Consider the following 54,343-nt stretch of genomic DNA (forward strand, 5'->3'; position numbering starts at 1 on the left):
CGCCCAGGCCACACGGCTGGCCTCGAGCAAGGTGACGCGCTTGCCTGCGAGAGCAAGGCGCAGCGCCGTGTGCAAGCCGCTGAAACCTGCGCCGACGATTAACACCTCCGTTTCCAAACGCTCTTCCAGAGTCGGGCGCAGTGGAATCGGGCCTGGATAGGTGCGGGCGTAGTAGCTCGCGACGTGCTCGGCGGACTGATGGAACATCGGCGTTTTTTCGTGAAAAATTCAATCATTAATTTCATGAAAAAATAACATCAATTTTTCAATGAGGCAAGCAGCAGCTATGAGCCCCTTGATGTGGCAAGTCAAGTCGATGGAAGAAGCCATCGAATGGGTCAAGCGCTGCCCCAATCCAATGGAAGGCGATTCCGAAATCGAAATTCGCCAGCTATTCGAAGCCGACGATTTCGGCGCAGAATTGACACCCGAACTGCGGGCTCAGGAAGAGCGCTTGCGGGCTCAGGCCGAAGGCAGCGCGAACAAGCCGCGTTGATGCCGGGGGCGCGGTGGCGCCGCACAGGGCGATCGCTCCCGTGTCATTCACTTTGGCACTCGCCATCAGGAGCACAGGCAACAGGCGCGCAATCCAGCCACCTAGGCCCCGGTCAAGCAACGTCACGCCTTCGTGACACCAGTGAGGACAATAATGACTCTCGCGATCGCAAGCGCCATCTCGGACGCAGATGCACCCAACTATCTTGTCAAAGTCGATGCGGGCACGCACAGCCTGCTCGGCGATGAAGGGCCGCGCGAAGGGGGGCAGGATAGCGGCCCCGCCCCCTTTGAATTCGTGCTCTCGGGTCTCGCGGCGTGCACCGCTGCCACGCTCAGGATGTATATGCAGAAGAAAGCATGGCCGGGCGGCCGGATCAAAGTCGACACGGAATTGCACGTCGAGCGCGACGGCGGTCAATTCATTCGGCGTACCGTATCCGTCGATGGGCCCCTCGACGATAGCCAGCGGACCCGCCTTGCCGAAATTTGCGAGAAGACACCGGTCACCCTGTTCATCAAACGAGGAACACGGATCGATACGGCAATGCAGTGGTGACACGGCGCGCCTCGTTACGCCGGTATCGAACGCCGCTCGCGGTCAGCCAAGCCGTGAAAACCACCGCGCCATCCCGCTGCGATTTGAGCACGGTCAGCCGCCCTCTTTCATCTGCTTAAGAATCTTGTAGACGGTGGCGCGCCCCATCGTCAGCACAGCGGCCACATAGTTCGCGGAACTGCGGCCGCGAAACGCGCCCTGCGCATGCAGCGCCTCGACAATTTCCCGCTTGTGCTCGCGCGTGAGCGCATTGACGCCGATTTGCCGCTCGCGCAGCCAGGTGTGCAGAAAGGTGTTGATGCGGTCCTGCCAGTCGTCGCGGAACAGTTCCTCGGCAGGCGCGTCGGTCAGATTGCCGCCCTTGATGAACAGATCGAGCGTGGAGCGCACATCTTCGAACACGGCGATGTTGAAGTTGACGCACAGCATGCCGGCCGGCTTGCCCTCGTCGTCGAACAGGATGTTGCTCACGCAGCGCATGCGACGGCCGTCCCAATTGAGCTTCTCGTACGGCCCGATCGTCCGGCCGCGCGCCGCGTAGTGGACTTCATCGAGCACCGAGGGGCCGCCGACTTCGAGCTTCGACAGATTGTTCACGAGATAGGCGATGGTCTGATCGCGCAGGTCGTGAATCACGACTTCGGCACACGGATAGAACAGCGCCGCGATGCCGTCTGCAATGGGTGCGTAGCGGTCCAGCAGCAGGTCTTTCACGGGAGAGACGGTTGTCTTGCGCATTGAGAAGTCGCAGGGTTCGAGGGATGCGGCGCTGCCTTCGCCCAAATGAGCCAATCGGGGCGCCAAGGTCATCGCCGGCAGGCAGGGCAAGCAAACGATGCCGGGCAGCCAGGCGGGGCAACGCGCCATTGTAACGACCCCAATCGGCGGCCGCGACCGCGACGGCGTGGCGCTCCCTCATACACGGCGTGCCGGCCATACCCCGGCGCGCCGTTCGCGGCAGCCTTTTCTTGCCCAACACCCCGCCGGCTGGGCGGTTTGCCCGCGCGCGGAACTTTTTGCTATCCAATTAGCCCCATTTAGTGCATCATATTGGAATAGCTGTATTGCGCGTCCGCACTATCTGTAATGCAAGCGGCAGTACCAAGCACAGTATCAATCGGCGTCTCCGCACCACCCCCGACTGTTCGACCGCTGCCTGTCGGCGATCCCGTCACTCCGGCAATGCGCCGCCTGCATTCGCCGTCGCGAGTTGTGCAGCTGAGTAGTTCATTTACGCGCCCGATGTCTGCGCGACATCAGCGTGTTTCTTCTCCATCGAATCCGCGACTTTGCGCGGCCGCGCTCATGCCCTTGACATTGGGCCTGTGCCAACCTTTTTCCATGGCGGCGCGCCCCAAGGTGCTGCGCTGCCGGGCCTGTTGTGGCGCGCGTAACACGCGTGACACGGGGGCCACGTAATACAGGACACGTGCCTCATGAATTCAGCTGTCAAGACGTACAAGGGTTACGAAATTCACCCGCTCGTCTATCCGCGCCGCCCGGCGGACGGTCAGACGGGCCGCAATCCGGACGCAGGCTACGACGCGTCGGTGCGCATCTGCCGCGTGGGCGCCAATCCGGCAGCCGACGGGCGTGTGTTCCGTCTGCAGTATCTGTTTCCGTTCGACGGCACGGGCAAGGCGCGCATTGCGTGCATGGCCCACGCCGAACAATTGATCGACGGCCGTGTAGACGGCCAGTCCGTCGCCGATCTTTGAGCGGTACTATCAGCGAATCCGCTGTGACCGCAACACAGTTGGCCTGAAAGCCAACTGTCAACCGTATCAGATGTTGCGCCAGGCGGCTCAGCCGTGCGGCCAACGCCCACTTATCCCATCGACCAGGAGTTATGCATGGCGAAAGAAGAACTGCTTGAACTTGACGGTATCGTCGACGAAGTACTTCCGGATAGCCGTTACCGTGTGACGCTCGACAACGGCGTCGTGGTTGGCGCTTACGCGTCCGGACGCATGCGCAAGAACCACATCCGTATTCTCGCGGGCGACCGCGTAACGCTGGAACTGTCGGTTTACGATCTGACCAAAGGCCGGATCAATTTCCGTCACAAAGACGAGCGCGCCACCGGTGGCGGCGGCGCACGCAATACGCAATTCCGTCGCCGTTAAGGCTGGCGGCACGCTGACCGCTCATCGAGTTGCTCCGTGATCGGTCCGGGCGTGGTCAATTGTTGCTGTTTAGTTGTTCGCGAAGCCTTTCGCGCGCCCCCTCCGGCTTGATTCGTTGACTCGAGCCTGAGCGGCGCGTTGCGGCGTCGCATGCGCGCCCCCTCCTTTTCTACACCCCGAACACCGCACCGAGATCCTCTCCGGCGGCGCTTTTGCGCACCTGTTCGCCCCCTCTCTTCCAGCTCCGACAAATGCTCGCGCATTGTCGCCGGCGCCGCATGCAGGTCGCCCGCGCCAAACGCTCCGATGATCCACATGTCCGGCGGGTTCGGGACCTAGATCATGCTGGCCGGCAGCGTTGCCGCCATGATCGTCGTGAGCCTCTTCTTTTCGCCTCGCAGTTACGCGAAATGGCTTTGATTCGTCGCCATGCGTACACACACGTCGATAGCCTTACGCGGCTGGTAAATTATCTGACAGAAAAATAGAAACCCCTGATTGTTTATATTAATCAGGCTATTTATTCTCTTGTTCAAGCTATTTCTTGCGTCCAAACATAAGAACCTGACTGGCTGACTAACAGCCGCAGAAGGTCACGTACCACGCAGCCGTCACCGACATTCATTAGTTAGGAATCTTAACTCGTCATGAAAGTTAGCCTGCGCCGGCTGGCCAAATGACGGCCAATGGTTGTGGCACCGCTGATGACTGAAGTACGACTACTTCATAAAAACAGGGGCAATCATTTCTGTACGTCGTACCAGGAATAAAACCGTGAAACAAAAGAAAGATGAGAGCGTGCGAAACGGCTCTCGCAGAACAACGGCCTACATTGGCGCGCTGTGGTCAACAGCAGGCGCGCGCTGCGTGTTAGCGGGTGCAGCCTGTATTTCGCTTGCGCTGGCACTCGCGGCGTGTGGTGCGAACAGCGCCAGCGATACGGCTTCGGAAGCTACAGAGGCATTCGCGGCGGCGGCAAACACCGCCAGTTCAAGTGCCGTTTCACTGCAAACGGCGCTGAAGATGAATATGACCAGCCTGTCGCCAGATGCGTCCAGCGACCGCTTTATTGTCAAGTACAAAACCGGCACCGCCGAGCGCGGAGCAGCGTCGGCGGTGCAGTCAAAACTTAACCGGCTGGCGAACGCGTTCCCGTCGAAGGCGCACCACATGCGCCGCATGGGCATCGGCGCCGACGTGGTGACAACGGAGCGCAAGCTGACGGCGAAGGAGGCCAAGACATTCATGCGCGCTATCGCATCGGACCCTAACGTCGAATATGTCGAACCCGATACGGAAATGTCGACAACCATGGTTCCGAACGATCCGGAGTATTTCAGGCAATGGAGTTTGGCCTCGAACCTGAAACCCGCTACCCCATACCCGGGAATACGCGCCGAAGGTGCGTGGGATATTGCTAACGGTTCCAGGGCCGTGATCGCGGTGGTGGACAACGGCGTAACGAGTCATAGCGACCTGGATGCCAATATCCTGCCCGGGTACGATTTCACCGCATATAACCGGGGCGGCAATGGCAGCAATCCGGGAATCACAACAGAGACGTGCCCGGTCCAGTGGCACGGCACGCATGTCGCGGGCATCATGGCCGCGCCGGCCAATAACGGCCTGGGTATAGCCGGCATTGCTTCTGCGGCAAAGCTGATCCCGGTCCGGGTGCTGAACGGGTGCGGCAAAGGCTATACGTCCGATATTGCCGACGGCATCGTATGGTCCGCTGGCGGGAGTGTTCCGGGCGTCCCCGCCAACGCCCACCCGGCCAGGATCATCAACGTGAGCCTCGGCGGTAGCGGATTCTGCGAAACGACATTTCAGAACGCAATCGACTATGCAGTCAGTCAGGGCGCCATAGTCGCAGCAGCAGCGGGCAATGACCAGGCCAGCGCAACGAATTTCGAGCCGGCTAATTGCCGCAACCTCATCAATGTCGGCGGTAGCAATCGCTATGGCGCGAGGTGGATCGGTTCGAACTTCGGCGCAGGGGTCGATATCGCTGCGCCGGCCGACTCGATCTGGTCCACCTACAACAGCGGAACAACTGCGCCGGGGGCCGAAGCGTATGCCTTCATGAACGGCACATCGATGGCGACACCAATGGTAAGCGCTGTGATCGCGCTCGCCCAGTCAGTCGCTCCCACGCCCCTGAGCGCCGCTGAAATGCGAACCCTGCTCGCGCAGAATGCACAGCCCTTTCCCACCGGTCAGCCAGATCGTGCGCTCGGGCAGGGCATTCTGGATGCAAACGCAACTGTCGTTGCCGCCAGGTCTGGAAAGATTCCGGCTGCGGCGGATTTCAAGTGCTCTGAGAGTACGACGGTGATGCAGGTGTCGTGTACCGACCTCTCTACTGCGAGGGGTATGCCCATCAAGTCGTGGGCCTGGAATTTCGGCGCTGGCGCGCCTGATTTCACGCGTACGCAATCAGTCAATCCGACCGTGAACTATGACTATCCCGGCATTTACGAAATCACACTCACGGTCACGGATAACACTGGGGCCGTTAGCCGCCTGACACGCCCTTTTCGGGTCATACCACCGACTATTACGGATATCAGCCCCAATGTTCCGGCGACGTTTTCGGCTAACCCGGGAGATATGCGGTATTTCGCACTGGACGTTCCAGCCGGCGTAAAAAGCCTCACTTTCAGCCTGTCACCTGGCGCCAACGGCGAAACCGGAACGCTGTATCTCAGGGCCGGCACGCCGTCCGTGCTCCATCCTGATTGCGGGAACGCCTGGACCAAAGGTGCGAACGCGATCTGCACCCTCGCCAAGCCCGCGTCCGGGACTTACTACGGCATAGTGAGCGTCCCTGGCGCAACGGTCAGGGGCGCTTCCATTCTGGCAACTTATACGCAATAAGCCCCTCCCCAACGGAATAACACCTCCGCCCCTGCTGCGGTTCGCAGGGGTGGCTTCCCGCGCACGATAAGCTTGTACCAGGACCTCCCGGTTGATGTTCAGAATCCCCCGTTTCAACAACGACGACACAGACGTCGACGCGCTCGTCGCGCGCGCGGACGCGTTTTTTTCCGCGCGGCGGATGACAGACGCGATCGTCGCTTACCGGCAGGTGCTAAGCGTGCGTCCACGCGACGCTCACGCGCTGCACCGCATGGGACTCGCCTGCGTTCATACGGACGACATGGAACGAGCTCGCGGCTACATGGAGCAGGCACGACAAGCGGCCCCTGATCGCCCTGAATTATGGGAGCATGCGGGCCTGCTTGCGGCGTTGATGGGCGACCACGAACCGGCCGAAGCGTTCTATCGCCGCGCAATCAGCCTGGCGGGCAGTACGGCCAGTCTCCATAGAAACCTCGGAGACTGCCTGCGTCAAACCGGCCGCCTCACGGAGGCGATGATCCACTATGAGAAATCGATTGAAATCGACCCGAGGCTGCATCACGCGATTCGTGCCCTGGCTCGCATCCATGCGCAACTCGGGCAACTCGATAGCGCGGCACACTACTGGCGCAGCGCATGGACACTCGAGCCGGCCAGCCTGAACGACGGACTCGGCCTGATTGCCGTACTCGCAAAAGCCGGCCGTACGCATCAGCTTGGCAATACGATCACGCAGATAAGAACCCGCTTTGCCGGCGATGCCGCCGCCCTGAAAGCGCTGGCCTTCGTACTGAACACAAACGATCGTTTCAACGATGCGCTCAGTGTCGCGAGACAAGGTCTCGCCATCGATCCGCACCATCCACTCCTGCATCACAACGCGGCACGCGCACTCAGCATATGCGGAAAAATCGCCGAAAGTCGGCCGCACAGCATGGAAGCGGCACAGCTTCTGCCGGACAACCCTCACATGCAATTCCATCTTGCGAGCGTACTGCTTGGACTGGGTGAATTCGCAGAAGGCTGGAAGCGGTACAAATGGTTCTACGACCTGCCGGACAGGCAAAAGGAACAAGTCCGGCCCATCTTCCGCGAGTGGAACGGGGAATCCGTCGTGGGCTGCCGGTTCCTGCTCGTTGGTGAACAGGGGCTCGGCGATGAAATACAGTTCATCCGATTCGCCGAATGGTTGCATCGGCAAGAGGCAACGGTTGACGTGCTGGTAAGCAAGCCGATAGCGGAACTGGCGACCAGCATGACGGGCGTGCAAACCGCATTCACCACTGTGCCGCCTGGACCTTACGACTACTGGTGCTACATGCTAAGGATGCCGGAGCATATTAAACTCGATATATCGATGCTCCCCGTCGCCATGCCGTATCTGACGGCGACGCCCGACAAGTCGCGCCAATGGCGCTCACGTATCGAAGCTATTTCATCGGGCAGAAGGCATGCCAATGGCAAACGCGTCGGCATCGTTTGGGCAGGCAGTCCGAACCACGTTCTCGACCGTTACCGGTCGATCCGGCTCGATGCGCTAAAGCCCCTGTTTGGGCTTGCCGGGGTGACCTGGTATTCTGTGCAAAAAGGCAACCACGAGCGTGAAAGCGAAAGCCTGGCGCATGAATATGACTTGCACACACTGGGCCCCGCGGTCAACGATTTCACGGACACCCTGGCGATACTGCAGACGCTCGATCTTCTGATTACCGTCGACACGTCGGTCGCTCATCTGGCTGGTGCGGCGGGATTGCCTGTCTGGGTGCTCGTGCCCGCCTATTCCGAGTGGCGATGGTTGACCAACAGAACCGATAGCCCATGGTATCCGTCAATGCGTCTGTTCCGGCAGCGGGAACTGGCTGAGTGGGATCCCGTTGTCAAGGAAGTGCAGGCCGCGCTGCAACTGTGGCGTGACGCCCCCGCGACCCGGCTTTGCGCTCATTGAGACAATGTTCATACCTCATGCGCCGCTTCGGGGCATGCCTCGCGCATGCCCCGTGCGAGTGCAGCCCCGGTTGCTACACTGTTTGTAAGCCCATGATTGCGTTACCTTCATCGCAATTGTCTCTGACTGGCATACAGGTTGCTTAATCAGTAGTCAGCCGTCGACAAACCCAACCCCATGCTGCGCGTTCTCCTCGTCACCGATACCGACAAGCCGATAGGCGATCTGCGCGACGCCCTCGCACGCCTTGGCTATGAGATGCTGGCCGGCACGGCGACGCCGCAAGCGCTGCATAGCGTGGTTCAGAGCGAACGGCCGGACGTTATCATCATCGATACGGAATCGCCGTCGCGCGACACGCTCGAACAGCTCGCGGTCATGAACGCCACCGCGCCACGTCCGGTGTTGATGTTCAGTCACGATGCGAACCAGCAATTGATCCGCGACGCGGTCGGTGCGGGCGTCACGGCCTACCTCGTCGAAGGTCTTGCCACGGAACGGCTCGCGCCGATTCTCGAAGTTGCGCTCGCACGGTTTGCGCAGGAGTCACAATTACGCGAACGCCTCGCGCAGGTCGAGAACGAACTCACCGAACGTAAGCTGATCGATCGCGCCAAGCGCCTGCTGATGGATCAACAGAAGATCACCGAACACGCCGCGTACGCCACCCTGCGCAAGCGCGCAATGAACCAGGGCGTCAAACTCGCCGAAGTCGCGCGTGCCGTCATCGCGTCGGCAGAATCGCTCAAATGAAGCGCCGCTTATGAACTCTCCCGCCTCCTTCTCCCCAACGTCCACGCCTGCGCCGCTCGAGAAAACCCATCTGCGGCTCGGTTTCGTCGCACTGTCCGATGCCGCGCCGCTCGTCGCCGCGAAGCTGCTCGAATTCGGCCACGCCCATGGATTGACGCTGGAGTTGTGCCGCCAGCCGTCATGGGCCGCCGTGCGCGACAAACTGCTGTCGGGCGATCTCGATGCGGCGCATGTGCTCTACGGTCTCGTCTATGGCGTACAACTCGGCCTCGGTGGTCCGCAAACGGATATGGCCGTGCTGATGGTGCTCAATCGCAACGGCCAGGCGATCACGCTGTCAAATCGTCTCGCCGACGCGTTGGCCGAACACGGCAGCTTGCCCAAGGCGTTGGCGACGCTCGGCCGCAAGCCGGTGTTCGCGCAGACCTTCCCCACCGGCACGCACGCGATGTGGCTGTCCTACTGGCTGGCGTCGCAAGGCGTGCATCCGCTGCGCGATATCGAAAGCGTCGTGATTCCGCCGCCGCAAATGGTCGCCGCGCTCTCCGAAGACGAACTCGATGGCCTGTGCGTCGGCGAGCCGTGGAATGCGATGGCTGAGGCGAACGGCGTCGGCAGAACGGTCGCTTATACAAGCGAGGTGTGGCCCGATCATCCCGAGAAAGTGCTGGCATGCCGGCGCGATTTTGTCGGCGCGAATCCGAATACCGCGCGAGCCCTCGTACAGACGATGCTCGAAGCGTGCCGCTGGCTTGACGGCGCGGGGCATCGCGAGGAGATTGCACGCTGGCTCGCGCGGCCCGAATTCATCGGTATCGACGAAGGCTTGATCGCGGCGCGGTTCGGCAATGAAATCGCTGCCTCGGCGCCGCGCGGCCTGCCCGTGCGGTTCTTCGATAACGGCGCGGTGAACTACCCGCGCGCCGCCGAGGGTGCCTGGTTCCTCACGCAGTTCGAACGCTGGGGCATGATCGACGCACGCGCGGATTACGCGGAAATCGCGGCGCGAATCAATCAGACGCAGTTGTATCGCGAGGCGGCCGCACGCGTCGGCGTAGCAGTGCCGGGCGACGAGCGTTCTCAAGTGCTAATCGACGGTAAGGTGTGGGGTAGCGACACGGCGTCTTCAACTGATGCGCGGCGTCGTTAAAAAAATCGCCAGCGCGACAACTGCATCAACTGCGTGCGGCCGATATATCGATTGATCGATTCGATCAGCGGCGCGACCCCACGCTCAAGCACCCTGACGTAGGTGCGCATGGCTTCGAGCTGATTCACAGTACTCAACCTCCATTCGTAATGCGAATTATCTGACATCGCTTGTGTTGCTGCGATAGCGAGGCCTGAACGGAAGGACTTTTGGTCTACCGGCTGCGATCAGCCGCTGAGTACGACGTCGTGTGAAAAAATCGGGAAGTGAGGAAAATCAGATTATCGCCGCTGGATAAACGGATGGTAACGATATGACAGGAGAATTAAAGGCTGCCAGGCCCGATATGAAGTATCGAAAGAGAGGCACTGTTTCCATAAAATGCCCGTGCGGTATAACATCTCCGGACGTATAGTCGAACATCAACCATGTCACGTATATCCGCGCACCTCTTGATGGCGAGGCAACGCTTCACGAGTGCCTGCGGCGGCTGCAACAGCAAATGTGCTTCAGTCATCCGGACGAAAAATTGACGCGCGCCTAAGGCAAGTAATCACGGTGGTGATCACGAAAGCGGAAAACATTCGCTCCATTCCCGAAATCACTAACGGTTTATCCCTATTCAATCCGATGCCCAAAGACATCCCAGAATCGCAAGCCGTTTGTAATGACATCACGCGTAGCGCGATCTTCATTGTCGCGGCCGTCGCGGCTGGCCAGGACCCCGCTGAACAGGTGCGCGCGTGGTGCGGGGACGTTGCCGCCCTGGTGCGCTCGGTCGGCAAGCGCGTCCCGTCCGCCAACCTGTCGTGCGTTGTCGGCTTCGGCTCCGAGGTGTGGGACACGCTGTTCGGCGCCCCGCGCCCGGCGTGCCTGCACCCGTTTCGCGAATTCGGCGAAGGCGTACGCCGCGCCGTGAGCACGCCGGGGGATATCCTGCTGCACATCCGCGCGGACCAGATGGATCTCTGCTTCGAACTCGCCACGCAGCTGACAGGACGGCTCGGCGATGCGGTCTCGGTGGTCGACGAAGTGCACGGTTTTCGCAACTTCGATCTGCGCAGCATGGTGGGCTTCGTCGACGGCACCGAGAATCCGGCCGGTCGCAAGGCCGTCGCTTCCACCCTCATCGGCAGCGAAGATCCGGAGTTCGAGGCCGGCAGTTATGTGATCGTGCAGAAGTACCTGCACGACATGACCGGCTGGAACGCGCTGTCCGTCGAGACTCAGGAGCGCATTATCGGTCGCACGAAATTGTCCGATATCGAGCTCGACGCAGCGGTCAAGCCGTCGTGTTCGCACAGCTCGCTCACAACGATCACCGAGAACGGCGAGGAAGTGAAAATCCTCCGCGACAACATGCCGTTCGGCCGCCCCGGCATGGGCGAGTTCGGCACCTACTTCATCGGTTATGCCCGTTCGCCCGAGCCTATCGAGCTGATGATGGAAAACATGTTCGTCGGGCGGCCGCCGGGCAACTACGACCGGCTGCTCGATTTCAGCCGTGCGGTCACGGGCGGCCTCTTCTTCGTCCCGTCGGCCACCTTGCTCGATGCGCTCGCAGATCGCGATCCGCAAGCGGCTGCCGCAGCTGTCGAGCAGCAGGCCGAACCGTCTTCGTCCGCCGAGCCGCGCCACGACGGCTCGCTGAATATTGGCTCTCTCAAGGGAATCTCTCAACATGAATAACCTGCATCGCGAGCTTGCCCCAATCTCCCGCGCCGCCTGGTCGCAGATCGAAGACGAAGTGGCTCGCACGTTCAAGCGCAGCGTCGCGGGCCGTCGTGTAGTTGACGTCAAGGGTCCTGGCGGAACTGAGCTGTCCGGCGTCGGCACAGGGCACCAGATTGCGATCACCGCGCCGCAGCAAGGCGTCGTGGCAAAACTGTCCGAGGTAAAGAGCCTCGTCGAGTTGACCGTGCCGTTCGAACTGCAACGCGAAGCCATCGACAGCGTCTTGCGCGGCGCGAAAGATGCCGACTGGCAGCCCGCAAAGGATGCGGCAAAGCAGCTCGCCTATGCCGAAGATCGCGCGATCTTCGATGGATACGAGGCCGCAGGCATAGGCGGCCTTCGCGAAGGCTCGTCGAATCCGCCGCTCGCGCTGCCGGCCGACATCGCCGATTATCCGAACACGATTAGCAACGCGCTCGAACAGCTGCGGCTTGCCGGCGTCGACGGGCCCTACTCCGTGCTGCTCGGCGCCGATACGTACACGGCGCTCGGCGAGGCACGCGACCAGGGTTATCCGGTTCTCGAGCACATCAAGCGGATCGTGAATGGCGACATCATCTGGGCGCCCGCGCTCGCGGGCGGCAGTGTGGTATCCATGCGCGGCGGCGACTTCGAGTTACACCTTGGCGAAGAACTGTCGATCGGTTATGTGAGCCATACCGACGCGGTGGTGCGCCTCTATCTGCGCGAGACGCTGACCTTCCTGATGCTGACGAGCGAAGCATCGGTGTCGTTGACGCAAGCAGAATGAGCGCGGGTTCAAGCTTGCAACGACGGTTTTAGAAGTGCTGACACATCTTCGTCGGGAAGCACGTCAATGCGACTTGTCACTTCGCCGCAGTCGACATGCACTCTTTCCAGGATTTCCGACGTGCACTTTCTTAACATCGTCACCATCATCCGCACCCGTGGAGGCACCGGACGTTGCGCCTGGATCCGCGAGACTGCTGACAGCCGCCATGAAAACCAGCTGGGGAATAATCGACTGCAACACGGAACCGTTCCAGACAAACAGCAGCCGGAACCAGTTTTGCCCTGGCCTCACAATCATGGTGTGCTCTTGTAATGGTCTAACTGCGCCGTCACCTTCAGTGGTAGCCGGCGTCCCCTTCCCGCACCTTGCCCCGGAATACGCGGTACTGCATGAAGTTGTAGACGAGGATGACCGGCAGCACGATCACCGTGCCAACCAGCGTAAACAGCTGGCTCGAGTGACTCGACGAAGCCTGCCAGATCGTCAGGGACGGCGGAACGATGTTCGGCCAGATGCTGATCAGCAAGCCGCTGTAGCCCAGAAAACACAGCGCGAGTGTGAGAAGGAAGGGGGTCGCTTCGTGCTTCAGCCGAAGCGAACGGAAGACGCCCCACACACAGGCGATAACCAGAATCGGCACCGGCAGGAACCAGCCGAGATTGCCGCTTCCGAACCAGCGATGCGCAACCGCCGCCAATCCGATCACGGTCCAGAGACTCACAATGATCATCGCCCCGAGCAGGACGCTCACGAGCGGCCGCATCACCTCGCGCAACTTGCGCTGCAATTCGCCATCCGTCTTGAGGATGAGCCAGCCGCAGCCGAGCGTCGCATACGTGACGAGCACGCCGATTCCGCAGAACAGGCTGAACGGCGAGAGCCAGTCGAACGGGTCGCCGGCGAAACGGCCATCGACGATCCTGATGCCTTGCAGCAGCGACCCCAGCACGATGCCCTGGCAGAGCCCTGCTAGCGCGGAGCCGCCAATGAAGGCGAGGTCCCAGGCGTGCTGAGTCCTGACGGCCTTTGCACGCAGTTCGAAGGCCGCCCCGCGGAAGATCAGGCCCACGACCATCAGGATCAGCGGGAGATAGTTCGCCGGCAGCAGCGTCGAATACACCGCGGGGAACGCCCCGTAAAGCCCGGCGCCACCGAGCACGAGGAACGTCTCGTTACCGTCCCAGACCGGCGCGATGGTATTGAGCATCACTTGCCGATCGCCCTTCTCCTCGAAAAACGGAAACAGCAGGCCGATGCCGAGATCGAAGCCGTCCAGCATCACGTAGATGAAAACGCCGAGTCCGATGATCGCGGCCCACACAACAGGAAGATCGATTTGCATGGTGTCACTCCCCTTCCAGTGCGTCCAACGGGCGATTGCGCAGGACCGGATGCCGGCGGGATTCGCGGCGCTCGACGTGCTCCTCTGGCCCGCGCTTCATCATCTTCATCATGTAATAGAAACCCATGCCGAACACCAGGAAGTACACCAGCACAAAGATCAGCAAGGAAACGCCGACTTGTTGGGAGCTGACCGGCGAGACGGAGTCCGCGGTGCGCAGGACACCGTAGACCGTCCATGGTTGACGGCCGACCTCTGTCGTTATCCACCCCGCCAATAGCGCCACGATTCCAGAAGGACCCATGCACAGGACGAAACCCTGATACCAGCGCGTCTCGTAGAGGCGGCCACGCAGTCTGAGCAGCAGACCAAGCAGCGCCGTCAACAGCATCAGCATGCCGAGACCCGCCATGACCCGGAAGGTCCAGAACACGATCGGCGAATACGGACGGTCCTCCGGCGGAAATTCTTTCAGGCCGCGAATCTCGCCATCCCAACTGTGGGTCAGGATCAGGCTGCCGAGATGCGGTATCTGAATCGCGTATCGCGTCACTTCCGCACTCATGTCGGGCAGGCCGACCAGATTGAGTGCGGTGCCACCTTTCTCGGTTTCCCATAGCCCTTCGATGGCAGCGATCTTGGCCGGCTGATATTCGCGCGTGTTGAGTCCGTGCGCATCGCCAACGAAAATCTGTATCGGCGTCAGGAAAAGCAGGATCCACAGCGCCATCGAAAAACTACGCTTGACGGGTTTGTCGCGCCGGCCTTGCAACAGATGCCACGCGCCACAAGCAGCAACGATGAAGCCCGCGACGATGAACGCAGCAATGGTCATATGCGCGAGGCGAAACGGAAACGACGGGTTGAAAATCACTTTCATCCAGTCGACCGGCACGATCCGGCCATTCTCAATGGCAAATCCCTGCGGCGTCTGCATGAAGCTATTCGACGCGAGAATCCAGAACGTGGAAATGAGCGTGCCCACCGCCACCATGAGCGTTGCGAAAAAGTGCGCGCGTGGACTGACGCGTTGCCAGCCGAACAGCATGACGCCGAGAAAACCGGCCTCGAGAAAGAACGCCGTCAGCACTTCATAGGTCAGGAGCGGCCCCGTGATGTTGCCGGCAACGCTGGAAAATCCACTCCAGTTGGTGCCGAACTCGTAGGCCATCACCACACCCGAGACCACCCCCATTCCGAAGCCGACTGCAAAGATCTTCGACCAGAACAGAAACATGTCTTTGTAGGCGACGTCGCCGGTCAGCAACCAGCGCCACTCCAGCACCGCGAGGAAACTGGCCATGCCGATGCTGATGGCGGGAAAGATAATATGAAACGAAACCGTAAACGCAAACTGCAACCTGGCAAGGTGGAATGCATCGAAAATTTCCATGATGGATCAAGCGCTCCAGGTGATAACGTCATTTGCGTAAAGGCGGACGCCAATCCTGCAAGTCGACCAACCGTACGCGCACGTCCGGTCGATCGCCCCGTCAAGCCTGCATCACGTCAAGCCTCTGCCGAACTCATAACATGAACAGGAACAGACTTGTACGAAGGCGTGCCGCTCTCCTTGTCTATGAAGTCGAGTGGCACCAGCACGTTGGCTTCCGGGTAATAGGCCGCCACCGAACCCGCATTGAACGCCTCGAATCCCGGCACCGTTTGTTCGATCAGGTCCCGAATCCCGTCGTAGTCGGCCACCAGGTCCGACCATGCCACCTTGCTGTTCGGCAACGTTGCCCTCGCCATTCCGGCGACGATCGCCGGTTCGGATAGCAAGTGTTCGGACGCGGGCGTCAGTTTGCCCGACGAAGCGTGGACCATCGACATGGAATCCTCGACCGTAATGGATTGCCGCCCAGTCGCCTGGATATCCAGTTCCGTGCGCCCCACAACCGGCAGCACGTACGTTTCTTTTGCCACTAGCAGGTGCGAACGATTGAGCTTGGTACCGAGGTGGACGCTCAGATCGAGCTTGCCCATTGCCGGAAAGGACTGCTCGGAATCGGGTAACGCAACCGCGAAGTTTCCGCCCAGGCAAATCAGGGCCTTGGCCGTGCCGGCGATCATTGCCTGCATCGCCTGGACGGCATCGTGTCCGTGCGCCGCGGGCGGCTTGAAGCCGAATACATCTTCAATCTGCTTGAGGAAGGTGGCGGACGGTTTTTCGGTGAGGCCGACCGTGCGGTTCCCCTCCACGTTGGAATGTCCACGCAAAGGACAGATGCCTGCGCCGGGTTTGCCGATGTTGCCGCGCAATAACAACAGGTCGGCAATCAGACGGACATTGGCGGTCCCTTTGTTATGCTGGGTAATGCCCATTCCGTAGGTGACAATCGTCGCATTCGATTTCGCGTAGGCAAGGGCAACCTCGTCGAGATCTTCGCGAGTGAGTCCGCTTGCCTTTTCGATATCGTCCCACGACGTCGCTTCCAGATCGGCCGCAAACGCGTCGAAGCCCTGGGTATGCGTCGCGATAAACTCGTGGTCGAGGACGGTGTTGCCCTGCTCCGCGTCCATCTGCAGCAGCGCTTTCATGATGCCCTTGAGGGCCGCCGCATCTCCACCGGCGTCGAGCTGAAAATAGGTCGAGGCGATTCGGGTCGAAGCGAAGGTCGCCATTTCGAAGACGCTCTGCGGATCGGCGAAACGCTCAAGCGCACGCTCGCGCAGCGGATTGAACACGATAATCGGCACGTTGCGCCGCGAGCATTCGTGGAGTGTCCCCATCATGCGCGGGTGATTCGTCCCGGGATTGTGGCCGATCGAGAGGATGAGTTCGGTCTTGTCGAAATCATCCAGCGATACCGTGCCCTTGCCGATCCCGATCGACTGGGGCAAGCCAACGCTGGTCGGCTCGTGGCACATGTTCGAGCAATCGGGGAAATTGTTCGTGCCATACTCGCGTGCGAACAATTGAAAGAGGTAGGCGGCCTCGTTCGACGCCCGGCCCGAGGTATAGAACTCGGCCTGATCGGGCGAGGGCAAGCCGCGCAGCACTTCACCGATACGAGCGAATGCATCCTCCCATTCGACCGCCCGGAACTTGTCCGTCGCGCGGTCGTAGACGAGAGGATGCGTCAGCCGGCCGAGATCCTCCAGTTCGTAATCCGTTCGTTGCAGCAGCGAAGACACCGTGTTGTTTTCGAAAAACTCCGGCGTCACCCGTTTGGTCGTTGCCTCCCATGTGACCGCTTTGGCACCGTTTTCGCAGAACTGGAACGTCGACTTGTGCTCCTTGTCCGGCCACGCGCAACCCGGACAATCGAAGCCGTCAGACTGATTGGTCCGCATCAACGTAATCGGCGCCTCGATACTTTCCATTTGTGTCCGGACGGCTTGAGCTGTCGCTCGAAGCGCACCCCTCCCTCCAGCGGGGTCATCGTATGGCCGGGTCCCTGGAACATCGCGTCGCGTGGTCATATGAGACTCCGTGGACGGCCTCAGGAGACCTGGAGGCAGTTTTGCTTGGGGTTACGCCATGTCACGGCGTAAGGCCTGGATAGGGTCATGACGTAGTGGCTTCTCCCAGCGGGTTGCGCACCTCATTGCTTCGAAGCGTCACTTTCAGGGGGGTCGGTGCTGGCGGCCGCTTCGGACGGCTTCTTCTTCGCGCGTCCGTTCCCCGTCTTCCCGGTGGCAGTCGCCTTAGGAGCAGGAGGCGCCTCGTTCTTATTGAACTTCACTTCGCCGCTGCCCTTGTCATAACTGACGTCGACGCTGTCGCCCGATGCCAAAGCGCCGCCGAGAATCTCCTTGGCGAGCCGTGTTTCCAGTTCCTTGCGAATCTGGCGCTTCAACTCGCGTGCACCGAACTCCGGCCGATAACCGGCATCGGCGAGGTGATCAATAACCGATTCGTCAATCTTGAGCGTAATGTCCTGCGCGGCGGCGGTGCGCACCACCCGTTCGAGCTGGATCTGCACGATCGAGCGGATGTTGTCGCGCGAGAGCCCGTGGAAGACGATGATCTCGTCGATCCGGTTCAGGAATTCGGGACGGAAGTGACCTTTGAGCACCCCCATCAACTCCTCGCGAATCGCCTTCTCGGCCACGCGATCTGCCTCGGGTTTTTCGAGGTTGCCCATGATGATCGATGCGCCGAGATTGCTCGTCGCAATGATGATCGTGTTGCTGAAGTCCACCACGCGGCCCTTGCCGTCGGTCAGCCGCCCGTCGTCGAACACCTGCAGCAGCACGTTGTTCACGTCGGGGTGGGCCTTCTCGATCTCATCAAGCAGGATCACGCTGTACGGGCGCCGCCGGACGCGCTCGGTCAGTTGTCCGCCCTCGTCATAACCGACGTAGCCCGGAGGCGCGCCGATCAGCCGTGCGACTGCGTGACGCTCCATATACTCGGACATGTCGATGCGAATGACCGCCTGCTCGTCGCCGAACACCGTTTCTGCCAGCGCCTTCGCGAGTTCGGTCTTGCCGACACCGGTGGGTCCGAGGAACAGGAACGTCGCGATAGGCCGGTTCGCCTGGCCGAGTCCCGCACGTGACAGGCGCACGGCGTCGCTTACGGCAATCACCGCGTCGTCCTGGCCGACCACGCGCTCGCGCAGCTTCTTCTCCATGTCCAGAAGCTTCTGGCGCTCTTCCTGCGTGAGCTCCGTGACCGGAATGCCGGTGAGACGCGACACCACTTCGGCGATCGAGGCGACCGTCACTTCGAGCGTTTCCGAGCCGGTCTTGCGCTGCCATGCCTCCATCTGCTCGTCGAGTTTCTCCTGCTTCTCGCCAATACGTTGCTCAAAAGCTTTCGCCTCATCGAAGCGCTTGCGCGAGGACGCATAATCCTGCTCGCGCTTGAGCTGGGCGGTCTCGGCTTCGAGCTCCTGGATGGCCGCCGGACGCGAGGTTGCGCCGATGCGCACGCGTGCCGCCGCCTGGTCAATCAGGTCGATGGCTTTATCGGGCAAAAAGCGCTGCGTAATGTAGCGATCGGAAAGCTCGGCTGCGGCAACGAACGCATCGTCCGCAAAGGTTACCTGGTGGTGCGCCTCGAGCTTGTCGCGAAGGCCACGCAGGATGACGATGGTCTGCTCCACGGTAGGTTCCGGCACCAATACCGGTTGGAAGCGCCGCTCGAGCGCAGCATCTTTTTCGATGTACTTCTGATATTCGTTGAGTGTCGTGGCGCCGATCAGACTGAGCTCGCCGCGTGCCAGCGCGGGCTTGAGCACATTCGCGATGTCGAGGCCCCCTTCTCCCCCACCTTGCCCCGCACCCACGATCGTGTGCAGTTCGTCGATGAACAGTATCAGTTCGTCCCGCTTCGCCGTCACCTCATCGATCAGCTGCTTCGCACGCTCCTCGAATTCGCCGCGGTATTTCGCGCCCGCCACCATCGAGTTGATGTTGACCTCGACGAGCCGCTTGCCGCGTAGCACTTCTGGCACGTCGCCGTTGATGATGCGCTGCGCCAGACCTTCGACGATTGCCGTCTTGCCGACACCCGGCTCGCCGATCAGCACGGGATTGTTCTTCTTGCGCCGTGCGAGCACCTCGATCGTGCTCTCGATTTCCTGCGCACGGCCGAGCACGGGGTCGAGCTGGCCCTGACGCGCCATGGCTGTGAGATCGCGCCCAAACTTGTCAAGCGTGGGTGTGCCGGTTGGCGTGTCGACGCGGCCGTCCTCCGCGCCCTTGCCCATGACTTTCACGACCTTCTGCCGCAACGCCTCCGGCGTCACGCCGTATTTCTTCAGCAGCGTGCCCGCGATACTGTCCGGCACGGCCGCAAGCCCGATGAGCAGATGCTCCGGGCCGACGTAGGAGTGGCCCAGATCGCGCGACGCCTGGAACGCATATTGGAACGCCTTTTTCAAACGCGGCGAGACGGTCATCTTCTCGATCGGCGCGTCGGGGTCTCCTGTTCCCGTTTGCGCATGCTGATCGATATATCCCTTAATGTCTTGCGGCGAGAGCTTGAGCTCCTTCAGGAGCGCGGCACACACGTCGGTGTCCGCGAGTACGTAGAGCAGATGCTCGGTGTCGAGTTCGTTGCGGCGAAGCTCGTGTGCCTTCTCCGCGGCACGCTGCAGCAATTCGAGTGTCTGTTCACTGAAAGCGTCGGTTGCATCGACCGATTCGCGCGGCACCTCAGCGGCGAATCCAGCGTCGTCGTCTTCGTGCTCCGATCCATCCTCCAGGCCGCCGAAGAAGCGCGACAGGCCACCGCCCCCCAGCAGTGAATCGAACGGGTTGAGCATGCTTTGGTGCCGCATCAATTGACGGTAGTCGTAGTCGCAGATCGACATGGATTTCCGCTCGCCGTTTTGCACCACGGTCACACGGGCAACAGCGGGGCGAGCATTACAGATTTCGCAGAGGGCTGGCATCGTAGAGTCACCTTTTCGGTTAAAGCATCCGGCTATTTCAAAAGGTTATCGAATGCATTGATGTGATTGCGAATACTCCAGGCAATGACCGAAGAATTTCGATAGGGATGGCTCATCGTGCGCGGAGTATGCGTCGGCGCACAGCAGCACAAGTATGATTAGCATAGCGAAACCCCGAATCCGCCCTTGGATTCTATGAGTCGCGCATGAATAAGGGAATATTGGTTTTTCCGATGATAGGCATTGGCGGCTTCTGCCCAAGGCGTTTATGCCAGCAAATCTGATTCCGGGCGCAGGGTGAGAGCCGCCAGGAAAACTTCAAGACCACATCAGCCCTTTACCTACATCACAGAAGGGTCGGAATCCGTCATTTTCCGGCCTCGCGGCGACTCTGCTCTTCGACGGTGAAGATCGCTTCCGGGACTGATTCGAGCCGCGCTTTCGGTATCGGCTCACCACTCGCATCATGCGAGAGGCGGCAGCATCAACTATCGTCAACGTTGTCCGCGTAATGGTCGATAGCGACCTTGCACTCGTCCACCACGACCTGAAGGAAAGCCGGCTCATTTCTTTCAACCCACCGCTCCACACGAAGAAAGCGTGCCGTTCCGAGATCGGCGATGCGCTCCGGGTCCGCGGCCGTGACATCGACTGTGGCGATCCCCCGGTAGCCTTGCAGAGATGAGATCGTTGCGGAGATCAGAAACCGTCGATATGCAAATTCATTGTGTGCCATGAAACCTCCCGCCACCAGATGATCTGGAGCCTCGCGATTCCTTTGTACTCGGAGTCTATGAGCAAGTCATGACCCTGTGAACATGGGTTTTTCCGATGCTGGATATTGGTGAAATACGTCTATCGGTTTGCCCTTCCGCCTCGATATCTGTGTGTCGGCGCGCAGGAATTGCGGCATGATGGCGCTTGGGAGAAGCGCGCACGCCGGATTGCGGGCAAATATCGATCATGAACGCGACAAAGGAGAAAACGATGCCAGCACGCACTGTTTCTTACGGCGAGTTTGAGATCGCCGTGCGCCCCGAGCGCAACAAGCTCGGCGCCTGGATCGCAAGTGTGAGTGTGAGTCATGGTGCCCGAACAGTCGTCGACATTCGTCCTATGACCGTTCAACCCGAGTGGCTAACCGAAGAAGAAGCGACGAGAGACGGGGTCGAATGGGCACGCCGGTTCATCGATCATGAGTTCAACACGCCGCAGCCCCGCTCCTGGGTCGCCGAGCGCTCTCATGCGGAAACCTGGTTCCGTGATGCCGGGAAAGCGGGCAGCTCCGAAACCAGTGCTTGAGACCTGCGTGGACATGAACCGTGGCAAGGTCGAATTCACTGCGTGAATGCCATGTGACACCAAAGGCAGTTGATCAGTGGCGCCGTAGGCGCGCTTCAATTTCCCGGGATTTGAGCGTCGACAGATCTTCGCTAATTTGCTCGAATATGAGCCGGCGGGTAACCTCGCTGAGATCCGCTTTGACCATGCCGAGAAATTTTGGCTCGATAGCGAGTCTCAGACGATTGTAGAGTTGATGGAGCCGCCCTGCTTCCAGATATTCGGCGACGCGCTTTGCGAATTTCTCACGGTCCTTTTCCGTTAGCATCGTGCCGGAATATTCCGTGTTGATGAGACTTTCTTTTTCTTGCAAGTTGAGCGTCAGTCCTGGCGTCTGGAAAACACGCGCGCGACCTCCGTCAGCCACAACAAGCCACGTCATTTCGTTCATCATGCACCTCTAAGCAGGGAATTGTCTGCGTATACTGCATCCGCATTAACTGCTCGCCTTTATCCTTGCCAAAACCGCGACCACACGTTCCGTCAACAATTGACCCGCTTGCCGAACGGCTCTCACTCAAGATAGCAGTTCGGGCCCGCGACGCCCACAGTCGATTTACCGATTCATAGTATAGGTCTCAAAGTTTGCGCCGAAGGCTGCTGCGCGTATCCGCAGCGGCTTCCAGCTTGATCGGCGGATACGCATATCCCGTACCAAATTGAGTGCCAAACAGAGTACCAAACAGAGTGTCAGACCAGAGTACAGCGACTGCTGCCTGCGTCACGCCGCGCGCCTTGCGCGGTGGCGCGCAGTGCAGAGGCGCCCGGTGCGCTGGGATGACTTCTGGTCGTCATCGTTGCCGTACGCGATCTTCACCAGCTTGATCTTCGAATACCCGGGTTTCTTCAACTCTTCCTGCTACATGCCCGGCTCCCGAATTCCAAACCACCCATTCATGCGTGGTGCGCGACAACCATCCATGCGTGGTGCGCGACAACGGCTAACCTTTTTGTTGGTGACGACTGCTTGCTGCGATTCGCGCGACTACCGGCACCAAGCGAGGGCTGAGCACAGGAACTGAGCCAGCACGACTTTCAGCTCGAGCAACGATTGCATCAATCGTGACTCGTGCGACCGCGCGTTGTGCCCGCCTCGCGAAGTGCTTCAGACGGCGATCGCTGACCGGATGCCGCGCCCATACTAGCGCTGCGAACCAACCGATAACCGTCCATCCGAGCAGGATATTCACCATGGTCACCGCAAAAGCGTCTTTGCGTTCTCTGGCGTCCGCAATCATTGCCGGCGCCAGATAGAGCATCAGCGCACCCATGACAACAGCACCTTCGATAACCTTTAACATTTCGACACCTCGTTGCAGCCTCGGTCAGAAGACGACCTTCAGATTAGCGGCCTGCGTAGAAACGACCAACGGATTCGGCAGATTGACGGCTGCCAGATTCCGAAAATGATCCAGCTACGCCACCGTGCGCCACGAGTCGAGTGAGACGCGCGCCGCAGACAACAGTCAGTTTAAGCGGCGCCTATCTTTTTTCCATGCCAATAGGGTGAAATCACAATTGCTGCAGAATGAACAATGCGGACCCGCTACACCCATGGCGGGTTCGCGGGCACCCGTTACGCTCATTTGTCGATTCTAGTGAGCGTCTGAGGGCGCGTTCGCCATCGCGTCGACTAACTCCAACGATTTCGGCACCACCTCAGACGTATCGGACACTGGAGCTGGGCCAGCCTCATGGCGATGGACGTCGTGCGTAACGAAGCCAAGGTCATGGCTGGGAACGTCGAACCAGTTGGGATTACCGAACGAGCGGCGGATGTCCTCGAGCCCGCTCGCCCAATGTTCGCCCATGGTGTCGTTGCTGAACTCGTAGTCCTTGTAGTGACCTTCAAAAAACTTGTTCTTGTAGATGAGGTGCACGACATTGACCGCACCGCCGTCTGCTACTTGCTGTGCCTGCTGGACTAGCGGGTGGGTCCGCCGCACTTTCTCGGGAATGTGTTCAAGCAGTTCCTTGATCAGGCGAGCATGCTTCTGGCTCTGCGACACGAAGGCCGTGATGGCGCGGGTCCGGCTTGAGTATTGAATGTCCTTGGTCCGCTCGGCGATATCAAGGAAATCGCCAGGTAGCGTTCCTCCTGCGCTCCACAGGTCAACCTGAAAGACCAGCGTATCCTTGTGCTGGCATTCCTTAACGATTTCCGTAAGCGGCGTATTAGAGACCAGACCTCCGTCCCAGTAATACTCCCCGTCGATTTCCACCGCTGGAAAACCTGGCGGCAACGCGCCAGACGCCATAAAGTGCTCCGGCTCAAGACGAGTCTGTGTGTTGTCAAAGTACACCAGATTGCCCGTGCGAACATTGACCGCGCCGACCGAGACGCGAACGTCCCCATCGTTGATGCGGTCGAAATTGGCGTACTTGACGAGCGTCGCACGCAACGCCGTCGTATCGTAAAAGCTCACCTCGTTCGGCTGTTTCTTTGCCACGCCGGCGATGGGTACGGAAAAACGCGGTTCGAAAAAGCCCTTTTGACCTTCAGTCAAAGCGCGAGCAGCAGCCCACATGCTCGACCATTTGCGCCCAACGTCCGGAAACCCAAACGCTGCCGGGACCAAAGCGCCAACGTGGCCCAGCAAGTCCGCTGGTTGACAGATGGTGTTCCAGAAGCCGCGCAATGCTTCTACGCGGTCCTCTGGCGCATTGCCGGCGATGATGGCGGTGTTCAGGGCACCGATCGAGATGCCCGAAATCCAGCTGGGTTCAACACCCGCTTCTGCAAGCCCCTCGTAGACGCCGGCCTGATAGGAACCCAACGCGCCACCGCCCTGCAGGACCAAACCGATTTCGTCGTAGGAAGGTAGCTCAAGATGATTCGGTTGCTTTAATGTATTGCGTTGACTGTGGCGCATTGTCGGCTCCTTATTGCATAAACCAACCGTGGCTGACTACGATCGACTGCCCCGTCAGCGCCGCTGATTCAAACCCGGCCAGGAAGGCCACCGTTCTGGCAACGTCCTCTACGGTAGTAAATTCGCCGTCAACGGTTTCCTTCAGCATCACGTCCTTAACGACCTGAGCTTCCGAGATACCGAGCGCCTTCGCCTGTTCCGGAATCTGCTTGTCGACCAATGGAGTACGAACAAAGCCCGGACATACAACATTCGCTCTCACACCGCGCGAACCGCCTTCCTTCGCGACCACGCGCGCAAGACCCAGCAGACCGTGCTTGGCGGTGACGTAAGCCGACTTCAGCTTCGACGCTTCGTGTGAATGAACCGAGCCCATGTAGATGATCGAGCCACCCTTTCCGGATGCGTACATATGCTTGATAGCAGCCTTCGTGGTCAGAAATGCGCCATCCAGGTGAATGGCAAGCATCTTCTTCCAGTCGGAATAGGCGTAGTCTTCAATCGGGTTGACAATCTGAATGCCCGCGTTCGACACCAACACATCGATACCGCCAAGTTTGCCGACTGCTTCTTCGATACCTGCGTTGACCGCTTCTTCGCTTGTGACGTCCATCGACACCGCAAGTGCTTTCCCACCTGCAGCGACGATACTGTCCGCGACCTGCTGCGCGTTTGCCAGATTCAGGTCCGCAATGACGACGGCCGCACCGTCCGAAGCCAGTTTGCGTGCGCATTGTTCACCGATACCGCTTGCGGCGCCCGTCACGAGCGCGACTTTTCCTTGCAATGACATAAGTTTTTCCTTGCTGAATTATTGGTTCACGGCGAGCTTCAGTGCTTCCGCCGGGGCGAGGTAGTCATAAGCGACTTCGCCAATATCGAGAGTGAGATTTGCAATGACGTGTCTGGCGGACACTACCCTTTTGACAGGCAGGTCAGCGACCGGCGCCAACGCATGTGCGTGCAGATCGAGCGCAGCGGGGCCTTCCCATGCACCGAGCACAGAAACGTCGCGCAAGTAGAACCGTACGAGTTCGCAAATCCGCGGTGAGCCATCGACATGGGGGATGACCTTCAACAGGTAATTGGGCGTGTCCGCGAGTTTCTTGCGTTCAGATTCGATATCGAGCGCGCGGTACTTGTAGCCCATCGTGCCCGTAGCGATCCGTTGCGTCCCATAGTCGAGTGTGCCGAGCAACGTATCCTTTCCGTCAACGGATAAACGGGGTGAAGCGAGCTTTTTCGGAAAACCCCAAATCTCCCGGCCGCCAGCAATCGGACCTTCGTCATCGAGATACATTGCGTGCGTATAGCTGGCTTTCCGGCCGGCTTCATCCAGGACCGAAATGACTTGGCCACTCTCTGTGTAGTCGCCGAATCCGGATGAATCTGGCATCCGGATGAACTCGTAATGGACCAGGCCATTGTCGACCGTCAGTGGCTCCGGCACGACCGCGCGAAGCGCGTCGATGTCGGTCTCGTACGAAATGATGAAGTATTCGCGGTTGAGGAATCGAAATGGCGGACGCGGATAGGCCGGGTTGTGCACAGGCATTGCGAAGGCATTTTTGCGGATTTCATCGAGTGTCACAACAATTTCTCCGTTGAATAGCGAAGGCAGCATCGTAGTGGCAAGTCGCAGTGGCCTTCAATGACACGCACATGGCGGGCGATGATTGCGCGACTGGCGTGTCGGAGTTCAAGAGTCCATCCCGCTTGGGTTTGAGCCGCGTTTGAGAGTGCCTCGATGGCACATTATCCAACTTCGCAAAACACTGTTGCAGGATGGATTTTGGCGTTGAGGGAACCCACGCTTAAGATTCGAAGTCGCACACCGGCCACGCTAGCCCAACGAAACACCCCACGCGCGCACGAGCGCAAGCACAAGCACGAGCGCAAGCACAAGCACAAGCACAAGCGCAAGCGCAAGCGCAAGCGCAAGCACGAGCGCGAGCACGGCGACGCCGATCGGCGATTGTTGCGACAGCGGCATCGCTACCAGTGCGAATCCAATCATGCCGAAGCCGAGCAGCGGGCATGTAATCGTCGACATCGTGGAATTCGCGTTACGCAGCAGGAACGGCGTGATGTACGTGTACGAGGAGAAATGCGCGCCGAATACGAGCGCCACCAGAGGACGCGGCGCTATCGTCCGGCGAGGCAGTGCTCGCCGGCGGATTATCTTCCATTAACATAGTATGGTTTGCGGGTAACTAAACAACGGGTGGGATTGGAGCAGCTGCACCGGACTAATCAATTCACGGACAGCAAATCGTGAATAAAAAGGCAGGCGGTATTGGCCCGCTTATGATTGCGATCGGAAAAAACAGCGGGTGAAAACCTGAACGGCGCACACCTTGACATCGTATTAAATCGCCCGCAGGCCACTCAGTAAAATTGCGGTTGGGCGTATGGGTAGTTCGATCAGGGCGCCGTGGCGCGAGTGGGTTAGAGGCGGTGTGTGCTGCTCCCCCACCGCCTCCCGAACTGCCGGCCTGCTATTGGCCAAAATAGATCCTGCAATGCCGCCCGGACGAGCACGGCCGTTCCTGTCGGCCTCCCGCCTCCGTCGCGCCTGCGGCCACGCCGCCATAGGAAACGTTCCGCACCGGTTGAGCGGCCGGCATCATGGTCCGCCCGGTTTCACCAAACGACATGTCGGTGATGTCTTGCGCAGATTCGTTCGCGTTCTGCATTAACACCCGGCCCGACGCAGCTTCGTCCTGCTGGCTGTCCAGTGCGCCGGCTGTGTTCGGCGCAAGAAAGAGAGCGGCGCTTGCCAACGCCATCAATAAACGTAGTTTCATGTCCAGACTCCTCGAATCCGGCGCAGCAGCTTTCATCCCCTTAAAAAGAATTGATCCGCAAAAAAACGTCATGCCGCCAAATCGAACTGACGGACGGGCGAATGCCTATGCGGGACTGCTGCGGCGAGTCACCGAATTAAACGAGTAAATAGTTGCCAGACCTGAAACCGATGTCGGGCGCGCACGCGCGGCTTGCCGGAATCGGTCGCCACCAGGCTGGAAACGCAGATTGTTGCTCCGCTGTTCCGTTATAGGTCGGCCACTCAGGATTTCAAACCCGGCGGTGCAGGCTGCCAGCGGCATCGGTTGCCGCCCGATCGGGGACATGCGGCAACAAAATCAGCCATGCTGGCGCGTGCATTATCCGAACAGTGCGCTATGATGCTGGAATAACGCACAAAATCAGCCCAGCGCGAGGCACCGGCGAGAGACGGGGCGCGGGCGTGAGACAGGCGATTCGCAATCAGTACATCGTCATCACCGTTTTTTCCATAGCGGCCGTAGGCTTACCCAGCCGTACCTGTCGCGCGGCGGAGCGCTTGAATATTCACTGATTGGCGCGGCCGGCCTTATAAGCGGCCTCACCGGGCATATGCTGTAACGCAATTTATGAGGCACCGTTTTGACGCTGCCGCTGGGATTTCCTTCGATCAATAACTTTACCGCTGGCGGGCCCCATTCACATGGGCTCAATGCCTACGCGGCTTCTCCTTGCAATCTGTAACTGACAGAACGCCGGACGCTTTAGAAGGACGAATATCTTATGGACGAAAGGAAGCGAGATAGCATGATTGCGTATCTCCGCCATCGCATGGAAGAGTTTGGTATCAAACCAGAAGACCTCGCCGCCGCGCTGGCGGCCGAACCGAAGGGGCAAAAAGCCGAGCGCTACCGCAGCGCAACGGGAGATAGCTGGGACGGCCAGGGTGAAATGCCCCAATGGCTTAAACAGGCAATTAGCGCAGGTCAATCAATCGACCACTTCGAATTGTCGGCCACGCCGGCGCCCGCCCCGCAGCCGAGGAAACAGGTGGACTGGCTAAACGACCCGTTCGCGGGAAGTCCGCTTGCGCGCCAGAACAACCGGTAAGCCGTCGGACTGTTAGACCGCTAGCGCAAAGGCATCACCCCGCACCGCCCTGATGGCAACAGCAGGTTCGACACGCTCGTCGACGCGGGCGTGTTCGCGCCATGTCCGCTGGCGAAGAGAAGTTGTGCGCCAACGGTTTGCATCCAGACACCTGGGCCCGCCGTATATCCCGTCAGAGCAGCGCAATCGGGCGTTGCGTCTTCGGGAGACCGGTCATGAAAGGAAAATTGGTTTTTGCCGCTGCTGCTTTGTCGATTGCCACCTCCTGCGTATTCGCTGCAGGCGAAACCGTTACGGTTGGCGGACAGGCGATGTACCCCACCAGGGACATCGTCGACAACGCGGTCAATTCCGCGGATCACACCACGCTAGTCGCCGCGGTCAAAGCGGCGGGTCTCGTCGATACGCTCAAGAGTCCGGGGCCGTTCACCGTCTTCGCGCCGACCAATGAAGCGTTTGCGGCATTGCCGGCCGGTACGGTCGACACGCTCGTCAAGCCTGAAAACAAGGCGATGCTCACCAGCATTCTCACCTATCACGTGCTCACCGGCCGTTACGACTTCAGGAAGCTGGACACGGCGATCAAGGCAGGCGGCGGCAAAGCGTCGATCAGGACGGTCAACGGCGAGATGCTCACCTTCACGGAAAACGGACCACGCAATATCGTCGTCGCCGACGCAGCGGGCCACACCGCAGACATCTCCACCTACGACGTCTACCAGAGCAACGGTGTCATCATGGTGGTCGACAAGGTGCTCATGCCGAAGTAACGGGCAGCACCGGCAGGCACGGGATGCCGTCCGATGACGCTATGAATCCGCCGAAAACCGCGCCTTGAATCGCGCCCCGCAGTGCGCGCCAGGCGTCGCTCAACCAGTCGACACGCGGAGAGCCGTTCACATGCCGCAACCGCACTGTATGACGGGGCTCGTTGGGCCGCTCATTGACGCGCGCGATGCGTCGCCGGCTTGCGCCGGCGACGCCGCGGCATACTGCGGCAATTCGATAAACGTGCTGACCTGCCGGACGATTTGCCAGAATACCTTTTCAAACACGCGGACGCGCTCCGGCTCGGGCATTCCGTCGGTAAGCGGATCGGCAAAGATCCAGTTGCACAACGCAGGCGTTCCGGGAAAGAGCGGCGCATGATGCCCGGCGACGCATTCGTCCATGGCGATGACGAGGTCCATCCGCGGCGCCCATTCGCCGGTGAATTCCAGCCAGCTTTTCGGGCTGAGCACGCCGAGGTCCGATATGCCCGGCCGCAATTGCGCGACCGCACTGGGATGAACCCGCGCGGCCGGCTCCGGCCCGGCGCTGAATGCGTCGAACCGGTGTCCCGCCAGTTCGCGCAGTAAAGCCTCGGCGATGATGCTGCGTGCTGAATTCTCGCGACAGAGAAACAGCACCTTGTATTTTTTTCTGGTCACGCTCACCCCGTACCCGTGTTTTTTTAGCTCTCAGTGACATTCTGCCGGCCCAGTCTTGCGCCCCCGTGACACTACGATGTCTTTATTTGTTGCGCCACGAGAATTTTTACCAGGTCGGTCAAGACTCGGACATCGGGCGTCGCATTTGCGACGAAGCGTAGCAGCGCAAATTCTCGCCTTTCAATATGCCGTCAGTCACGCGCGCCGGCCAGGCGACCATCGCGGCAACGGCGTCTGCTCAGCCGGAAGCCTCGCTGTCGCGCCGCTCGGACACGATCCGATTCGCCGCGTCGTTTGCGCCGCCAGACGCCGCCGGTGGGGTTTCGAACAGCATCGCCGCAGGCTGCGTACTGACCGCCTTGACGCCGTTCACAATGCCGGGCGTCGCGACGTATGGGACAAATGCCGCCATTGCAACGACAAAAATAAAAGTAACCATGGCCGTCGTGCCTCTCGGAATCTGCAACATGGAGGTCAAGCGAAATGGGGCTTTTTCGCAATCGAACGACACATGTCACGAACGTGACTTTAATTTTAGAGGGGGATACCTAATCGCTGAAGGCCGCTCTCTATATCAATTCGGTCTACGTCTCTGGTCTAGCGGCCAAAATCATCTGTTCAAAACCGCAAACCGTTCAGGAACTGAAACCAGAGTCCGCCCAGTACGCCGGCCGGGTGGGCATCGTTTGCGCTTTCTTCGCGCTTGCCTGGGTTGCCGTGGTTAGCCGGCGCGCCACGATTGGCGGCATTATCGTCCACGGCAGCCGCCTCCGCCTCCGCTGAAACGTCAGGGACGTCTGCCGCGGCTGCCGCCTCGGCGGCGGCAACGGCCTTCTCCGCCTCGCGCCGCGCCGCCTGCAAGGCCGACACACTGTCGGCGATCTGCGCGGCCCGCCGCGCCTCGCATCGACGTCCTAGCAGCACGCCAAACAGCACATCGCGATTGTGGCCGTCGTCGGCGAAACGCATGGCGAGCGACACCATCTCGGCATAGGCCGCTTCGTCCGCCGCGCGCGCCGCCGCCTCGCGTTCAGCTTGCGCTTTTTGCTGGCGGGCATGCTGCGCTTCCCAGCCGCGCATCTGCTCGGAATAAACCGTGTCATACACCTTGCGCTGCGCGGCGTCGGAGAGGATCGCATACGCGTCCTTGATTTCCTGGAAAGTGGCGCGCGCAACTTCTTCGGCGCCGCTGTTGCGATCCGGATGCCATTTCATCGCGGCCTTGCGGTAGGCCCGCTTGATTTCTTCGTCTGTGGCGTGCGCATGCACACCGAGCGTGTCATATAGGGTTGCCATTGCTTGCTCGACCTCGTCGGGAATCGCTTCGCGGACCATCGTAGCATGCGAAAAACGGCTCTATCGTGAAGTGGCACGCGCTTACGCCACTGAAAGGCCAGACGAAAAAAAGCCTCGCCGCTGGCGGACAGGCTGCTGAGCCGCCCAAAACCCGCGCGGTTATATCGTTAGAACAAAAAGTCGCTTCGCCCGGGTCGCGGCGGTCATTAAGATGACATTTCAAAGTCCGGTTCGCCCCGGTTTGTCTCTCGCGCAGCCCCGCGCCAGCGTCCCGTGAGCCGCTACCGAAGGAGCATTTCGTTGACCAGTTTCGATCATCAGCGCCGGCCACTCGTCATCGGCATCGGCGGCACGACACGCGCGGCGTCGTCGACCGAGCGCGCGCTCGGCTTTGCGCTGCGTGGTGCGCAGGCCGCGGGCGCGAACACCCGCCTGTTCGGCGGCACCTTCCTGCATAGCCTGCCCCACTACGCACCGAAGGACGTCCTCTTGGGGGACGCCCCGGAAAACCCTCAACGCACCGACGAACAGCTGGAACTGATCGAGGCCGTGCGCCATGCGGACGCGTTGATCATCGCGACGCCCGGCTATCACGGCGGCGTCTCGGGTCTCGTCAAGAACGCGCTGGACACGCTCGAAGAGTTGCGCGCCGATGAGCGGCCGTATCTGGATGGCCGCGCGGTCGGTTGCATCGTCACCGCTTATGGCTGGCAGGCTGCCGGCTCGGTGCTGACCTCGCTGCGCTCGATCGTCCACGCGTTGCGCGGCTGGCCCACGCCGTTCGGCGCCGGAATCAACACGCTGGAAACGCGCTTCGACACCGTCGGCACCTGTTCCGACGCCAAAGTTGTCGATCAGCTCGCCACGGTCGGCCAGCAGGCCGCGCAATTCGCCCTGGCGTTCAACGCGCATCGCACGCCGACGGCCGCGCCGCTCAGTCATGCAGTCAGGGAAGCGGAACCCGCCCGCTTGCTGCACGCGGTTTAAACCGCGAAGCGTATGACATCGTGGAGCGCCGCTTGCGCTCCACGAATCCTCCACGAATCCTGTTTGCCGGCTGGTTTTCTCGACCCGGCCGCCGCCCTCGTTCGAAACCGTGCGCCACATAACAGACCACTCGCCCGCCACGCCGGATAGTGTGTCTGAGCACTGCGACCGTAGCCCGATCCGGCCTTCTGAAGACCGTTCCCGAACCTCGCTGATTTGCTTACGACGAAAGATTGGTTCACCCGCTGCGCGGCGCGGCTTACGCTTGATCCTGCCCGCTCACTCACCGGTTGCCCGACGCACAGGGTTGCGTCCCGCGCGCCGGCTCCTTGGCAATACACGCGGGCATACTCAATGCCACGATCATGAATTCACATATCCGCTACAAGGGCTACGAAGTCGCACCAGCTGCGCAACGGCTGCCCAACGGCTTGTTCGCCGCCAACCTGACCATCGAGAAAACCACCGCAAGCGAGGCTCAAGCCTACTCGTTCGACGCGCTCGATTACTTCTTCGACGAAGAACACGCGCTCGCCTATGCGTTCCGCTGGGGACGCATGTGGATCGACAGCCACCAATAACCCGCGCCGCCCCACCCGATAACGCCCACGGACTCCATCGCAGCGATCACGTCAGTCAGGCGCGCAGAGCCCAAAAGCCAATCGCCCTGCGCACGCGCGACCTGGCACTGCGGCAAACGCAGATCACTTTGCGCCATTTGGCGTCGGTTATTAAACGGCTGTGCCAGAATAGGCGACACTTCAGTTCAAGGAGACGCCTGCAATGACATGGACCGTCGATGAACAGTTGGCCCTAACCGCAACGGAAGCGGTCGCTGCGATCCAGTCCGGGCGCCTCAAAGCCGCCGACTATATGGCCACGCTGCTGGCGCGCGCGGCGTCGCTCTCGAGCCTCAATGCACTCACCTCGCTCGACCTCGACGGCGCGCTGGCCGCCGCGCGGCGCATCGACGCGTTGCCGCCCGAAGCAAAAGCGCAATTGGCGCTCGCCGGTTTGCCCATCGTCGTGAAGGACAACATCAACACGGCCGGCATGCAGACCTCGGCGGGCACGCCCGCTCTGGAGGGCTTCGTGCCGAAGGCGAACGCACCGTCGGTACAACGGCTTCTCGATGCCGGCGCGATCGTGCTCGGCAAAGCCAACATGCACGAACTCGCGTTCGGCATCACCAGCACGAACTTCGCCACGCACGCCGGGCCGGTGCGCAATCCGTACGACCCCACCCTGATCCCCGGCGGCTCGTCGGGCGGCACCGCCGCCGCGATCGCCGCGCGCATCGCGCCCGCTGGCCTCGGCACCGACACCGGCGGCTCGACCCGCATTCCGGCCGCGTTGACGGGCATCGCGGGGTTTCGTCCGTCAGTCGGGAACGGCGCCGCCGAGCGGCGCTATCACGACCCGAATGCCGTCGTGCCGATCAGCCATACGCGCGACACGGTGGGGCCGATGGCGCGCACGGTCGCCGATATCGCTTTACTCGACGCCGTGATCACCGGAGCAGGACCGTTGCCCGCCATCACCTTGAACGGCTTGCGCATCGGCTTGCCCGCGCCGCTCTGGGAAGGACTCGAAAGGCAGGTGGAAGAAGTCGCGCGTACCGCCTTGCGCCGGCTCGAAGCAGCGGGCGTCACCTTCGTGCCTGTCGCGATGGGCGAACTGGAAACCTTGAACAGCCGGGTAGGCGGTCCGATCGCGATCCATGAGCCGCGCGAGGACGTACTCGCCTGGCTCGTCGCCAACGACGCGCCGGTCAAGACCGTGGCTGAAATGGCGGCCCGCATCGCGAGCCCGGACGTGCGCGCGATTTACGACAGCGTGCTCGCCGACGTGCTCGGCGCCCATTACGACGCCGCCCTGCTGCAATGGCGGCCGCGCTTGCAGCAGTATGTCGCGGCGACTTTTGCCGATGAGCGGCTCGACGCGCTGCTGTTCCCGACCACGCGCCTCGCCGCGGTGCCGATCGACGACCTGAACGGTTCGTCGACAGTCTCGATCGATGGCGCCGCGCCGATCGATACGATGGACGCGTTCCTGCGCAATACCGACCCGGCCAGCACGTCCGGCATTCCGGGCTTGTCGCTGGCGGCCGGGATGAGCGCCGGCGGCCTGCCGGTCGGCCTGGAACTGGATGGACCGCTCGGCGAGGACCGGCGCTTGCTGGCGATCGGCGTCGCCTTCGAGCAATTGCTCGGCGTGCTGCCGGCGCCGATGCTCTGAGCGCTTTGAAGATGGCGCCGAAGTGGCCGCTAAAGGGGCCATTGAATATCTTGCTGAAACCTCCGTTAAAAAAACCCCGATCCGCATGCCGATAACCGTGCCCAAACCGTCCCGCCTGCGGCAAACGCTGCTGCGAACCTTCGCCGCAGTGGCGCTCGCCATGATTGCCAACGCCTGCACGCACCTTGCCGCAGTCGATTCGAACGCGCTTTGGAAAATTGTCGATCTGCGCTGCGTGCCGTCGCAACAGGCCACCGGCACGCCGGGCCAGTGCACGCTCGTCGACCTCGACAAACGCTATGCAATCCTGAAGGACATTGTTGGCCGTTCGCAGCATCTGCTGATTCCGACCGACCGCGTCACCGGCATAGAAAGCCCATTCGTGCTGGCGCCGAATGCACAGAACTACTGGGACGACGCGTGGGCGTCGCGGCTTTACGTCGAGGAGTCCGTCAAGCGGACCTTGCCCGACAATCAACTCGGCCTCGAGATCAACTCGCAGTACCGCCGCTCGCAAAACCAGTTGCATATCCATATCGATTGCATGCACGGCAACGTGAGCGACGCACTCGCGCGTCACGCGAAGGACACGCCAGGCGAGTGGCATTGGGATACGCTCGACGGCCAGCGCTACCGGATCATGCGCGTCACCTCGCTCGCTCAGGCGAACAATCCGTTTCGCATCGTCGCGCGCGACGACCGGGACAGCGAGGCGATGGCCATGCAAACCATCCTCGTGACGGGCGCGGGGCCATCGGCGCAGAAGGACGGCTGGCTCGTCGTGAATAGCGCCCTGGATGTCGACAATGGCAGCGGCACGGCGGAAGGCTTGCTCGATCATGCCTGCCACGTGGCGGACGGCGGTTGAGCGTCGATTGCCTATCGCGCGGACAAGATCCGCGTGGACCCTGGGAGGCTTCATAGTCTTCCGTCAAGGTACGTCACACAATCTGCCCAGTTAGAATAACTGATATTCCTGACACCCGCAGTGTAGGGCTATACATCAGTATAATTCCTGCCCTGCCCCGCCTCGCGTGAGCTACTCTACGTTAGAGGCAGCCTCGCGCATGCAAGACTGTATTTTCACGCCCGATGTATTGGAAGAACCGAGGTTCATTGCTTGTGCGCCGATCACATAGCTTCCATTGTCGACGATGACGAGGCTGTTCGCGTCGCTACTGCGAGCCTGGTTCGCTCTTTCGGCTGGCAGGTGCACGCGTTCGCATCGGCGGAAGCTTTTCTACACTCCGGCCCCATCGAAGAGACGTCATGCCTGATCTCCGATGTACAAATGCCGAACATGTCTGGCATCGAGATGCATGATCGTCTTCTCGAGCTCGGGTGTGCGCCGCCAACCATCTTCATTACGGCCTTCCCAACGGTTGCCCTACAGGCGAAAAGCGAGAGAAACGGCGCGCTGGCATTCCTCGAAAAGCCGATCGACGCCGAGGTCATGGAACGCTACCTCAACCTCGCGTTAGCCAAACAGGTGGGCGATCCATAGGCCAATCGCGGATGCGCGAGACGCTATTTCAGATGGCGGCCACCGATCTCAGCGCTGCGGCCTTTCGATCGACTCTATGCATGTATCGTGACCGAATTATTGAAACCCGCAGAGGAAGTCGCGCGGATTCAGGACCTGCCGCCCGCTTGCGCCTCGCGATCAAGCATGAACGCCGATCGGCTCGCTCGACTGCGGTATCTGGTCATGCTGTGGATTTCCGGCTGCATCGCCTTGGGAGCCGTCACATGGGCGTGCTTCGCGCTTCGATGCGGCATGGCCACGACCAGCTTCATCTATCTCATGGTGATCGTGTTGCTGTCCTTTCTGGACAGCTTCGTTTCATCCACCGTTTTCTCTATCTTCTGCGCCGGTTGTCTGAACTACTTCTTTACGGCACCGTTGTTCAGCTTCCGGGTAGCCCACACGCAGGATTTCCTGGCGCTGGCTACTTTCCTGATTACCTCCCACGCTATCACTGCGCTGGTCAGGCACACGCGCCGACTGGGCGAAGCACAGCGCGAGCAGGCACGGCTGCTCGATCTTACGCACGACACGATTCTGGTTACCGACATGACTCGCGTGATCAGCTATTGGAATCGCGGCGCCGAGGAGCTCTACGGATGGAAAAGAGAAGAAGCGATCGGCAAAGTCGCCCACCAGCTTCTGCAAACGATATTTCCAGTTGCGCTCGATGACATCAACGAACAGTTGTCGCGCACCGGGCGCTGGGAGGGAGAGCTTGTCCATACCAAACGGGATGGCTCCAAGGTTGTAGTGGCCAGCCGCTGGTCGCTGCAACGAAGCGAAAGCGGGCGGCCGCTCGCTACGCTCGTAACCAACAACGATATTTCGGAACGCAGGCGGGCCGAAGATGAACTGCGCCGCAGTCAGGCCGAATACCTCGCCGAAGCACAGAGACTGAGCCTCACAGGCAGCTTTGGCTGGCGCGTGTCGAACGGAGAACTCTTCTGGTCCGACCAGAGCTTCAGGATTTTTGGCTACGATCCGGAAATCACGCCATCCCTGGAGATGGTGCTGCAACGCACCCATCCGGACGATGTCGCGCGTGTCAAGCAGTTGTTCGAACAGGCAGCGACAACCGGGCGCGACTTCGATTTCCAGCATCGGTTGCTCAGCCCCGACGGGTCCATCAAACATCTCCACGTTGTCGCCCATGCGGTAATCGACGAACAGGGCAGCCACAAGTTCGTCGGCGCGATCCAGGATATAACCGCGGCCACGCTTGCAGACGAGCAGTTACGCGAGGCACAGACTGAACTCGCGCGTATGAGTCGCGTGATGGCGCTCGGCGAGTTGAGCGCATCCATCGCACACGAGGTCAACCAGCCTCTGGCAGCTATCGTTACCAGCGGTGCGGCCTGTTTGCGCTGGCTAGGTCACGCGACGCCGCAACCGGACGAAGTGCGGGCCTGCGTGCAGAACATGATGGCCAACGGCAAGCGCGCGGGTGAAATCGTCCGGCGTATCCGCACGCTCACCAAGCGGGACACACCTCAGAAAATGCGCCTCGGCCTCAACGAGGTCGTCACCGAAGTTGCATCTCTGGTACAGCATCAGGTCCTTACTCATCGGGTTAAGTTGCGCGTCAAACTCGCATGCGGGTTGCCCCGGTTGGCCGCCGATCGGATCGAACTTCAGCAGGTGATCCTGAATCTCGTGATAAACGGCATTCAGGCAATCGATGAAACCGACGACGGGTTACGCGAACTATTGATCGAAACGCGTCAGGACGAGGACGGATGGGTGGTCGTCGCGGTACAGGATTCGGGACCCGGCATCAAGGCGGAAAACGTCAACCACCTGTTCGACCCTTTCTTCACCACCAAGTCCGATGGCATGGGCATGGGGCTCTCGATCTGCCGTTCTATCATCGAAGCCCACGGAGGACGGGTGTGGGCGTCCAGCCATGCAGCGCGTGGCGCGGTCTTTCAGTGCAGCCTGCCCGCCCTCGGCGAGAGTGACCTCACCGAGCCCGCCCGCTGTCGATAACCTTGGTTTAGACGACTGTCGGCGTCGCCCGACGGGGATATTTCGGATATCTCGTACGAGGCGAACTCCGGAGAATTGCCGGCACGGCGATATCGGCCTCATCACAACGTGCTGCTTCATCGAGCCCATTCCCCCCAGGAATCGTTGATATCTCGAAGGGATATCTTCCGTCAGCCCATACTCCATGCAATCCTTTGCTTCATCGTTCACGGAGCAAACCATCATGAGTAGATTGCTTAACAAGACTGCAGTGATTACTGGCGGAAACAGCGGCATCGGCCTGGCAACGGCCAAACGATTCGTCGACGAAGGCGCGCACGTCTTCATCGTCGGCCGACGTCAGGCAGAACTCGATCAGGCGGCCGCTCAGATAGGCAAGAACGTCACTGCCGTAAAGGCGGACGTCACCAAACTCGAGGACCTCGACCGCCTGTATTCAATCGTTCGGGAACAGCGTGGACAGATTGACGTTCTGTTCGCCAATTCTGGATCGATCGAACACAAGACACTCGAACAGATTACGCAGGAACACTACGACAGGACGTTCGATGTCAACGTGCGAGGTTTGATTTTTACCGTGCAGAAAGCACTTCCCCTGTTGCGCGAAGGCAGTAGCGTTATTCTCACCAGTTCGATCGCCGGTGTATTGGGGCTTGAGGCACACGATACCTACAGCGCAGCCAAGGCAGCGGTCCGCTCCCTGGCCAGAACCTGGACGGTCGAGCTAAAGGGAAGAGGTATTCGAGTCAATGCCATTAGTCCGGGGGCAATCGACACACCCATCATCGAAAGCCAGGTAACCACTCCGGCCGAGGCGGATGCATTGCGTGCCAAGTTCGCCTCGGTGACACCTCTGGGCCGCGTGGGGCGCCCTGAGGAATTGGCGGCTGCCGTACTCTTCCTGGCTTCGGAAGACAGTAGCTACGTGGCAGGCATAGAGCTATTCGTGGACGGCGGATTAGCGCAAGTCTGACACAGCCAGGACTCCAGACCGTCCGCGAGTTATCCAGTCCGCCGATGTGTTCAAGCCTGGAACGTGACCGCCGTCGCGGCGGCCGCGTCGCATCACGCGACGTCGAGCTGATCCGAGTCGTCGGTAATCCCGAGTTCGTTCAGCGAGTATTCGATGAATGCCCGGACCTTCGGCGCCAACGCACGCGCCGCTGGATATAGCAGATGAATCGAACGCTCGGGCGTCGAGAAATCTTCCAGAACCCTGACGAGGGTGCCATTGCGCAGATACGGTTCGACAACGTAATCGTGCAGGTAGACGATGCCCGCTCCCGCCAGCGCCGCATCGACAATCACGTCGCAATGGTCGATCACCTGCCGTGCCATGCCCCCTATCCTGATGGTCCAGCTTCTGCTTCCGTACCAGAACTGCCAGTCATGGTGCCGCCGCGACTCGGCCGACTGATACGCCACGCAGTCATGAAGCGCAAGATCGTCGGGCGACGCGGGAGACCCGTGTTCGTCCAGGTATTCCCGGCTCGCGCACGCCACCCATCGTGCGATACCAATTCTGCTTGACGTCAGTTTCGGCGGGACAAGCTCGCCAATTCGGATAGCCAGATCGAAACCGTCGTCAATCAGGTCGACGACGGCGTCCGACAGGCTCGTCTCCACGACGATATTGGCATGGAGCCGGTGAAACTTCGGCAGCATCGGCACCAGCACGGAACGGGCATACCCGATGGGCGCCGTGATCCTCAACCGTCCCGACGGTACGCTCGCAGCGTCCAGTAGCTCGGTCTCCGCCAGCTTCAAGTCGGCGAGAATGTCGCGGCACCGTTCATAGAATGTCGCGCCTTCCGCAGTCAGCCCGACGTTTCGCGTCGTCCGGTTCAGCAGCATGACGCCCGTCTGACCTTCCAGACGGCTGATGGCCCGGCTCACGCCCGAACCGGTCAGCCCCAGCACCCGGCCGGCCTCCGTAAAGCTCTTCGTCTCCGCAACCCGCACGAAAGCCTCAACAGCGGAAAGATCCACTCGTTCCTCCTACTGCGGGCGCGCGCAACGCTCGACGGGGCACCTCGTCGGCCAGGTTCATCGAAGCGTCTCCCTGGTTCGCAGAACCATTGAATATAGGCTCATTTTATCGACAACATACGCCGCCGAACAATCGCCAACAATATTCATTTCTGCCGTGATCAATAGTCAATAAACATCACGTCGGGCGCGTTCCCGATGCGTCGAAGCAACGGGACCCGCAATTTACGCGTTCCCTGGATTCACTTCGGATTCGGCGACGCCATAATCATCATACAAAAGGTGAGGCAAGGCGCTCGCGATCGGCGTCGAGTCCTTGGACGGAGCCTATAATGACTGTCCGGCTGTTCCTCGAAGCCTCATTGCCACGCGCAGCGAAGCAGGTCTTCCCGACGTGCCCGGCTTCGAAAGAGCGCGAGTGTTTTTCTCTCGCATCGAGCGCCCTGGATGATCGATTTGAGGTCGGGAGGTTCCATGCGACCGCGATGCGCAATCAATCTGCTCCAATCGAAGGAAGGGTCCCGCCTCCACGGTCACGAACTCGACCGATGGCGCCGCTGGGGGCCTTATCTGAGCGAGCGTCAATGGGGCACCGTTCGCGAAGACTACAGCGAATACGGCACCGCATGGGATTACTTTCCGCACGATCATGCGCGCAGCCGCATGTACCGTTGGGGTGAAGACGGCATCGCTGGATTCGGCAACGATCCGCTTGACTGGTGCGTGTCGCTCGCGCTCTGGAATGGGCATGACCCGATCATCAAGGAACGGCTCTTTGGGCTAACGAATGAGCAAGGCAATCACGGCGAGGACGTGAAGGAGCTTTACTTCTATCTCGACGGCACGCCGACTCATTCGTACATGAAGATGCTCTACAAATATCCTCACGAGGCGTATCCGTACCAGGATCTGATCGACGAAAACCGGCGGCGCGGCGCCGATCAGCCGGAGTATGAAATCCTCGATACGGGCGTGTTCGACGACAACCGCTACTTCGACATCGTCGTCGAGTATGCGAAGCACACACCCGACGATATCGTGATGCGCGTCACCGTCGAAAACCGCGCCGATCAGCGGGCGGCGCTTCATGTCTTGCCGCAATTCTGGGCGCGCAACAGGTGGCAATGGTCGGGCAAGCCGGGCAAGCCGTCGCTGACGCTGGAGCCCGGCACGGATGAAGGTGTGCGCGTCGTCGCCCGCAATCCCGCGCTCGAAACGATGATCGTGACGGCGTCGGCACAACAGCCGGTCGAATGGCTATTCTGCGAAAATGAAACCAACGTGCGGCGCATTTTCGGCCTCGAAGGAACGGGCCCCTTCAAGGACGGTTTCAATGACTTCCTCATTGCTCGCGACGAGCAGGCAATCCGGCGCGACAAGGGCACCCGCGCCGCTGCGCATGTGTATCTCCAGCTCGCCCCTCATGAGAGCTCGGTGCTCTATCTGCGCTGGCGTCCCGAATCGTCTCCGGCTGCGGCTCCAGAGACTGTGCCGCTCGATATGAAAGCGCTGTTCGCGCGCCGGCAAGCGGAGGCTGACGAATTCTATGCGGTACTTCAGCACGACATCGCCGACGCCGATATGCGTCTCGTGCAGCGTCAGGCGCTCGCCGGGATGCTGTGGTCGAAGCAGTACTACCAGTTCGACGTGACGCGCTGGCACGACGGGGACCCCGGTCAGCCCAATCCGCCGAAAGCACGCAGACACGGCCGTAACGCCGACTGGCGGCACATGTGCAACGGCGACATCGTGTCGATGCCCGACAAGTGGGAGTACCCGTGGTACGCCTCGTGGGACCTTGCCTTTCATGCGGTCGCGTTCGCGGTGATCGATCCCGACTTCGCCAAGAAACAATTGCTGCTGCTCGTGAAGGACCGCTACATGCACCCGAACGGGCAATTGCCCGCCTACGAGTGGGCGTTCAGCGACGCGAATCCGCCGGTTCACGCATGGGCAACATGGCGTGTCTACGAACTCGACCGCGAAGTGACAGGCGTTGGCGACCTCGGGTTCCTTGAAATGATGTTCCACAAGCTGCTGCTCAATTTCTCGTGGTGGGTCAACCGCAAGGATGCCGATGACCGCAACATTTTTCAGGGCGGCTTCCTTGGGCTCGACAACATCGGCATCTTCGACCGGTCTTCATCGCTGCCGACTGGCGGCCGCATCGATCAGGCCGACGGCACTGCATGGATGGCCTCGTACGCACTCGATCTGATGCAGATTGGCCTCGAACTGGCGATGAAAAATGACTCGTACGTTGAAATCGCCGTGAAGTTCTTCGAGCATTTTCTCTATATCGCGGAAGCGATCAATTGCAGCGACGGCTGCGGTACAGGGTTATGGGACGCACACGACGAATTCTTCTACGACTTGCTACACCTTCCAGATGGAACCCAGGTGCCGATGCGGATTCGCTCGATCGTCGGGCTGATTCCGCTGTTCGCCGTACACGTGCTCGAAGATCGCGTGTACGGTCATCTGCCCGGCTTGCGTGAACGCCTGGCATGGTTTCTCGATCATCGGCCGAATCTGGCCAAGCTGGTGTCGCGCTGGACCGAACCCGGCAAAGGCAACACTACGCTGCTCTCGCTGTTGCGCGGGTACCGGATGACCGCGCTGTTGCGCCGCGCGCTCGATGAAACCGAATTTCTGTCTGAGTATGGTGTGCGGGCGCTGTCCCGTGTGCATCGTGACACGCCGTACGTCTTCGACCACGACGGTGCGAGCTTCCATGTCAACTACTTGCCTGGCGAATCCGACTCACGTGTGTTCGGCGGCAATTCGAACTGGCGCGGCCCGGTCTGGATGCCGGTCAATTACCTGCTGATCGAATCGCTGTATGAGTTTCATCGCTACTATGGCGACGAGTTTCGCATCGAATATCCAACCGGTTCGGGCAACCTGCTCTCGCTGAGCGAGATTGCCGACAAACTGGCGCGGCGCGTCACTGCGCTCTTTCTCAAAGATGCGCACGGCGTGCGGCCCGTGATGGCCGCCTATCCGATGCTGCAAGCCGACCCGCGCTCGCAGGATCTCATGCTCTTCCATGAGTACTTTCACGGCGACAATGGCCGCGGCGTCGGCGCTTCGCATCAGACCGGCTGGAGTGGCCTCGTCGCGCTGCTGCTCCAGCCGCGCATGATGAAGCTCTCCCACGCGCAACCCGATACCGCGTCGATAGTCGAAGCAATCGCCGAAGACACGGCACCCGTCATGGGTCGTTAGAGTCCGCTTGTTGGAAAGCCATCGAAGAACAATGCGTGATGAACTATTCAACCCCTTATTCCGGCAGCATCGAGAACCCTGTTTTCTCGGAACACAGGTTGTCGATTGGACTGACGCTGCCCTTGTTACGTCGAGGCGAAATCGTTGCGGACTTTCACGAGCAGCTGAAGCTCGCCGAACTTGCTGATACGCTCGGATTTCGCGCGTTGTGGATCCGGGACGTTCCGCTCAACAGCGCCGACTATCCCGATCCCGTCGGACATCTCGACCCGTGGGTCTTTCTTGGCGCGCTGGCATCCCGAACCCAGCGCATCGCCTTCGCAAGCGGCGCTATCGTGCTACCGCTGCGCCACCCGTTACATGTAGCGAAAGGCGCCCTATCCGTCAGCGCACTCTCGGGTGGCCGGTTCATCCTGGGCCTGGGCTCGGGAGACCGTCCGCACGAATACGCGGCGTTCGGCAAGGATTCCGGCGAGCGTCGCGAGTTGTTTCGACGCCATTGGGAAATTGTCGCCGCAGCCGTCGGGTCGTCTGCTCGCGTGATTCCCGACCATGCGCCGCCTGATGCCGCGGAATTCACGCTATTGCCTCGCGGTACCCGCGAAATTCCCATGCTCGCTGTGGGCTCCGGCGGACAAAGCGTTGACTGGATCGCTCGCAACGCGATCGGCTGGATGACCTACCATCGTGACCCGGATGTGCAGCGGTCTCGCCATTCGATGTGGCTAGCCGCTGTCAATCGGCTCCATACTCCTGCATTCCGAGCCTTCGGCGTGGCGATGCAGCTCGAATTGAGTGCGCATGCCGAGACACCGGCCACAGCGCTTCCGCTTGGCTATTCGACCGGCCGACATGCGCTAGTGCGCTCGCTACAGGACATGCGCGCGGCCGGTACGCATCACGTCAGTCTGAACCTCAGCTCCGAACGTCCGGTGCGTGACGTGCTCGAAGAGATCGCAGCACATGTGTTACCGGAGTTTCACGAAGGTCGTGGATCTGAATAGCTCTTATGCTGCGGCACATTACTGTGCTGACTCCTGATCAACAATCTCATGCGCAAGCGCCGCAACAGACATTCTTCAGGGCAGGCTATCCGCCACGAATGGCCGTGCCGCGCATCCCGAACCGTATTGCCCTGCCCCGTTCAAGGCCCGCGGGAGAGCGCATCTGCAGGTTTGCGCGTTGAGCGACTGCGGACGCCGATGCACGTCTGGACAAAGCGACCCGCCATGCCTGCCAGCGCGATGGGACTCACTATAATTCTCCGTGATGGGACTCACTATAATTCTCTTCATTCAGAAGGTGGTACGTACAGGGCGTATCCGGCCGGACCCAGCAATCGAAAACACATCGCCGGACGCTCCTCCTCCCAATGCGTTGCTCAATCGGTTCAAGAGGCTTCTTGATGACTCCCATCTTCGCTGAACGAGGCGGCGGCGCGACGAACACCACGATCGTATACGTGATCGACGACGATGAATCGATGCGGTTTTCGTTAAGCACTCTGCTACGCTCGATCGGATTGCGGGTCGAGACATTCGCTTCACCACAGGCATTTCTCGAGTTCAAGAAGTCCAACATCCCGAGCTGCCTGATTCTCGACATCAGGCTGCGAGGCGAGAATGGGCTCTCGTTTCAGCAGGAAATGCTCTCACGCGGCTTGCGCATGCCCATCCTCTTCATGACCGGTTACGGCGACATGGCGATGTGCGTGAAAGCAATGAAAGCGGGAGCGCTTGATTTCTTTCCAAAACCCTTTCGGGATCAGGACATGCTGGACGCCGTCACGCAGGCGTTGGCGCGCGACAGCAAGCGCCTCGCAGCGGAGGAATCGGTCGCGGCGTTGCGCGCTTCCTATACATCGTTGACGGGACGCGAACAGCAGGTCATGGCTCTTGTCACTGCCGGTTTGATGAACAAGCAGATCGCCGCTGAAATGCATCTCAGCGAGATCACGGTGAAAGTCTATCGCGGTCAGCTGATGAAGAAAATGATGGCAAGGTCGGTCGCGGATCTCGTTCGTAAAGCGGAGGCGCTGCGCATAGAGTCGTATCACGAAAAGACACTCTGAAACGCAAATTGCGCCTCACAACCAGAAAGAGAATAGAATTCACCTGCAAAATCGTTCGGATTCCATTGTAATATTTCCGTATCACTGGCGCTCCAGGGCGACCATAATTCAGGTCGATATGCTGTTCGAGGAGACGCCCGCGCATTTCCATGCCGGACATCCGAGGCATGCGAATGTCCGACTTCCGGAAGTTCCGACGCGACAACAGACCGCGACTGGGAAGCACCACAACCTGCCTCGTGCCACGCTGTTTGCCAGATTCAAGGAGAAAAGATAGTGGATCAATTGACGGCACTGGCAACCTTCGTGCGCGTAATCGAAACCGGTTCCTTCTCGACCGCTGCACGTTCGCTCGGCGTGAGTCAGCCCGCTGTATCGAAAGCCATCGCGACATTGGAAGAACGTCTTGCAGTCCGGCTACTGCTTCGATCGACACGCGGCTTGACCCCGACCGACGCGGGTGAGGCATTCTACGAACGGGCGAAGCGCGTGATGCTGGAAGTGGAGCAAGCTGAGCATGTGGCGCGAGGGGCCAGCACACGCTTATCCGGGCGAGTACGTGTGAGCGCAGACGTTACGTTTACGCGATTGCACCTCATGCCCGCGCTCAACGGATTTCTCGACACGTACCCGGATCTTGCACTTGATATTCTTCTGGACGATCGCAATGTCGACCTGCTTGAGGAGGGCGTCGACGTCGGCTTGCGGACGGGAACGCGCGACACTTCAAATATGCCGGCACGCAAGCTCGGCGAGGCACTTCGGTATGTCGTCGGTTCCCCAGCCTATTTCGAGCACGCCGGCATCCCCTCTACGCCAGGCGAATTGAGCTGCCATCAATTCATCAACTATAGCCAGCAAGGTGGTGGACGCGTCTGGACGTTTAGACGAAACGATACCGAGTCGTCCGTTTCCCTTAATGGCCGGCTGTCGGTGAGTGCGCTTGAAGCGGTACGCGAAGCAGTTCTTGCAGGTATGGGTATAGCGGTCGCGCCAGAGTGGCTGTTTTTGCCCGAATTGAAGAGTGGTCAGGTCAGGACCGTACTAACGGACTGGCGCCTCCCCCCATGTGAGCTATGGGCGGTCATTCCCGCGGGCCGGATGGCAAGTAGAAAGACGCGTGCTTTCATCAGCTTCGTGCAGGAAGCGCTCGGACAGGCGAATGCTTCGGTAGCGGCGCCACAGCCATGCGGCGGCTATTTTTCCGCGCCTATCCAGGAGGCACTGACTTCATGAGGCTCTGACTCCGCCAATGCCGCACGAGCGGCTTCCGCTTGCCACGCGGCCACCCCTGTTTGTCAATCGAATGGGTCAAAGAGCGAAACAGCCGGCAAGCGATCTCCGTCCTTGCCGGCCGCGCCGCATCAGGCGAAGAACCCGGCCAGCACACGAGCTACTGTGGCCGCGTCATTTTCCATTGGAATGTGTCCAGCTTTCGGAATACGGACGAGTTGCGTATTCGGAATCTCCCTGGCGAACTTCTCCGCGTACTCGACAAGCTGGAAGCTGTCGTCTTCGCCCCAGACGAGCAGCTTCGGCGTCTGCGACGCACGAAGGCTCGGCAACAGATCCATCGTATAACGACTGTCCGCCGCGCCGGCAAGGGCCACCCAGGACCGTGCTACGCGCGGATCGGTCCACGGCTCGAGATACTCCTCTACTTCGCTTTCCGTTGCCGGGCGGGCCAATGCCGTGAGCACGGACTTGCGACGAGCGGCGAGGACGTCCTCCGTAGTCGTTGCAGCGGCGACCGCCGGGTCGCGGAACCGGGCAACGCCAGGCACGGGCCACGAATCGAACATGACTGCGTTGACGAGTGCGAATTTGCTGATCGCAATTTTCCCATCCACCAGGACCTGCTGTGCGATGCCGCCGCCAATATCGTGCCCTGCGAGACCCACAGACCCGTCGATATGCAGTGCTGCGAGAAACTGCGGCAGCCAACCCGCCAAGGCGGGGATCGAGGCACTGGCAATAGTCAGCTCGCCGCCGGAACGGCCAAATCCAGGGAAATCCACAGCGATGGGGCGTAGACCGGCGCCCGCCAGACCGTCGAGCACCGGCTGCCATACCCGGCTCCAATAAGTGCCGTGCAGTAGCAATAAAACAGGCCCAGTCTGGTCCCCTGCAGTAAGGTAGCTAACCGGTACGCCAGCTACGTCGACGGTACGTCGTTCCATGGTGATTTTCCTCGGTTGTCGGCGGCGGCGCCCAGGCGACTCGCTGCTTCTGGGCACCGACCTGCCTTCGATACGTCTTCGTCCGTGCCCCGGAAGCCCCGATGGCTCGCACGTCAATGAATTGTCCTAGCGAATAAACTGCTTGACGTAGTCAGCGCCCAGGCCAATTTCTTCGTAATGTTTACGAGCCGCTTCGATCTTCGTGAATACGTCTTCATATCCCACCGCTACACCTTGCGGATCGACGTAAGTGTAGCCACCTGTGACGTGGAACCACGTGATCATCTCTTCGACGTCCTCAGGCACGTACAGCGTATGGGTTTCGCCTGCCGGCTCGTGCGCATACCCGCCCTGCTCCGCGACCCAGTCATGCTCCAGGTAGTACCATCGCCCCCTCAGAACGATTGCGTGGACAGGCCCAGTGTGGCGGTGACGCGAAAGCACACCAGACTGCCGAACCCGGAGGAGATTGACGTAATAACCTTGGCTTGCGCTGAGAAGCAGTGGTTTGAAAGACACAGTCCCGGTCATGGGTACCCACAGGTTATCGTCCTCCAGCCATTTGTCGAGGATCCCCGGATGCACGAGGTCGCGTGACATGTCTGCCGGTTGCGGCAGCTGATAGGGAATCGCCTGCTCATCAGGCGTTCTTGCGGTTGCGCTGGTCATGCTCGAAATCTCCAAAGAAGTGCAGTGCATCGGACACTACGTTCAGGCTATTGACAAGCCGATGATGCGCGCGGCGTCACGCCAGCGGAAGACGCCGCGAGTACATAACATTCATTCCCGCCAGGCATACAGCGCTCGATGCCGCCGCGACGCCCTATTCCCCTTTGGAATTTCAGTTATGCGTCCGCGAACTCTACCTCCCTCCGAGCGTTGCAAGCATGATCTGACGATCAGTTACTCTGACCTTGCCAAACAATCATGATCGAAGTCTATGCATTTTCTACCCCCAACAGCGTCCGGGTTCCGGTTGCCCTGGAAGAGATGGGCATCGCATACGAGCTGAAACCCGTCAACGTCCGCAAAGGCGAGCAGAAGGAAGCGAGCTTCCTGTCGCTCAACGCAAACGGCAAGGTTCCAGTACTCGTTGACCCTGACGGTCCCGATGGAGATCGCTTCGTCTTGACCGAGTCGACCGCCATCCTGATCTATCTTGCGGAGAAGTCGGGAAAGCTGCTCCCGGCCAAGGGCAGCACTCGCGCCCGGGTGTTTGAGCAGCTTTCGTTCCAAATCTCCGGAATTGGTCCAGCGTTTGGCCAGTTAGGCTATTTTCTCAAGCAGGCGCCCGAGCCCGTACCGGCGGCGGTCGCTCGCTTCAGCGCGGAAGCACAACGCGTAATGAAGGTGTTTGATGGTGTTTTGGCGCGTTCTGAGTTCGCGGCGGGAGATGAATTCACGATCGCCGACGTCTCTCACTTCGGTTGGTTGTGGAGACGGCAGTTTGCGGACATCGAATTGCAGGCGTTCCCCAACGTACGAAGATGGTATGACGCCGTTGCAGCGCGCCCAGCCGTGGAGAAGGCCGTTGCACGGGTGAGCGCGCTGGTGCCTGCGGCGTAACCGTTCCCGGTGCCAGGTTCTGCTTGCATGTATAGCGCGTCAAGCACTTTCGGAGCAAGCTGGGCAGGAGCGCTTCTGCAAAAGCAAAGTAGACCGCCTCCTGCCCGACAGCACCGCCCCGTTTCAATCTTGCAGGCAAAACAGGAGGGAGCAACATGAACACGAATTCCCACGTCAAGGTAGCCATACTCGACGACTATCAAAACGTATCGCTTAGCCTCGCGGACTGGTCACCGCTGGATGGACGCGCAAGCATCACTGTGTTCAATGATCACGTCGCCGATACCGACGCCATAATCAATCGGTTGAAGCCATTCGACGTCGTATGTGTGATGCGCGAGCGCACGCCGTTACCGCGCGCGATCCTCGAAAAACTACCGAACCTCAAGCTCATTGCTTCAACCGGCCTCGCGAATGCAGCGATCGACGAGGACGCTGCCGCTGCTCTGGGCATCGCCGTTCTCCACACGGGCTACTCGTCCAACCCGACAATCGAGTTTACGTGGGCGCTGATTCTATCGATGGCACGAAACGTTCCGCAGGAAAATCAGTCCCTGCGTAACGGTGGATGGCAGCTCTCAGTAGGCGAGGAACTGGCAGGCAAGACACTTGGCCTGTTGGGCCTGGGGCGAGTCGGATCGGCGGTCGGCCTGATCGGCCGGGCATTCGGCATGAAGGTCGTTGCATGGAGCCAGAATCTCACACCAGCGGTCGCCGCGGAACACGGCGTTGAGTACGTCACGAAAGACGAGTTGTTTTCGACGTCCGATGTCCTGTCCATTCACGTCCGCCTCAGTCCTCGCACTCATCATCTCGTCGGCGCCGCAGAGTTAGCGAAGATGAAGCCGACGAGCCGGCTGATCAACACCTCCCGAGGTCCGATAGTCGACGGTGCCGCGCTCCTCGAAGCACTCAGGACAAACCGGATTGCCGGCGCAGGCCTGGACGTATACGACGTCGAGCCGCTTGAAAAGCCACACCCGTTACGCGAACTTTCCAATGTACTCGCCACGCCACATATCGGCTATGTGTCTAAGGAGTTGTACCGAACGTTCTACGGCGACACCGTCAAAAACATCGCTCACTGGCTGGACGAAACCGGTCGCACCGCGCAGATCTAGTAAGATAACACCCTCTGGTTGGCCAGTATCCGCCGCGACGAGGACCACCATGAATAGCGACTCCGATTTGACCAGCGGTGCATCGCCTCGCAATGATGCTGTCGATTCGAGCGGATTCTCGGGTGACCTGATAAACGAGAATCCCAGCGCACGGGAAAACCCTCGGTACTATCAACTGTATCCCACGCTAACGGACGCAGAAATCGACAGAATGCGGCGCTTCGGAACGCTACGTCACTGTGCCGCAGGCGACTATCTGTACCGCGTAGGAAGCGTGAGTCCCGGCATGTTCGTGTTCCTGTCGGGAACGGTGCGCGTCGTCGGCCGCGATGGCCTGGGGCGCGAGCGCATGGTGCGCGCGAACATGCAGCGCGGTGAATTCAGCTCCGACATCGGCCAGTTGTCCGGCAAGCCCGCCCTGGTCGAGGCACGTGCGATCGAGGATGTCGAAGCGCTCGTGCTTCCTGCGGAAGGTCTGCGGGCATTGATGGTGGCCGAGGCTGAACTCGGCGAACGGCTCACCCGCGCCCTGATCCTACGGCGCGTCGCCGCCATCGAACGCGGCGACGGGCCCGTCCTCGTTGGCGCAAGTGACAATCCTCGCCTCGTGTCGCTGAGCAATTTCTTGCGACGAAACGGCCATCCGCATGTCGCACTCGATGCCCAGCAGGATGCGGAAGCCGTCGCGCTGATCGAACGGCTCGCTCCGAAGCTCGACGATTTTCCTCTGGTGATATGTCCCAACGGCGCGTTGCTGCGCAATCCCGATGAACTGCAACTGGCCTCGTGCCTCGGGTTGCTGCCTGAGTTCGACCCTGCGCATGTCTACGATCTGGTCATTGTCGGCGCCGGTCCCGCCGGGCTTGCAGCGGCCGTATATGCGGCATCCGAAGGCCTTTCCGTGGCCGCCCTGGATTGCCGGGCGCCAGGTGGCCAGGCCGGCGCCAGTTCACGCATAGAAAACTATCTGGGCTTTCCCACCGGCATTTCCGGCCAGGCGTTGGCCGGGCGCGCCTTCCACCAGGCCCAGAAGTTCGGGGCTCATATCGGGATTCCGTGTGAAGTCAAAACGCTGCATTGCAGCAGGCATCCCCTCTCCGTCGAACTCGCCGACAACCGTCGCATCATGACGCGCTCCGTCGTCATCGCCAGCGGCGCTGAGTACCGACGGCCACCTTTCGAGGGACTCGATCGATTCGAAGGTCGTGGGGTCTATTACTGGGCGTCGCCAATCGAGGCGAGATTGTGCCGCAATGAGCCGGTACTGCTGGTTGGCGGCGGCAATTCGGCCGGCCAGGCTGCGGTATTTCTCGCCTCGCACGCCGCGCATGTCCATCTGTTCATCCGCGCCGCCAACCTCGACCAGAGCATGTCGCGCTACCTGATCGAACGCGTCACGTCGTTGCCAAACGTGACACTTCATCCACGCGTGGAAATTATCGCTCTCGAAGGCAGCGAGCGACTCGAACAGGTTCGCTATCGCTGCCGCATCCGGGATACCGAAGCAACGATTCAGTCGGGTCACCTTTTCCTGTTTACTGGTGCGGATCCCAATACGGACTGGCTGCGTTCATGCGGCGTTTCGCTAGACCGCAAGGGGTTTGTCCTGACTGGAACCGATATCGGCGAAGGGGGCATCCGATCGCTTCCGCTGCAAACCAGCGTCGATGGCGTATTCGCGATCGGTGACGCTCGCGCCGGCTCGGTCAAACGGGTCGCCGCAGCGGTAGGTGAAGGTGCGGCCGTTGTGGCACAAATCCACCGGTTTCTCAGCGCTGAGCGGTAAGCTACCTGATTTGACGTTAAACCACGGGTGCTTCACTATTCGCCCAGCCAGGAGGATGCAGTGGACCGGTTAACAGCGATGGAAACCTTTGTATGCGTGGTGGAGTCGGGTTCATTTTCGGCTGCTGCGCGACTATTGAATGTAGGGCAGCCAGCCGTATCCAAGACCATCGCACTGCTCGAAGAACGACTCTCGGTGCGCCTGTTGCTGCGCTCGACGCGCGGCTTAATGCCAACCGAGGCGGGTCAGGCATTTTACGGGCGGGCAAAACGCGCGATCGAAGAGGCAGAAGAAGCGGAGCTCGCAGCCCGCGGAACTGGCACCAACCTCACGGGACGCCTGCGCGTGTGCGCCGCCGTTACGTTTGCCCGGCTACACATCGTGCCTGCCATCGGACGGTTTCTCGAAGCACATCCTGATCTCAACATCGACATGGTTCTCGACGATCGCAATGTCGATCTGCTTGAAGAAGGCATCGACATCGCATTGCGCATGGGACGACTCGAGGACTCGAGCATGACCGCACGCAAGATCGGTGAAGTCCCACGTCTTGTGGTAGGCACGCCTGCCTACTTCAACCGCGCCGGAATCCCCGTTTCCCCGGCGGACCTGTCGTCCCATCAGGCAATCGTATATAACCAGCGAGGTGGCGGCGGCACGTGGACCTTTCGACGCGAAAGCTCGGAAGTTGCCGTCGTCGTATCCGGACGCGTTGCCACTACGGCGGCTGAAGGAATCCGGGCGGCGGTTCTCGCCGATCTCGGGTTAGCGGTGGTATCCGAATGGATGTTTTCCCCGGAACTGAAAAGCGGCGAAGTCTGCTCGGTGCTCAACGACTGGCGCCTGCCTCCCATCGAGCTTTGGGCCGTGTTCCCGAGCGGCCGCATGGTCAACGCCAAAACACGCGCATTCCTCAACTTCCTCGCAGATATCCTGGACTTCCGCACAGATCCCGTAGACACGGGCGATCACCCGCAAGCCGGCAGCCCTGACGCCCCCGGAAATGTGCAGTGATACCCTCGCGCATTCGATCCCCGATGCGGTTGCCGTTCGGTCTCTCAACGCGTGGCCGCAGACTCTCGCTTCGCTGAAGACGGCATTTCGTGCGTGGATGATCGATAGGCTGCGAGACGGCTTGCGGTCAGCATCGGCCAGACCGGGTCGCAAACGCTATTCCCGCAGGGGATAACTACTATGCCGCGAGGCGCGTGGTGCCGCGCGCCCGACGTAGATAGACTGCTGCGAACCACAACAGACTATCTTCACAGGATTCCAAAATGCAAATCCTCGTCACCAGTGCGTCCGGCGCCAACGGCGACGGATATGGTTCGCTTCTTTCTTTTTCCCTCGACGGAACAGCACGCGGTACGTTCAGCGCGGATCCCCGCATCACGGATCCCCGCGGCCTGAGCGTGAGCGCGAATCGACGGCTTCTCTATGTAAATAGCGGCAGCGATCGAATCCTCGCACTGGACGCCGCTGGAAATGTGGTACGGGACACAGGAGAGATTCCGGGGCTCAATGCGGGAGGCGGCAACCTTGCACCCGACGGCACATACCTGGTCGGAATGCGCAGCGCACGGACCATCGTCGCGTTTGACGCCGATCTTGCCGGCGCGCCGCAAAACGTCCTGCCTGCGGGGGTTGTGCCGTTTCCCCGCGGTTTCGCGTCGGCCGAAGACGGAACCCTCTATCTGGCCTCGGGCATCGGCCCGGGGGGCGAAGGGGAAAACAGCATTGCAGTATTCGACGCAGACGGCACGCCGCTAGCGTCCCGATTCATCAGCGACGATGCACTGAGTCCATTAGATCTCGCGATCGCGCCCAACGGAAACATCATCGTCTCCAGCGAGTTTCCGTTTCGCGCGCCCGACGCCGTGACGAGCATTCGTGAATATGACCGCTCGAGCGGCAACCTGGTGCGTGTATTTGCCCCTCCACCAGGAGTCGGCTTCCATCAACCTCGAGGCTTACGGTTCGGTCCCGACGGACATTTGTATTGCGTTGCGCGCGACAACGTCATGGCATTCGACTTTGGCGACGGACGCTTCCTTGATTCCGTGGTGCATATGCCACGGCTCAATGGCCAGGCCATCGTCTTCTTTCCACTCCTCGCGGATTGAATTCGCCAGTCCTGGCCATAAACAGCTCGACCTTCAGATCGGGGCGACGGAGTCGACAACCCCGCCGCCCTGCTCACGTCTCTACCATTTCAATCAAGCCACGGCATCTTCAAGCACCGACTTGTAGTCGGTATAACCGCGCTCGTCACCACCGTAAAACGTTGTGCGGTCGTATTGATTGAGCGGCGCACCGCTACGCAGCCGTTCCGGCAGATCGGGATTGGAGATGAACATCCGGCCGAATGCAACAAGATCCGCGTGGCCGTCGACAATAATCTGCTCGGCATTCTCACGCGTGAAGCCACCTGCAGCGATGATCGTGCCTTTGTAGATCCGGCGAATGTCCTTCGACGTAACGTCGGAATCGCTCGTCTCCTTCTCCACGATGCCCCGAATGCGAGGCTCAATCACATGCAGGTAGGCGAGATCATACTGATTCAGCCGCTCTGCCACGTAACCGAACGTCGCATGCGGGTTGCTATCGGACATCGTGCCGTACGTACCGCTCGGCGAAAGACGGACGGCCACGCGGCCCGGACCCCAGACGGAAACGACCGCGTCGAGCGTATCGAAGAGGAAACGAGCGCGATTTTCGATCGGACCGCCGTACACGTCGTCTCGGTGGTTCGT

The 54,343-nt window shown here is 60.2% G+C and carries 49 protein-coding genes and 5 pseudogenes (1 of these 54 only partly in view); 29 read left to right on the plus strand and 25 right to left on the minus strand.

Features of this window, described 5'->3' with window-relative positions; genetic code table 11:
* Nucleotides 1-207, minus strand: the start of a protein-coding gene (locus tag P3T22_RS26570) for an NAD(P)/FAD-dependent oxidoreductase (protein WP_429326578.1). Its footprint begins 1,083 nt before the window's first position; the window shows 207 of its 1,290 coding nt (coding positions 1-207); the start codon lies at nt 205-207; the stop codon falls past the left edge of the window.
* Nucleotides 208-298: 91 nt separating this feature from the next.
* Between P3T22_RS26570 and P3T22_RS26575 the strand changes: the two are divergent.
* Nucleotides 299-496: pseudogene (locus P3T22_RS26575) on the plus strand (YciI family protein); the annotation flags it as partial.
* A 153-nt stretch (nt 497-649) separates the two neighbouring features.
* On the plus strand, nt 650-1,054 hold the full coding sequence (locus P3T22_RS26580; protein WP_063499357.1) for an OsmC family protein: 405 nt from the start codon (nt 650-652) through the stop codon (nt 1,052-1,054).
* Between the two features lie 93 nt (nt 1,055-1,147).
* On the opposite strand, the gene P3T22_RS26585 is transcribed toward P3T22_RS26580, so the two are convergent.
* A complete protein-coding gene (locus P3T22_RS26585) occupies nt 1,148-1,792 on the minus strand; it encodes a helix-turn-helix transcriptional regulator (protein WP_063499358.1) in 645 nt (214 codons plus the stop codon).
* Between the two features lie 698 nt (nt 1,793-2,490).
* Between P3T22_RS26585 and P3T22_RS26590 the strand changes: the two genes are divergently transcribed.
* From P3T22_RS26590 to P3T22_RS26615, 6 genes are all read left to right on the plus strand, one after another.
* Complete coding sequence (locus P3T22_RS26590; RefSeq protein ID WP_063499359.1) at nt 2,491-2,772, plus strand: hypothetical protein; 282 nt, start codon at nt 2,491-2,493, stop codon at nt 2,770-2,772.
* A gap of 135 nt (nt 2,773-2,907) precedes the next feature.
* A complete protein-coding gene (gene infA, locus P3T22_RS26595; protein ID WP_012427521.1) occupies nt 2,908-3,180 on the plus strand; it encodes a translation initiation factor IF-1 in 273 nt (90 codons plus the stop codon).
* Nucleotides 3,181-4,209: 1,029 nt separating this feature from the next.
* Complete coding sequence (locus tag P3T22_RS26600; RefSeq protein WP_429326579.1) at nt 4,210-6,060, plus strand: S8 family serine peptidase; 1,851 nt, start codon at nt 4,210-4,212, stop codon at nt 6,058-6,060.
* A 94-nt stretch (nt 6,061-6,154) separates the two neighbouring features.
* Nucleotides 6,155-7,990, plus strand: coding sequence for a tetratricopeptide repeat protein (locus P3T22_RS26605; protein WP_429326580.1), 1,836 nt, complete (start codon nt 6,155-6,157; stop codon nt 7,988-7,990).
* Nucleotides 7,991-8,167: 177 nt separating this feature from the next.
* Nucleotides 8,168-8,743, plus strand: a complete 576-nt coding sequence (locus P3T22_RS26610) for an ANTAR domain-containing response regulator (protein WP_063499362.1) — start codon at nt 8,168-8,170, stop codon at nt 8,741-8,743.
* A 10-nt stretch (nt 8,744-8,753) separates the two neighbouring features.
* A complete protein-coding gene (locus P3T22_RS26615) occupies nt 8,754-9,893 on the plus strand; it encodes a CmpA/NrtA family ABC transporter substrate-binding protein (protein WP_429326581.1) in 1,140 nt (379 codons plus the stop codon).
* Here the strand turns inward: P3T22_RS26615 and P3T22_RS26620 are convergent.
* Nucleotides 9,820-9,970: pseudogene (locus tag P3T22_RS26620) on the minus strand (sensor histidine kinase); the annotation flags it as partial. The gene P3T22_RS26615 and the pseudogene P3T22_RS26620 sit on opposite strands and share 74 nt — an antisense overlap.
* A 553-nt stretch (nt 9,971-10,523) precedes the next feature.
* Between P3T22_RS26620 and P3T22_RS26625 the strand changes: the two are divergent.
* Nucleotides 10,524-11,582 (plus strand): Dyp-type peroxidase, encoded by a 1,059-nt coding sequence (locus P3T22_RS26625; protein WP_429326596.1) that lies wholly within the window; start codon nt 10,524-10,526, stop codon nt 11,580-11,582.
* Nucleotides 11,575-12,378, plus strand: coding sequence for a family 1 encapsulin nanocompartment shell protein (locus P3T22_RS26630; protein ID WP_063499364.1), 804 nt, complete (start codon nt 11,575-11,577; stop codon nt 12,376-12,378). Before P3T22_RS26625 ends, P3T22_RS26630 begins: the two co-directional genes overlap by 8 nt.
* A 186-nt stretch (nt 12,379-12,564) precedes the next feature.
* On the opposite strand, the pseudogene P3T22_RS26635 reads toward P3T22_RS26630, so the two are convergent.
* The 7 genes and pseudogenes from P3T22_RS26635 to P3T22_RS26665 all read right to left on the minus strand — a co-directional run.
* A pseudogene (locus tag P3T22_RS26635) lies at nt 12,565-12,678 on the minus strand (bestrophin family ion channel); the annotation flags it as partial.
* A 37-nt stretch (nt 12,679-12,715) separates the two neighbouring features.
* Nucleotides 12,716-13,723 (minus strand): cytochrome d ubiquinol oxidase subunit II, encoded by a 1,008-nt coding sequence (gene cydB / locus P3T22_RS26640; protein WP_063499365.1) that lies wholly within the window; start codon nt 13,721-13,723, stop codon nt 12,716-12,718.
* A 4-nt stretch (nt 13,724-13,727) separates the two neighbouring features.
* On the minus strand, nt 13,728-15,116 hold the full coding sequence (locus tag P3T22_RS26645; RefSeq protein WP_429326582.1) for a cytochrome ubiquinol oxidase subunit I: 1,389 nt from the start codon (nt 15,114-15,116) through the stop codon (nt 13,728-13,730).
* Nucleotides 15,117-15,232: 116 nt separating this feature from the next.
* Nucleotides 15,233-17,149, minus strand: coding sequence for an FdhF/YdeP family oxidoreductase (locus P3T22_RS26650; protein WP_429326583.1), 1,917 nt, complete (start codon nt 17,147-17,149; stop codon nt 15,233-15,235).
* A gap of 122 nt (nt 17,150-17,271) precedes the next feature.
* Nucleotides 17,272-20,073, minus strand: a complete 2,802-nt coding sequence (locus P3T22_RS26655) for an ATP-dependent Clp protease ATP-binding subunit (protein WP_063499368.1) — start codon at nt 20,071-20,073, stop codon at nt 17,272-17,274.
* A gap of 367 nt (nt 20,074-20,440) precedes the next feature.
* Complete coding sequence (locus P3T22_RS26660) at nt 20,441-20,521, minus strand: hypothetical protein (protein WP_256390501.1); 81 nt, start codon at nt 20,519-20,521, stop codon at nt 20,441-20,443.
* Between the two features lie 36 nt (nt 20,522-20,557).
* Nucleotides 20,558-20,809 carry a hypothetical protein gene (locus tag P3T22_RS26665; protein ID WP_063499369.1) on the minus strand — a complete coding sequence of 84 codons (252 nt, stop codon included), beginning with the start codon at nt 20,807-20,809 and terminating at the stop codon, nt 20,558-20,560.
* Between the two features lie 251 nt (nt 20,810-21,060).
* Here P3T22_RS26665 and P3T22_RS26670 point away from each other — a divergent pair, with 251 nt between their 5' ends.
* Nucleotides 21,061-21,375, plus strand: coding sequence for a DUF6566 family protein (locus P3T22_RS26670; protein ID WP_063499370.1), 315 nt, complete (start codon nt 21,061-21,063; stop codon nt 21,373-21,375).
* A 73-nt stretch (nt 21,376-21,448) separates the two neighbouring features.
* On the opposite strand, the gene P3T22_RS26675 is transcribed toward P3T22_RS26670, so the two are convergent.
* From P3T22_RS26675 to P3T22_RS26710, 8 genes and pseudogenes are all read right to left on the minus strand, one after another.
* Entirely contained in the window at nt 21,449-21,805 is a 357-nt protein-coding gene (locus P3T22_RS26675) for a host attachment protein (RefSeq protein ID WP_063500751.1), read from the minus strand.
* 357 nt (nt 21,806-22,162) lie between these two features.
* Nucleotides 22,163-22,273: pseudogene (locus tag P3T22_RS26680) on the minus strand (rhamnose ABC transporter substrate-binding protein); the annotation flags it as partial.
* Nucleotides 22,274-22,355: 82 nt separating this feature from the next.
* Nucleotides 22,356-22,715 carry a superinfection immunity protein gene (locus tag P3T22_RS26685; RefSeq protein ID WP_063499371.1) on the minus strand — a complete coding sequence of 120 codons (360 nt, stop codon included), beginning with the start codon at nt 22,713-22,715 and terminating at the stop codon, nt 22,356-22,358.
* A gap of 294 nt (nt 22,716-23,009) precedes the next feature.
* Entirely contained in the window at nt 23,010-24,287 is a 1,278-nt protein-coding gene (locus P3T22_RS26690; protein WP_063499372.1) for a DUF3734 domain-containing protein, read from the minus strand.
* A 10-nt stretch (nt 24,288-24,297) separates the two neighbouring features.
* Nucleotides 24,298-25,080: a 3-hydroxybutyrate dehydrogenase gene (locus P3T22_RS26695; protein WP_063499373.1), complete on the minus strand. Its 783-nt coding sequence runs from the start codon at nt 25,078-25,080 to the stop codon at nt 24,298-24,300.
* Nucleotides 25,081-25,098: 18 nt separating this feature from the next.
* Nucleotides 25,099-25,878 (minus strand): acetoacetate decarboxylase, encoded by a 780-nt coding sequence (locus P3T22_RS26700; RefSeq protein ID WP_429326584.1) that lies wholly within the window; start codon nt 25,876-25,878, stop codon nt 25,099-25,101.
* A 252-nt stretch (nt 25,879-26,130) separates the two neighbouring features.
* On the minus strand, nt 26,131-26,418 hold the full coding sequence (locus tag P3T22_RS26705; RefSeq protein ID WP_429326585.1) for a hypothetical protein: 288 nt from the start codon (nt 26,416-26,418) through the stop codon (nt 26,131-26,133).
* Between the two features lie 367 nt (nt 26,419-26,785).
* Nucleotides 26,786-27,094 carry a hypothetical protein gene (locus tag P3T22_RS26710; protein ID WP_429326597.1) on the minus strand — a complete coding sequence of 103 codons (309 nt, stop codon included), beginning with the start codon at nt 27,092-27,094 and terminating at the stop codon, nt 26,786-26,788.
* A gap of 763 nt (nt 27,095-27,857) precedes the next feature.
* On the opposite strand from P3T22_RS26710, the gene P3T22_RS26715 reads away from it, so the two are divergent.
* Both P3T22_RS26715 and P3T22_RS26720 read left to right on the plus strand, forming a co-directional pair.
* Nucleotides 27,858-28,184, plus strand: coding sequence for an H-NS family nucleoid-associated regulatory protein (locus P3T22_RS26715; RefSeq protein ID WP_082855347.1), 327 nt, complete (start codon nt 27,858-27,860; stop codon nt 28,182-28,184).
* Nucleotides 28,185-28,399: 215 nt separating this feature from the next.
* Entirely contained in the window at nt 28,400-28,954 is a 555-nt protein-coding gene (locus P3T22_RS26720) for a fasciclin domain-containing protein (RefSeq protein WP_063499377.1), read from the plus strand.
* Between the two features lie 126 nt (nt 28,955-29,080).
* On the opposite strand, the gene P3T22_RS26725 is transcribed toward P3T22_RS26720, so the two are convergent.
* The 3 genes from P3T22_RS26725 to P3T22_RS26735 all read right to left on the minus strand — a co-directional run bounded on the left by P3T22_RS26725 (nt 29,081) and on the right by P3T22_RS26735 (nt 30,910).
* On the minus strand, nt 29,081-29,614 hold the full coding sequence (locus tag P3T22_RS26725) for a low molecular weight phosphatase family protein (protein ID WP_236720973.1): 534 nt from the start codon (nt 29,612-29,614) through the stop codon (nt 29,081-29,083).
* A gap of 238 nt (nt 29,615-29,852) precedes the next feature.
* Nucleotides 29,853-30,053, minus strand: a complete 201-nt coding sequence (locus P3T22_RS26730) for a hypothetical protein (protein WP_063500754.1) — start codon at nt 30,051-30,053, stop codon at nt 29,853-29,855.
* 179 nt (nt 30,054-30,232) lie between these two features.
* The gene (locus P3T22_RS26735; RefSeq protein ID WP_429326586.1) at nt 30,233-30,910 is read right to left on the minus strand and encodes a J domain-containing protein; all 678 of its coding nucleotides are present in this window, start codon (nt 30,908-30,910) and stop codon (nt 30,233-30,235) included.
* Nucleotides 30,911-31,210: 300 nt separating this feature from the next.
* Between P3T22_RS26735 and P3T22_RS26740 the strand changes: the two genes are divergently transcribed.
* From P3T22_RS26740 to P3T22_RS26770, 7 genes are all read left to right on the plus strand, one after another.
* A complete protein-coding gene (locus P3T22_RS26740; protein ID WP_063499378.1) occupies nt 31,211-31,897 on the plus strand; it encodes an NADPH-dependent FMN reductase in 687 nt (228 codons plus the stop codon).
* Between the two features lie 365 nt (nt 31,898-32,262).
* Nucleotides 32,263-32,478 (plus strand): HlyU family transcriptional regulator, encoded by a 216-nt coding sequence (locus tag P3T22_RS26745; RefSeq protein ID WP_063499379.1) that lies wholly within the window; start codon nt 32,263-32,265, stop codon nt 32,476-32,478.
* 202 nt (nt 32,479-32,680) lie between these two features.
* Nucleotides 32,681-34,135 carry an indoleacetamide hydrolase gene (iaaH, locus tag P3T22_RS26750; RefSeq protein ID WP_429326587.1) on the plus strand — a complete coding sequence of 485 codons (1,455 nt, stop codon included), beginning with the start codon at nt 32,681-32,683 and terminating at the stop codon, nt 34,133-34,135.
* A gap of 160 nt (nt 34,136-34,295) precedes the next feature.
* Nucleotides 34,296-35,003, plus strand: a complete 708-nt coding sequence (locus P3T22_RS26755; protein WP_429326598.1) for a CDP-diacylglycerol diphosphatase — start codon at nt 34,296-34,298, stop codon at nt 35,001-35,003.
* Between the two features lie 252 nt (nt 35,004-35,255).
* Nucleotides 35,256-35,639 carry a response regulator transcription factor gene (locus P3T22_RS26760; RefSeq protein ID WP_063499382.1) on the plus strand — a complete coding sequence of 128 codons (384 nt, stop codon included), beginning with the start codon at nt 35,256-35,258 and terminating at the stop codon, nt 35,637-35,639.
* An 87-nt stretch (nt 35,640-35,726) separates the two neighbouring features.
* Complete coding sequence (locus P3T22_RS26765; protein WP_429326588.1) at nt 35,727-37,649, plus strand: PAS domain-containing protein; 1,923 nt, start codon at nt 35,727-35,729, stop codon at nt 37,647-37,649.
* Between the two features lie 223 nt (nt 37,650-37,872).
* Nucleotides 37,873-38,622: an SDR family NAD(P)-dependent oxidoreductase gene (locus P3T22_RS26770; RefSeq protein ID WP_429326589.1), complete on the plus strand. Its 750-nt coding sequence runs from the start codon at nt 37,873-37,875 to the stop codon at nt 38,620-38,622.
* Nucleotides 38,623-38,714: 92 nt separating this feature from the next.
* On the opposite strand, the gene P3T22_RS26775 is transcribed toward P3T22_RS26770, so the two are convergent.
* Nucleotides 38,715-39,638 (minus strand): LysR substrate-binding domain-containing protein, encoded by a 924-nt coding sequence (locus P3T22_RS26775; RefSeq protein WP_429326590.1) that lies wholly within the window; start codon nt 39,636-39,638, stop codon nt 38,715-38,717.
* Nucleotides 39,639-40,112: 474 nt separating this feature from the next.
* Here P3T22_RS26775 and P3T22_RS26780 point away from each other — a divergent pair, with 474 nt between their 5' ends.
* From P3T22_RS26780 to P3T22_RS26795, 4 genes are all read left to right on the plus strand, one after another.
* Nucleotides 40,113-42,866 (plus strand): MGH1-like glycoside hydrolase domain-containing protein, encoded by a 2,754-nt coding sequence (locus tag P3T22_RS26780; protein WP_429326591.1) that lies wholly within the window; start codon nt 40,113-40,115, stop codon nt 42,864-42,866.
* A 38-nt stretch (nt 42,867-42,904) separates the two neighbouring features.
* The gene (locus P3T22_RS26785) at nt 42,905-43,870 is read left to right on the plus strand and encodes an LLM class oxidoreductase (protein WP_063499385.1); all 966 of its coding nucleotides are present in this window, start codon (nt 42,905-42,907) and stop codon (nt 43,868-43,870) included.
* Between the two features lie 401 nt (nt 43,871-44,271).
* Nucleotides 44,272-44,937, plus strand: coding sequence for a response regulator transcription factor (locus P3T22_RS26790; protein WP_063499386.1), 666 nt, complete (start codon nt 44,272-44,274; stop codon nt 44,935-44,937).
* Between the two features lie 276 nt (nt 44,938-45,213).
* Nucleotides 45,214-46,173, plus strand: a complete 960-nt coding sequence (locus P3T22_RS26795) for a LysR family transcriptional regulator (RefSeq protein WP_429326592.1) — start codon at nt 45,214-45,216, stop codon at nt 46,171-46,173.
* Between the two features lie 128 nt (nt 46,174-46,301).
* Here P3T22_RS26795 and P3T22_RS26800 read toward each other — a convergent pair whose 3' ends face one another.
* Entirely contained in the window at nt 46,302-47,117 is an 816-nt protein-coding gene (locus P3T22_RS26800; RefSeq protein ID WP_063499388.1) for an alpha/beta fold hydrolase, read from the minus strand.
* A gap of 126 nt (nt 47,118-47,243) precedes the next feature.
* Nucleotides 47,244-47,786 carry a 2,4'-dihydroxyacetophenone dioxygenase family protein gene (locus P3T22_RS26805; protein ID WP_063499389.1) on the minus strand — a complete coding sequence of 181 codons (543 nt, stop codon included), beginning with the start codon at nt 47,784-47,786 and terminating at the stop codon, nt 47,244-47,246.
* 258 nt (nt 47,787-48,044) lie between these two features.
* On the opposite strand from P3T22_RS26805, the gene P3T22_RS26810 reads away from it, so the two are divergent.
* From P3T22_RS26810 to P3T22_RS26830, 5 genes are all read left to right on the plus strand, one after another.
* Nucleotides 48,045-48,683, plus strand: a complete 639-nt coding sequence (locus P3T22_RS26810; protein ID WP_063499390.1) for a glutathione S-transferase family protein — start codon at nt 48,045-48,047, stop codon at nt 48,681-48,683.
* 155 nt (nt 48,684-48,838) lie between these two features.
* Nucleotides 48,839-49,804: a D-2-hydroxyacid dehydrogenase family protein gene (locus tag P3T22_RS26815; protein WP_063499391.1), complete on the plus strand. Its 966-nt coding sequence runs from the start codon at nt 48,839-48,841 to the stop codon at nt 49,802-49,804.
* A 49-nt stretch (nt 49,805-49,853) separates the two neighbouring features.
* A complete protein-coding gene (locus P3T22_RS26820; protein WP_063499392.1) occupies nt 49,854-51,590 on the plus strand; it encodes an FAD-dependent oxidoreductase in 1,737 nt (578 codons plus the stop codon).
* A 60-nt stretch (nt 51,591-51,650) separates the two neighbouring features.
* Nucleotides 51,651-52,604 (plus strand): LysR family transcriptional regulator, encoded by a 954-nt coding sequence (locus P3T22_RS26825; protein WP_082855349.1) that lies wholly within the window; start codon nt 51,651-51,653, stop codon nt 52,602-52,604.
* 263 nt (nt 52,605-52,867) lie between these two features.
* Nucleotides 52,868-53,713, plus strand: a complete 846-nt coding sequence (locus tag P3T22_RS26830) for a hypothetical protein (RefSeq protein WP_063499394.1) — start codon at nt 52,868-52,870, stop codon at nt 53,711-53,713.
* A 93-nt stretch (nt 53,714-53,806) separates the two neighbouring features.
* Here P3T22_RS26830 and P3T22_RS26835 read toward each other — a convergent pair.
* Nucleotides 53,807-54,343, minus strand: a pseudogene (locus P3T22_RS26835) (alkene reductase); the annotation flags it as partial.

It is taken from the genome of Paraburkholderia sp. GAS348 (assembly GCF_050434205.1).
GTDB lineage: Bacteria > Pseudomonadota > Gammaproteobacteria > Burkholderiales > Burkholderiaceae > Paraburkholderia.

Bases quoted from the DNA above. Each gene is read 5' to 3' on its own strand.
- P3T22_RS26580 (WP_063499357.1), top strand. From the start codon at position 650: ATGACTCTCGCGATCGCAAGCGCCATCTCGGACGCAGATGCACCCAAC.
- P3T22_RS26585 (WP_063499358.1), bottom strand. From the start codon at position 1,792: ATGCGCAAGACAACCGTCTCTCCCGTGAAAGACCTGCTGCTGGACCGC.
- P3T22_RS26590 (WP_063499359.1), top strand. From the start codon at position 2,491: ATGAATTCAGCTGTCAAGACGTACAAGGGTTACGAAATTCACCCGCTC.
- infA (WP_012427521.1), top strand. From the start codon at position 2,908: ATGGCGAAAGAAGAACTGCTTGAACTTGACGGTATCGTCGACGAAGTA.
- P3T22_RS26600 (WP_429326579.1), top strand. From the start codon at position 4,210: ATGACCAGCCTGTCGCCAGATGCGTCCAGCGACCGCTTTATTGTCAAG.
- P3T22_RS26605 (WP_429326580.1), top strand. From the start codon at position 6,155: ATGTTCAGAATCCCCCGTTTCAACAACGACGACACAGACGTCGACGCG.
- P3T22_RS26610 (WP_063499362.1), top strand. From the start codon at position 8,168: ATGCTGCGCGTTCTCCTCGTCACCGATACCGACAAGCCGATAGGCGAT.
- P3T22_RS26615 (WP_429326581.1), top strand. From the start codon at position 8,754: ATGAACTCTCCCGCCTCCTTCTCCCCAACGTCCACGCCTGCGCCGCTC.
- P3T22_RS26625 (WP_429326596.1), top strand. From the start codon at position 10,524: ATGCCCAAAGACATCCCAGAATCGCAAGCCGTTTGTAATGACATCACG.
- P3T22_RS26630 (WP_063499364.1), top strand. From the start codon at position 11,575: ATGAATAACCTGCATCGCGAGCTTGCCCCAATCTCCCGCGCCGCCTGG.
- cydB (WP_063499365.1), bottom strand. From the start codon at position 13,723: ATGCAAATCGATCTTCCTGTTGTGTGGGCCGCGATCATCGGACTCGGC.
- P3T22_RS26645 (WP_429326582.1), bottom strand. From the start codon at position 15,116: ATGGAAATTTTCGATGCATTCCACCTTGCCAGGTTGCAGTTTGCGTTT.
- P3T22_RS26650 (WP_429326583.1), bottom strand. From the start codon at position 17,149: ATGACCACGCGACGCGATGTTCCAGGGACCCGGCCATACGATGACCCC.
- P3T22_RS26655 (WP_063499368.1), bottom strand. From the start codon at position 20,073: ATGCCAGCCCTCTGCGAAATCTGTAATGCTCGCCCCGCTGTTGCCCGT.
- P3T22_RS26665 (WP_063499369.1), bottom strand. From the start codon at position 20,809: ATGGCACACAATGAATTTGCATATCGACGGTTTCTGATCTCCGCAACG.
- P3T22_RS26670 (WP_063499370.1), top strand. From the start codon at position 21,061: ATGCCAGCACGCACTGTTTCTTACGGCGAGTTTGAGATCGCCGTGCGC.
- P3T22_RS26675 (WP_063500751.1), bottom strand. From the start codon at position 21,805: ATGAACGAAATGACGTGGCTTGTTGTGGCTGACGGAGGTCGCGCGCGT.
- P3T22_RS26685 (WP_063499371.1), bottom strand. From the start codon at position 22,715: ATGTTAAAGGTTATCGAAGGTGCTGTTGTCATGGGTGCGCTGATGCTC.
- P3T22_RS26690 (WP_063499372.1), bottom strand. From the start codon at position 24,287: ATGCGCCACAGTCAACGCAATACATTAAAGCAACCGAATCATCTTGAG.
- P3T22_RS26695 (WP_063499373.1), bottom strand. From the start codon at position 25,080: ATGTCATTGCAAGGAAAAGTCGCGCTCGTGACGGGCGCCGCAAGCGGT.
- P3T22_RS26710 (WP_429326597.1), bottom strand. From the start codon at position 27,094: ATGAAACTACGTTTATTGATGGCGTTGGCAAGCGCCGCTCTCTTTCTT.
- P3T22_RS26715 (WP_082855347.1), top strand. From the start codon at position 27,858: ATGGACGAAAGGAAGCGAGATAGCATGATTGCGTATCTCCGCCATCGC.
- P3T22_RS26720 (WP_063499377.1), top strand. From the start codon at position 28,400: ATGAAAGGAAAATTGGTTTTTGCCGCTGCTGCTTTGTCGATTGCCACC.
- P3T22_RS26730 (WP_063500754.1), bottom strand. From the start codon at position 30,053: ATGGTTACTTTTATTTTTGTCGTTGCAATGGCGGCATTTGTCCCATAC.
- P3T22_RS26735 (WP_429326586.1), bottom strand. From the start codon at position 30,910: ATGGCAACCCTATATGACACGCTCGGTGTGCATGCGCACGCCACAGAC.
- P3T22_RS26745 (WP_063499379.1), top strand. From the start codon at position 32,263: ATGAATTCACATATCCGCTACAAGGGCTACGAAGTCGCACCAGCTGCG.
- iaaH (WP_429326587.1), top strand. From the start codon at position 32,681: ATGACATGGACCGTCGATGAACAGTTGGCCCTAACCGCAACGGAAGCG.
- P3T22_RS26755 (WP_429326598.1), top strand. From the start codon at position 34,296: ATGATTGCCAACGCCTGCACGCACCTTGCCGCAGTCGATTCGAACGCG.
- P3T22_RS26770 (WP_429326589.1), top strand. From the start codon at position 37,873: ATGAGTAGATTGCTTAACAAGACTGCAGTGATTACTGGCGGAAACAGC.
- P3T22_RS26780 (WP_429326591.1), top strand. From the start codon at position 40,113: ATGCGACCGCGATGCGCAATCAATCTGCTCCAATCGAAGGAAGGGTCC.
- P3T22_RS26785 (WP_063499385.1), top strand. From the start codon at position 42,905: ATGAACTATTCAACCCCTTATTCCGGCAGCATCGAGAACCCTGTTTTC.
- P3T22_RS26790 (WP_063499386.1), top strand. From the start codon at position 44,272: ATGACTCCCATCTTCGCTGAACGAGGCGGCGGCGCGACGAACACCACG.
- P3T22_RS26800 (WP_063499388.1), bottom strand. From the start codon at position 47,117: ATGGAACGACGTACCGTCGACGTAGCTGGCGTACCGGTTAGCTACCTT.
- P3T22_RS26805 (WP_063499389.1), bottom strand. From the start codon at position 47,786: ATGACCAGCGCAACCGCAAGAACGCCTGATGAGCAGGCGATTCCCTAT.
- P3T22_RS26810 (WP_063499390.1), top strand. From the start codon at position 48,045: ATGATCGAAGTCTATGCATTTTCTACCCCCAACAGCGTCCGGGTTCCG.
- P3T22_RS26815 (WP_063499391.1), top strand. From the start codon at position 48,839: ATGAACACGAATTCCCACGTCAAGGTAGCCATACTCGACGACTATCAA.
- P3T22_RS26820 (WP_063499392.1), top strand. From the start codon at position 49,854: ATGAATAGCGACTCCGATTTGACCAGCGGTGCATCGCCTCGCAATGAT.
- P3T22_RS26830 (WP_063499394.1), top strand. From the start codon at position 52,868: ATGCAAATCCTCGTCACCAGTGCGTCCGGCGCCAACGGCGACGGATAT.